At 57.2% G+C, this 56,187-nt stretch carries 55 protein-coding genes and 2 tRNA genes (2 of these 57 running past the window's edge); 39 read left to right on the top strand and 18 right to left on the bottom strand.

Annotation, left to right across the window (positions count from 1 at the left end; all coding sequences use genetic code 11):
- Both ACNFIC_RS21500 and ACNFIC_RS21495 read left to right on the top strand, forming a co-directional pair.
- Positions 1-1,699 carry part of the coding region annotated (locus ACNFIC_RS21500) for an amino acid adenylation domain-containing protein (RefSeq protein WP_416781917.1) on the top strand (this coding region is incomplete at its 5' end). The annotated region extends 7,449 nt beyond the left edge of the window, so 1,699 of the 9,148 annotated nt are shown.
- 56 nt (positions 1,700-1,755) lie between these two features.
- Complete coding sequence (locus ACNFIC_RS21495) at positions 1,756-2,718, top strand: alpha/beta hydrolase (protein WP_416781915.1); 963 nt, start codon at positions 1,756-1,758, stop codon at positions 2,716-2,718.
- Between the two features lie 69 nt (positions 2,719-2,787).
- On the opposite strand, the gene ACNFIC_RS21490 is transcribed toward ACNFIC_RS21495, so the two are convergent.
- From ACNFIC_RS21490 to pvdM, 6 genes are all read right to left on the bottom strand, one after another.
- The gene (locus tag ACNFIC_RS21490; RefSeq protein WP_416781914.1) at positions 2,788-5,277 is read right to left on the bottom strand and encodes a TonB-dependent siderophore receptor; all 2,490 of its coding nucleotides are present in this window, start codon (positions 5,275-5,277) and stop codon (positions 2,788-2,790) included.
- 111 nt (positions 5,278-5,388) lie between these two features.
- On the bottom strand, positions 5,389-7,038 hold the full coding sequence (locus tag ACNFIC_RS21485; protein WP_416781913.1) for a cyclic peptide export ABC transporter: 1,650 nt from the start codon (positions 7,036-7,038) through the stop codon (positions 5,389-5,391).
- A gap of 16 nt (positions 7,039-7,054) precedes the next feature.
- On the bottom strand, positions 7,055-8,389 hold the full coding sequence (locus tag ACNFIC_RS21480; RefSeq protein WP_138220989.1) for a lysine N(6)-hydroxylase/L-ornithine N(5)-oxygenase family protein: 1,335 nt from the start codon (positions 8,387-8,389) through the stop codon (positions 7,055-7,057).
- Between the two features lie 114 nt (positions 8,390-8,503).
- On the bottom strand, positions 8,504-9,364 hold the full coding sequence (locus ACNFIC_RS21475; RefSeq protein ID WP_138220990.1) for a formylglycine-generating enzyme family protein: 861 nt from the start codon (positions 9,362-9,364) through the stop codon (positions 8,504-8,506).
- Between the two features lie 14 nt (positions 9,365-9,378).
- Positions 9,379-10,653 (bottom strand): aminotransferase class V-fold PLP-dependent enzyme, encoded by a 1,275-nt coding sequence (locus ACNFIC_RS21470; RefSeq protein WP_138220991.1) that lies wholly within the window; start codon positions 10,651-10,653, stop codon positions 9,379-9,381.
- Positions 10,654-10,663: 10 nt separating this feature from the next.
- Positions 10,664-12,010, bottom strand: coding sequence for a pyoverdine-tailoring dipeptidase-like protein PvdM (pvdM, locus tag ACNFIC_RS21465; RefSeq protein WP_138220992.1), 1,347 nt, complete (start codon positions 12,008-12,010; stop codon positions 10,664-10,666).
- 183 nt (positions 12,011-12,193) lie between these two features.
- On the opposite strand from pvdM, the gene ACNFIC_RS21460 reads away from it, so the two are divergent.
- Complete coding sequence (locus ACNFIC_RS21460; RefSeq protein WP_138220993.1) at positions 12,194-12,631, top strand: spore coat protein; 438 nt, start codon at positions 12,194-12,196, stop codon at positions 12,629-12,631.
- Between the two features lie 221 nt (positions 12,632-12,852).
- On the opposite strand, the gene ACNFIC_RS21455 is transcribed toward ACNFIC_RS21460, so the two are convergent.
- Positions 12,853-13,290 carry a MarR family transcriptional regulator gene (locus tag ACNFIC_RS21455; RefSeq protein WP_138220994.1) on the bottom strand — a complete coding sequence of 146 codons (438 nt, stop codon included), beginning with the start codon at positions 13,288-13,290 and terminating at the stop codon, positions 12,853-12,855.
- 82 nt (positions 13,291-13,372) lie between these two features.
- Between ACNFIC_RS21455 and ACNFIC_RS21450 the strand changes: the two genes are divergently transcribed.
- The 5 genes from ACNFIC_RS21450 (at position 13,373) to ACNFIC_RS21430 (ending at position 18,355) form a co-directional block, all read left to right on the top strand.
- A complete protein-coding gene (locus tag ACNFIC_RS21450; RefSeq protein WP_416781911.1) occupies positions 13,373-14,524 on the top strand; it encodes a PLP-dependent aminotransferase family protein in 1,152 nt (383 codons plus the stop codon).
- A gap of 128 nt (positions 14,525-14,652) precedes the next feature.
- Positions 14,653-16,845 carry an OsmC domain/YcaO domain-containing protein gene (locus ACNFIC_RS21445; protein ID WP_138220996.1) on the top strand — a complete coding sequence of 731 codons (2,193 nt, stop codon included), beginning with the start codon at positions 14,653-14,655 and terminating at the stop codon, positions 16,843-16,845.
- 141 nt (positions 16,846-16,986) lie between these two features.
- Positions 16,987-17,063, top strand: a tRNA-Val gene (locus ACNFIC_RS21440).
- Positions 17,064-17,225: 162 nt separating this feature from the next.
- On the top strand, positions 17,226-17,795 hold the full coding sequence (locus tag ACNFIC_RS21435) for an SPOR domain-containing protein (RefSeq protein ID WP_416781909.1): 570 nt from the start codon (positions 17,226-17,228) through the stop codon (positions 17,793-17,795).
- A 134-nt stretch (positions 17,796-17,929) separates the two neighbouring features.
- Positions 17,930-18,355: an HD domain-containing protein gene (locus tag ACNFIC_RS21430; protein ID WP_138220998.1), complete on the top strand. Its 426-nt coding sequence runs from the start codon at positions 17,930-17,932 to the stop codon at positions 18,353-18,355.
- 2 nt (positions 18,356-18,357) lie between these two features.
- On the opposite strand, the gene ACNFIC_RS21425 is transcribed toward ACNFIC_RS21430, so the two are convergent.
- Both ACNFIC_RS21425 and ACNFIC_RS21420 read right to left on the bottom strand, forming a co-directional pair.
- Positions 18,358-18,558, bottom strand: a complete 201-nt coding sequence (locus ACNFIC_RS21425) for a DUF1654 domain-containing protein (RefSeq protein ID WP_416781924.1) — start codon at positions 18,556-18,558, stop codon at positions 18,358-18,360.
- Between the two features lie 186 nt (positions 18,559-18,744).
- Positions 18,745-19,836 (bottom strand): asparaginase, encoded by a 1,092-nt coding sequence (locus tag ACNFIC_RS21420; RefSeq protein ID WP_171030995.1) that lies wholly within the window; start codon positions 19,834-19,836, stop codon positions 18,745-18,747.
- 333 nt (positions 19,837-20,169) lie between these two features.
- Here ACNFIC_RS21420 and ACNFIC_RS21415 point away from each other — a divergent pair, with 333 nt between their 5' ends.
- From ACNFIC_RS21415 to ACNFIC_RS21385, 7 genes are all read left to right on the top strand, one after another.
- Positions 20,170-21,123: a sugar ABC transporter substrate-binding protein gene (locus ACNFIC_RS21415; RefSeq protein ID WP_138221000.1), complete on the top strand. Its 954-nt coding sequence runs from the start codon at positions 20,170-20,172 to the stop codon at positions 21,121-21,123.
- A gap of 105 nt (positions 21,124-21,228) precedes the next feature.
- Positions 21,229-22,782, top strand: a complete 1,554-nt coding sequence (locus tag ACNFIC_RS21410; RefSeq protein WP_416781908.1) for a sugar ABC transporter ATP-binding protein — start codon at positions 21,229-21,231, stop codon at positions 22,780-22,782.
- Positions 22,779-23,774 (top strand): ABC transporter permease, encoded by a 996-nt coding sequence (locus ACNFIC_RS21405; protein WP_138221002.1) that lies wholly within the window; start codon positions 22,779-22,781, stop codon positions 23,772-23,774. The genes ACNFIC_RS21410 and ACNFIC_RS21405 overlap by 4 nt, the downstream gene beginning before the upstream one ends.
- Positions 23,775-23,778: 4 nt before the next feature.
- On the top strand, positions 23,779-24,801 hold the full coding sequence (locus ACNFIC_RS21400) for a LacI family DNA-binding transcriptional regulator (RefSeq protein ID WP_138221003.1): 1,023 nt from the start codon (positions 23,779-23,781) through the stop codon (positions 24,799-24,801).
- Between the two features lie 12 nt (positions 24,802-24,813).
- Positions 24,814-25,722, top strand: a complete 909-nt coding sequence (gene rbsK / locus ACNFIC_RS21395; protein WP_416781907.1) for a ribokinase — start codon at positions 24,814-24,816, stop codon at positions 25,720-25,722.
- Positions 25,719-26,123 carry a D-ribose pyranase gene (gene rbsD / locus ACNFIC_RS21390; protein WP_138221005.1) on the top strand — a complete coding sequence of 135 codons (405 nt, stop codon included), beginning with the start codon at positions 25,719-25,721 and terminating at the stop codon, positions 26,121-26,123. Before rbsK ends, rbsD begins: the two co-directional genes overlap by 4 nt.
- 85 nt (positions 26,124-26,208) lie before the next feature.
- Positions 26,209-27,216 carry a nucleoside hydrolase gene (locus ACNFIC_RS21385; RefSeq protein WP_416781906.1) on the top strand — a complete coding sequence of 336 codons (1,008 nt, stop codon included), beginning with the start codon at positions 26,209-26,211 and terminating at the stop codon, positions 27,214-27,216.
- On the opposite strand, the gene ACNFIC_RS21380 is transcribed toward ACNFIC_RS21385, so the two are convergent.
- Positions 27,188-27,400 (bottom strand): hypothetical protein, encoded by a 213-nt coding sequence (locus ACNFIC_RS21380; RefSeq protein WP_138221007.1) that lies wholly within the window; start codon positions 27,398-27,400, stop codon positions 27,188-27,190. The two genes, ACNFIC_RS21385 and ACNFIC_RS21380, sit on opposite strands and share 29 nt — an antisense overlap.
- A 287-nt stretch (positions 27,401-27,687) precedes the next feature.
- On the opposite strand from ACNFIC_RS21380, the gene ACNFIC_RS21375 reads away from it, so the two are divergent.
- Complete coding sequence (locus ACNFIC_RS21375; RefSeq protein ID WP_416781905.1) at positions 27,688-28,008, top strand: I78 family peptidase inhibitor; 321 nt, start codon at positions 27,688-27,690, stop codon at positions 28,006-28,008.
- Positions 28,009-28,099: 91 nt separating this feature from the next.
- Here the strand turns inward: ACNFIC_RS21375 and ACNFIC_RS21370 are convergent, their stop codons facing one another.
- Positions 28,100-28,312, bottom strand: a complete 213-nt coding sequence (locus ACNFIC_RS21370; protein WP_138221009.1) for a cold-shock protein — start codon at positions 28,310-28,312, stop codon at positions 28,100-28,102.
- Between the two features lie 162 nt (positions 28,313-28,474).
- A complete protein-coding gene (locus ACNFIC_RS21365) occupies positions 28,475-28,777 on the bottom strand; it encodes a hypothetical protein (RefSeq protein ID WP_138221010.1) in 303 nt (100 codons plus the stop codon).
- A gap of 331 nt (positions 28,778-29,108) precedes the next feature.
- Between ACNFIC_RS21365 and thrS the strand changes: the two genes are divergently transcribed.
- The 11 genes from thrS to ACNFIC_RS21310 all read left to right on the top strand — a co-directional run bounded on the left by thrS (position 29,109) and on the right by ACNFIC_RS21310 (position 39,340).
- The gene (thrS, locus tag ACNFIC_RS21360) at positions 29,109-31,031 is read left to right on the top strand and encodes a threonine--tRNA ligase (protein ID WP_138221011.1); all 1,923 of its coding nucleotides are present in this window, start codon (positions 29,109-29,111) and stop codon (positions 31,029-31,031) included.
- Positions 31,031-31,582 carry a translation initiation factor IF-3 gene (infC, locus tag ACNFIC_RS21355; protein WP_011533207.1) on the top strand — a complete coding sequence of 184 codons (552 nt, stop codon included), beginning with the start codon at positions 31,031-31,033 and terminating at the stop codon, positions 31,580-31,582. Before thrS ends, infC begins: the two co-directional genes overlap by 1 nt.
- A 61-nt stretch (positions 31,583-31,643) precedes the next feature.
- On the top strand, positions 31,644-31,838 hold the full coding sequence (rpmI, locus tag ACNFIC_RS21350) for a 50S ribosomal protein L35 (RefSeq protein ID WP_003250667.1): 195 nt from the start codon (positions 31,644-31,646) through the stop codon (positions 31,836-31,838).
- Positions 31,839-31,866: 28 nt separating this feature from the next.
- Positions 31,867-32,223, top strand: a complete 357-nt coding sequence (gene rplT / locus ACNFIC_RS21345) for a 50S ribosomal protein L20 (RefSeq protein WP_003250671.1) — start codon at positions 31,867-31,869, stop codon at positions 32,221-32,223.
- 107 nt (positions 32,224-32,330) lie between these two features.
- Positions 32,331-33,347, top strand: coding sequence for a phenylalanine--tRNA ligase subunit alpha (gene pheS, locus ACNFIC_RS21340; RefSeq protein WP_138221012.1), 1,017 nt, complete (start codon positions 32,331-32,333; stop codon positions 33,345-33,347).
- A 31-nt stretch (positions 33,348-33,378) separates the two neighbouring features.
- Positions 33,379-35,760: a phenylalanine--tRNA ligase subunit beta gene (gene pheT, locus ACNFIC_RS21335; RefSeq protein WP_416781903.1), complete on the top strand. Its 2,382-nt coding sequence runs from the start codon at positions 33,379-33,381 to the stop codon at positions 35,758-35,760.
- A gap of 4 nt (positions 35,761-35,764) precedes the next feature.
- Complete coding sequence (gene ihfA, locus ACNFIC_RS21330; protein ID WP_009394049.1) at positions 35,765-36,067, top strand: integration host factor subunit alpha; 303 nt, start codon at positions 35,765-35,767, stop codon at positions 36,065-36,067.
- A complete protein-coding gene (locus ACNFIC_RS21325) occupies positions 36,048-36,404 on the top strand; it encodes a MerR family transcriptional regulator (RefSeq protein ID WP_138221014.1) in 357 nt (118 codons plus the stop codon). Before ihfA ends, ACNFIC_RS21325 begins: the two co-directional genes overlap by 20 nt.
- Positions 36,405-36,503: 99 nt before the next feature.
- Positions 36,504-36,580: transfer RNA gene (locus tag ACNFIC_RS21320), tRNA-Pro, on the top strand.
- 460 nt (positions 36,581-37,040) lie between these two features.
- Positions 37,041-38,396 (top strand): Eco57I restriction-modification methylase domain-containing protein, encoded by a 1,356-nt coding sequence (locus ACNFIC_RS21315; RefSeq protein ID WP_416781901.1) that lies wholly within the window; start codon positions 37,041-37,043, stop codon positions 38,394-38,396.
- The gene (locus ACNFIC_RS21310; protein WP_416781900.1) at positions 38,393-39,340 is read left to right on the top strand and encodes a BsuBI/PstI family type II restriction endonuclease; all 948 of its coding nucleotides are present in this window, start codon (positions 38,393-38,395) and stop codon (positions 39,338-39,340) included. The genes ACNFIC_RS21315 and ACNFIC_RS21310 overlap by 4 nt, the downstream gene beginning before the upstream one ends.
- A gap of 90 nt (positions 39,341-39,430) precedes the next feature.
- Here the strand turns inward: ACNFIC_RS21310 and ACNFIC_RS21305 are convergent, their stop codons facing one another.
- The 5 genes from ACNFIC_RS21305 to ACNFIC_RS21285 form a co-directional block, all read right to left on the bottom strand.
- Entirely contained in the window at positions 39,431-40,132 is a 702-nt protein-coding gene (locus ACNFIC_RS21305) for a GTPase (protein WP_416781899.1), read from the bottom strand.
- A 3-nt stretch (positions 40,133-40,135) separates the two neighbouring features.
- Positions 40,136-40,999, bottom strand: coding sequence for a GTPase family protein (locus ACNFIC_RS21300; protein ID WP_416781898.1), 864 nt, complete (start codon positions 40,997-40,999; stop codon positions 40,136-40,138).
- Between the two features lie 105 nt (positions 41,000-41,104).
- Positions 41,105-41,467 carry a histone-like nucleoid-structuring protein, MvaT/MvaU family gene (locus tag ACNFIC_RS21295; RefSeq protein ID WP_416781896.1) on the bottom strand — a complete coding sequence of 121 codons (363 nt, stop codon included), beginning with the start codon at positions 41,465-41,467 and terminating at the stop codon, positions 41,105-41,107.
- A 12-nt stretch (positions 41,468-41,479) separates the two neighbouring features.
- Positions 41,480-42,472, bottom strand: a complete 993-nt coding sequence (locus ACNFIC_RS21290) for a hypothetical protein (RefSeq protein WP_416781895.1) — start codon at positions 42,470-42,472, stop codon at positions 41,480-41,482.
- An 83-nt stretch (positions 42,473-42,555) separates the two neighbouring features.
- Positions 42,556-43,092 carry a hypothetical protein gene (locus ACNFIC_RS21285; RefSeq protein WP_416781894.1) on the bottom strand — a complete coding sequence of 179 codons (537 nt, stop codon included), beginning with the start codon at positions 43,090-43,092 and terminating at the stop codon, positions 42,556-42,558.
- 443 nt (positions 43,093-43,535) lie between these two features.
- Here ACNFIC_RS21285 and ACNFIC_RS21280 point away from each other — a divergent pair, with 443 nt between their 5' ends.
- Both ACNFIC_RS21280 and ACNFIC_RS21275 read left to right on the top strand, forming a co-directional pair.
- Complete coding sequence (locus ACNFIC_RS21280; protein ID WP_416781893.1) at positions 43,536-46,019, top strand: hypothetical protein; 2,484 nt, start codon at positions 43,536-43,538, stop codon at positions 46,017-46,019.
- Between the two features lie 296 nt (positions 46,020-46,315).
- Positions 46,316-47,059 (top strand): DUF4055 domain-containing protein, encoded by a 744-nt coding sequence (locus ACNFIC_RS21275; protein WP_416781892.1) that lies wholly within the window; start codon positions 46,316-46,318, stop codon positions 47,057-47,059.
- A gap of 331 nt (positions 47,060-47,390) precedes the next feature.
- On the opposite strand, the gene ACNFIC_RS21270 is transcribed toward ACNFIC_RS21275, so the two are convergent.
- Positions 47,391-47,861 carry a hypothetical protein gene (locus tag ACNFIC_RS21270; RefSeq protein WP_416781891.1) on the bottom strand — a complete coding sequence of 157 codons (471 nt, stop codon included), beginning with the start codon at positions 47,859-47,861 and terminating at the stop codon, positions 47,391-47,393.
- A 437-nt stretch (positions 47,862-48,298) separates the two neighbouring features.
- Here ACNFIC_RS21270 and ACNFIC_RS21265 point away from each other — a divergent pair, with 437 nt between their 5' ends.
- The 10 genes from ACNFIC_RS21265 to ACNFIC_RS21220 all read left to right on the top strand — a co-directional run.
- A complete protein-coding gene (locus tag ACNFIC_RS21265; protein WP_416781890.1) occupies positions 48,299-48,688 on the top strand; it encodes a hypothetical protein in 390 nt (129 codons plus the stop codon).
- Between the two features lie 153 nt (positions 48,689-48,841).
- Positions 48,842-49,459, top strand: coding sequence for a hypothetical protein (locus ACNFIC_RS21260; protein ID WP_416781889.1), 618 nt, complete (start codon positions 48,842-48,844; stop codon positions 49,457-49,459).
- A 76-nt stretch (positions 49,460-49,535) separates the two neighbouring features.
- Entirely contained in the window at positions 49,536-49,835 is a 300-nt protein-coding gene (locus ACNFIC_RS21255; protein ID WP_416781888.1) for a hypothetical protein, read from the top strand.
- A complete protein-coding gene (locus tag ACNFIC_RS21250) occupies positions 49,822-50,091 on the top strand; it encodes a hypothetical protein (RefSeq protein WP_416781887.1) in 270 nt (89 codons plus the stop codon). The genes ACNFIC_RS21255 and ACNFIC_RS21250 overlap by 14 nt, the downstream gene beginning before the upstream one ends.
- 46 nt (positions 50,092-50,137) lie before the next feature.
- Positions 50,138-50,284, top strand: coding sequence for a hypothetical protein (locus ACNFIC_RS21245; protein ID WP_416781886.1), 147 nt, complete (start codon positions 50,138-50,140; stop codon positions 50,282-50,284).
- A gap of 111 nt (positions 50,285-50,395) precedes the next feature.
- On the top strand, positions 50,396-50,905 hold the full coding sequence (locus ACNFIC_RS21240) for a hypothetical protein (protein ID WP_416781885.1): 510 nt from the start codon (positions 50,396-50,398) through the stop codon (positions 50,903-50,905).
- 319 nt (positions 50,906-51,224) lie between these two features.
- Positions 51,225-53,000: a DUF262 domain-containing protein gene (locus tag ACNFIC_RS21235; protein WP_416781884.1), complete on the top strand. Its 1,776-nt coding sequence runs from the start codon at positions 51,225-51,227 to the stop codon at positions 52,998-53,000.
- A complete protein-coding gene (locus ACNFIC_RS21230) occupies positions 52,997-55,375 on the top strand; it encodes a DUF262 domain-containing protein (protein WP_416781883.1) in 2,379 nt (792 codons plus the stop codon). The genes ACNFIC_RS21235 and ACNFIC_RS21230 overlap by 4 nt, the downstream gene beginning before the upstream one ends.
- A 342-nt stretch (positions 55,376-55,717) precedes the next feature.
- Positions 55,718-55,924 (top strand): hypothetical protein, encoded by a 207-nt coding sequence (locus tag ACNFIC_RS21225; protein WP_416781881.1) that lies wholly within the window; start codon positions 55,718-55,720, stop codon positions 55,922-55,924.
- A 57-nt stretch (positions 55,925-55,981) separates the two neighbouring features.
- Positions 55,982-56,187, top strand: partial view of a hypothetical protein gene (locus ACNFIC_RS21220; RefSeq protein WP_416781880.1) — the 5' portion only. The gene runs 160 nt beyond the window's last position; only the first 206 of its 366 coding nucleotides appear in the window; it begins with the start codon at positions 55,982-55,984; its stop codon lies beyond the right edge, outside the window.

Raw genomic sequence — 56,187 nt, 5'->3', positions numbered from 1 at the left:
CGATTACATGGTGCCGGCGCAGATCCTGTGCCTGTCGCGCTTCCCGCTCACGCCCAACGGCAAGCTCGACCGACGTGCGTTGCCTGAACCGCAGTTCGAGGCGCAAAGCCATGTTGCGCCGCGCAACGAGCGTGAGCAGTGGCTGGCGCAGATTTGGCAGCAGGTCCTGCAAGTCGAGCAGGTGGGGATTACCGACAACTTCTTCGAACTGGGGGGCGATTCGATCCTGAGTCTTCAGGTGATCTCCCAGGTGCGTAACCATCCGCACCTGGAGATGGACTTGAAACTGCGCGACCTGATGCGCCACCAGACCATCGAAGCGTTGTTCGACCAAGGTACGGCGCGCCGAAGCCCACAAGAAGACCTCACCCATCAGGCCAGCGAGGGGCTGTTCAACCTGATTCCGATCCAGGAGTGGTTCTTCGAGCAGCCCATGCGCGAGCCGCATCACTTCAACCAGGCCTTGATGTTACGTGCGCGTGGCCCGATTGATGGCCAGGCCCTCGAGCAGGCCCTGCTGCACGTCGTACGGCACCACGACAGCCTGCGGTTGCGCTTTCGCCAGGAGAACGGACGCTGGTACCAGTATTACGACACCCTGGCCGGCAGTTGCGAGTGGATCTGGCACCGCGAGGTCAGTGACGCCGATGCGTTGAATGCCTTGGTCAACAGTGCCCAGCGCAGCCTGAGCATTATCGACGGCCCGGTGATTCGGGTGGTCAATGCCAGGCTCGACGGGGGTGAGAGCCGCTTGATGATCGCGATTCATCACCTGGTTATCGATGGTGTGTCGTGGCGAATCCTCCTGCAGGACTTGCAAGAGGCCTACCAGGCGTGCCTGGAGGGGCGCGAGGTGAACCTGCCGATCCGTACCAGCAGTTTCCGCGCCTGGGCCGAAGGGCTACAGGGGGAGGTTCAGCGACTGGCGGAGGAGGAACTGGGCTACTGGCTTGGCCAATTGGACCAGCCAGGTCAGGAGCTGCCTTGCGATAACCCGCGTGGCAAGAACCAGGTGCAGTTCGAGACCAGCGCCCAGCTGAAGCTGTCGGAGCGTGACACGACTCGGCTGCTCAAGCAGGTGCCAGCGGTGTATCAGACCCAGATCAACGATGTGTTGCTCACGGCCTTGAGCCGGGTGCTGTGCCGCTGGAGCGAAGCGGAGTCGGTCTTGGTGCAGTTCGAAGGTCACGGCCGTGAGGACTTGTTCGAGGCGCTCGACCTGAGCCGTACCCTGGGTTGGTTCACCAGCATGTTCCCGTTGCGTCTGAGCCCGGGCTTGGATGAGGACTTCGCGCCGTCGATCCGAGCCATTCAGCAGCAATTGCAGGCGGTTCCAAGCAAAGGCCTGGGTTACGGCCTGCTGCGCCACATGGGCGACCGACAGCTGCGTGAGCGCCTTGCCGGGCTGGCCCAGGCACGGGTGACGTTCAACTACCTGGGGCAGTTCGACCAGAGCTTCGACGAGCAGGCGTTGCTGGTGCCCGCCGACGAAAGCCCAGGTGCTTGCTACAGCCCCCAGGCCCAGTTGGGCAACTGGCTGGAGATCACTGGCCAGGTGTTCGACGGTCAGCTTTCGCTGCGCTGTTTCTACAGTAGCCGACGCTATCGTGCCGCTACCGTGCAAGCGCTGATGGACGCCTTCAGGTGTGAGCTGTTGGCGCTGATCGAGCACTGCCTTGATCAGGCCGTGACGGCCTGAACCTTGCCTGCGGGCGCCGGAGACGGTGCCCGCTTCTTTTTTCCAGGAAACTCTTCATGACTTTGCATCCCGATATCGGTGCCTTTCTCGACCTGGCCGAAGAGCGCCAGGCAGGTTCGCAGGCGACTTTTGCGACCATGACCGCACAGCAGGCCCGAGCGGCATTCGAACTGACTACCCACCAGTTGCGCTGGCCTGCGCCTGAGGCCGTTGACGTCCAGGCGCTCGAAGCCCGTGGCCGCGATGGTGCAGCGATTGCGTTGCGTCTGTACCGACCACACGGGGCGAGTGCGGGGCCTCAAGGCTTGGTGTGCTACCTGCATGGCGGCGGCTACGTGGTGGGTAGTCTCGATTCCCACGATGGCGTGTGCCGTGAGCTGTGCCAGCGCAGTGGCTTCCCGGTATTGTCGGTGGGTTACCGCCTGGCACCGGAGCACAAGTTTCCTACCGCCCTGCATGACTGCACCGACACCCTGCATTGGCTGCGTGAGCAAGCCGTGCCATTGGGTATCGATCTTGAGCGGGTGGTACTGGCCGGGGACAGCGTCGGTGCGAGCCTGGCCACCGTGCTGGCCATCGAGGCTGCGCATGCGGGTGAGGCCGCGCCGATCACCCCCTGCCTGCAAGTGCTGTGCTATCCGATGACCGACGCTTCGCAACGCAGTGCGTCTATGGAGTTGTTCGCCGAGGGCTACCTGCTGGAAAGCGACACCCTGGAATGGTTCTACCAGCATTATGCGCGTACCGCGCAGGATCGCCTGGACTGGCGCTTCTCGCCGTTGCTCGCGGATGACTTGAGGGGGGTGGCCCCGGCAGTGGTCGTGGTTGCAGGTTTCGATCCGTTGCTCGATGAAGGCCTGGCATATGCCCGCAAGTTGCAGGCACAAGGCGTCGATGTCCAGTTGCTGGAATACCCAGACCTGACCCATGACTTGTTGCGTATGCGCAGCGTGGTACCGGCAGTGGAACAGGTGCATGAAACGCTTGCCGGTCTGATTCGCCAGCGCTTGCAGCGCTGAACCGGTCGCTCAATGAACAACGCCCGATGCAGTTGCCTGCATCGGGCGTTGTTCATACGGGCTTTGCAATCAGAAGGTGGCGCGCAGGCTCAGCATGTAGTTGCGCGGCTCACCGTACCAGTTGCCACGTACGCTGCTGCCGATGGTCTGGTAGTACTTTTTGTCGAACAGGTTGTTGCCGTTGAGGGCGGCGGTCCAGTTCTCGTTGATGCGGTACTCGATCAGGCTGTTCCACACCGCATAGCCTGGTTGGACGTAGGAGTAGGGCGAAGTGCCAGGGCTCAAGGTGCCGTCGGACAGTCGGGTACGGACCGTGCCGTTGACCGCGTTGCGGCTTTGGATGTTGGCGCCGAGGCCGACTTTCCAGCGCTCCAGCTCACCTGGCAACTGGTAGGTGGTGAAGAACTTGAACAGGTGCTTGGGCGTCTGGCTGCTCAGTGGCAGGCCGGTGTTGCTGGCGTCAGCGGCGGTGCGCTGCTTGTTGATGTTGTAGGTATAGCCTGCCGACACCTGCCAGCCCTCGGCCAACTCGCCGCTGATCTCGGTGTCCCAGCCGCGGCTGACCACCTCGCCGCCGGCGACATAGCAGCAGTTGTTGGTAGCGGTGTCGGCATACTCGACCAGGACCGCTTCGTTCTCACGCTTGGTGTAGTAGACGGCACTGGAGAAATTCAGGCGACCGTCGTAGAACGCACTCTTGACCCCAAATTCGTAGGTCTTGCCTTCGATTGGCTTGAGCTGGGTTTCACCGGCCGTCAGGTAGTTGGTCTGCGGTTTATAGATCTCGGCGTAGCTGGTGTAGACCGACCAGTTGTCATCGAGGTCGTAGATCAGACCGCCGTAGGGCGTGATGACCCCGCTGTTCTTGCCGCCTAGGCCGAAGGTGGAGCCGAAGTCCGGTACGACGCTGACCTGGGTATCCTGGTAATCGTTGTAGCGGGCACCGACGATGAGCTTGAGCGGGTCGGCCAGGCGTGCCTTGAGGGTTACGTAGCCTCCGGTCTTCTTGGTGTCCCAGACCGGGTACTCGTAGTACATGGTCGGCTTGACCGGCTTGGGGAGCGAGCCGATGTCGTCGTTGTACACATCGACTGGCACGCTTGGCGAGTTGCGGCTGAAGTCGGCGTAGTACTTGTGGATGTTCTCGTGGTCGGCGCCGATCAGCAGCTCGTGTTCGCGACCGAACGCCTCGAACGTACCGTGCAGGTTGGCTGCCACGGTGTTCTGCTCGTTCTGGAACTCGCGCACGGTACGCGTGAAGTTGGTGCCGCTGTTGGTCACCGGGTTCAGGGCCGTGGTGACCTGCCCCAGGTCATGGTGGGCGTCGTACTTGCTGTAGGTGTAGCTGGCATCGGCTTTCCAGTGCTCGTTGAGGCTGTGCTCGACCTTGATGAAGCCTTCCATGCTCTCGGAATTTGCCGAGGACCAGTCCGCTGCCAGCGACTTGTCGCGCGACAGGCCCAGGTCGTCGCCGGTGCTTGCGCGGACCAGGCCATTGTCCCAGTAGCCGTCCATGTCGCGCTTCTCGTAGCTGCCGCCGACAGAGACCGTGGTGTCTGGGGTGAAGTCGGCCTCGAGCACGCCGAAGAATGCCTGCTTCTGACTGTCGGCACCGTCGTAGAAATAGCCGCGGTCTTCATAGGCTGCGCCGAAGCGTCCACGCAGGCGGCCATCGAAACCCAGTGGCCCGGTGACGTCGATTTCCTGACGATAGTTGTCCCAGCTGCCGGCCGAGGTGGCCAGCTTGACCTGGGTATGGTCCAGGGCGCGCTTGCGCACCAGGTTGATGGTGCCCCCAGGTTCACCGGTGCCTGAATTGAGGCCATCGGCGCCACGCAGGATTTCGATGTGGTCGTACTGGATCATGTCCGGCAAGGACTGGTACGACTCTTCACGCATGTTCGGTGCACCACCGTCGGTGGTCACGTTGGTGATCTTGAAGCCCCGCGAGTAGATTGCCACGTCGTTGTCGTTGCCGCCGACCAGCGTGATACCGGTGGCCTGGTTGAGCACTTGCGAGACATTGTGCAAGCCTTGGTCCTGGATTCGCTGACTGCTGACCACCGAGACCGACTGGGCGATGTCGCGCAGGGCTTGAGGCGTCTTGCCGCCGGCTGTCACTGCGCCGGTGGTGTAGGAACCGGTGTTCTCGGTCATCTCGCCGAGCTGAAAGGCGGTCACTGCTGTGGAGTCGAGATTGATCGCATGATTGTTGGCATCGATGCGGTTGTTCAGGGTGACCACGTTGCCGTTCACCTGGTAGGTGATGCCGGTGCCCTGGACCAACCGGCGCAGTGCCTCGAGGCTGTCGAGACGACCGTGGATGCTCACCGAACTCAGGCCGCGCACGATCTCCGGGCTGTACAGTATCTGCAGGTTGGCTTGGCGACCGAGGTCGTTGAGTGCGCTGGACAGCGGCTGGGCCGGGATATCCAGGTCAACCACTTCGGCGTGCGCCTGGGCGCAGCCCAACGCAAGGGCAACACCCAATGCGAGAAGCGTCTTGTGGCGGTTGAGCAGGTGGCGTTTGGCGCCGGAAGTGTTGTGAGACTTGCCCATTCGATGAAGATCCGTAAGTGTGCGTGGCTTTTGTAATTGAGAATTGTTCCTGAAACTAGAACGCACGACCTGTAGAAAACCGGAAAGTTTTTACAGGGCGTGCGGGCTGACTCAGGCCAGCGTGCGGTCGCTGGCCACTTGGCCGGCGTGCATGCGTATCAATTGATCAGCGAGGTCGAAGTAACGGTCGTCGTGGGAGATGACGATGATGGTCTTGCCCTGTCGCTTAAGGTCGGGCAGCAGTTCGGTGTAGAAAATGCGGCGGAAGGTCGGGTCCTGATCGGCGGCCCATTCATCGAACACCAGTACCGGGCGTTCCTCGATCCAGGCGTTGACCAAGGCCAGACGTTTGCGCTGGCCGGTGGAGAGGTCGGTGGTGGTGAAGCTGCCATCCTCGACCCTGACTTTGTGCGCGATCTCCAGGCGTTGCAGATACTGATTGGCGTCTTCGGGAATCTGCTGATCACCCTGTACGAGATCGTCGAACAGGTAGTAGTCGGCGAACACGGTGGTGAAGATCTGTCGGTAATCGTCGCGGTTGGTCGCGCTCACCAATTGGCCATCCAGCAGGATCTCCCCTTCCTGCGGTGGATACAGGCCCAGTAGCAGCTTGATCAGTGTGGTCTTGCCGCAGCCGTTCTCACCGACGATGAAGGTGATGTCACCCTGTTCGATACGCAGGCTGACCGGCCCCAGGCGGAACGGAGGTTGGTCGCCGACGGCCGGAAAGCTATAGCTGACATTGCGCAGCTCCAGGCTGTGCAGGGTGGTGGCAGCCTTGCCGCTATCGTTGAGCAGCAGGTGCGGTTCCGGCGAAGAAAACTGCTCCGAGAGTTCGGCGATACGCCGAAAGGCGATCTGGGCACGGCTGACGATGGGCAGGGTGCCGACCAGGTGTTCGAGCGGACCTTTCATGTAGAGCAGCACCAGGACGAACCCGCTCATGACGCTGCGGTCATTGCTCGGCCACCAAGACTGCAAGGCCAGGACTAGCCCGATGACCACGAAGAACAACATCGAGCCGAAGCTCTTGGCCATGACGAAGGTATTGATCGAGCTGATCTGCGTGGCGCAGATCCGGTTGGCGGTGCGTTCGATACGTGCGTTGAACATCCGCTGGCGGCGTGGCCGGTTGATGCGCAATTCCTTGGCACCCTCGGCAATCGCGTGATAGTGCTTTTGCAGTTCGTCCTCGGCATCACGAGCGGCAAAGAAACCCTTGATGCCTTTGCCGCGTGCAAGGTACTGAACCACCGTGCCTACCGCGATGGCCACCAGCATGATCAGGAACATCGGCCAGGACAGCATAGCCAGGTAGCCCAGGCAGCCCAGGGTCACTGCCAGCGAGATTGCCAGTGGCGCAAAGGCAAAGGCAAAGTCGCTGATGGTATCGACATCGTGGGTCAGTACCGGGATCAGGCGGTGACTGCGATAGCGCTCAATCTGTTCGATCGGTGCCGACAGTACCTTCTCGCCCAGTTCCCTGCGCAGCCTGGCGATGATGTGCTGGCCCACGAAGTTGGTACCGATGTCCGAGCAGATGCTGCTGGCCAGGGCCAGCAGACAGAGACCGGCAAACAGCCAGACAATGCCCTGGGTAAGCCCGCCTTCGGCGTGCAGCGCGTTGTTGGTCAGGGCCAGCAGTGCAGTGACACTCAGGCCACCGAGCATCCCGAGCACGACCGAGACGACGACGATTGCCCAGAAGGGCCGGAGCAGGGCCAGCAGCTCGCGCATGGCCCCACGCGGTTGATTGCTCATCGAAGGTTTCCCGTTTTCAGACGCTGGTGGCGCGCAGGGCGGCTGGTGCGTTGCTGGCGTGCTTGCCCAGGTGTTGGTACAGCGACTGACCGATTTCCAGCGCGCGTGCAGGCAGCACCGACAGCAGCGTGTCGGACAAACCATGGGACGCTTCGCAGAAGCCTTGCAGGTAGACGCCAGCGGCAAGCTCGGGGCTGGCCATGGCGCGGTAGTCGCGTTCGACCTCGAAGTCCCGCAGATGCTGTTGCAGCGGTGCCAGCAGTTCGCGGTGCGAGCGGCGCTCGTAGCCGGTGGCGAGGATCACCGCGTCGTAGCGGTGGGTCTGCTGCACACCGGTGGCCAGGTCACGCAGGGTCAGTTCGATGCCTTCGGCGGTGTTCACCACGTTCTCGATGTTGCGGCGGCACAGCACGTGATGGCGGTACTGATGGGCGACCTTCTGGCGGTAGAGGATGCCGTAGATGCGCTCGATCAGGTCGACGTCGACCACCGAGTAGTTGGTGTTGTGGTATTCGGCGACCAGCTTCTCGCGCTCGGCGTGGGGCTGGTTGAACACCAGGTCGGTGTATTCGGGGGCGAAGATCTCGTTGACGAACGGGCTGTCGTCGGCGGGCTTGAGGGCCGAGGCGCGCAGGATCATGTCGACCTTGACCGACGGGAAGCTGTCGTTGAGGTCGATGAAGGCTTCGGCGGCGCTCTGGCCGGAGCCGACGATGGCGATGCGCATCGGCTTGCCTTGGTTGCACGGCAGCTTCTGCAGGCCGCTTAGGTACTGCGAGTGGTGGAATACGCGGGGATCGTCCTTGAGCGCACGGAAGGCCTCGGGGATCTTTGGCGTGCCGCCGCTGCCGACTACCACCGAACGTGCCTTGCGGCTGAATTCACGGCCTTGCTGGTCACGCGAGACGATACACAGATGGTCGACCTTGCCGTCGCGCAGCTCTGGCTCGATACGCAGTACTTCCTCGCCGTACACCGCCTGGGTGGCGAAATGGTCGGCGGCCCAGCGCAGGTAGTCGTTGTACTCCAGGCGGCAGGGGTAGAAGGTGCCCAGGTTGATGAAGTCGGCCAGGCGCTGCTTCTGGTGCAGGTAGTTGACGAAGCTGTAGGGGCTGGTGGGGTTGCGCAGTGATACCAGGTCCTTGAGGAAGGAGATCTGTAGCTCGCTCTGGGTGGCCAGGGTGTTGCCGTGCCAGCGGTAGTCGGTCTGCTTGTCGATGAACAGCGCGTCGAGGGCGTGGCCGTTGGTTTCGGCAAGCTCTTCCAGGGCGATGGCCAGGGCCAGGTTGGAAGGGCCGAAGCCGACGCCGATGAGGTCGTGGATGTTTTCGGAAGAAGCGGTCTGGCTCATGGTTGCGGTTCCTTGGATGGTGGGTAGGGGCGCCGTCAGGGGCGCCCCGGGTCCTCTGCAAGTACACCGATAGGAACGAGCCGGGTGGGGGAGAATTTACCGCCGTACGGCGGCTCAGAGCGCCCTGGCTACGCGAAAACCGAGCCAGTCGCCGCGATTGTTGGCATAGGCATTGTTGCGGTTGCCCGAGCGCGAAAAGATCGGTGCCTCGCCCCAGTCGTTGCCGCGGATGCTGACCCGCTCGCAACCGGCTTCTGTCCAGGCGCTGCCATCGGTGGGCGCGCCGTGGTAGCTGTCGTGATAGCAGTCGGCGACCCATTCGTAGACATTGCCGTGCATGTCGTACACGCCGAAGGCGTTGGCCGGGAAGCTGCCCACTGGGGAGCTGTAGCTGTAGCCATCCTTGGGGCCGTAGACGTTGGCGTGCTTGCTGATTTCGAAGTTGGCGTCGGGCTCGAACGGGAACAAGCCCGTGCTGCCGCCACGGGCTGCATATTCACGCTGGGCCTCGCTGACTAGGCTGTAGGGCTGGCCGGTCTTTTTCGACAGCCACGCAGCGTATTGCTCGGCGTCGTGGTAGCTCATGCACACCGCAGGCTGGCGTGGGCCTTGCGTGTAGCTGGGCTTGCTGTTGGTGCAGCGCCGGCCAGGGCGGTCGTCGCCGTCGGCAATGACCACGCCGGCCTCTTTCTGATAGGCCGCCCATTCCCCGGCGGTGATCTGGAAGCGGCTGATGGCGAAGGGCTTGTCGAAGGTCACCGGATGCTGTGGGCCTTCGTCGTCCTGGCGGCCCATCTCATCGGGCGGGGTGCCCATGCTGAAAGTGCCGGCTGGCAGCACGACCATCTCCGGGCAGGCGCTGGTGCAGTCACGGAACACCGTGCCGGGCGTGTCGGACACTTGCGCGGCCAGCGCCGGCAGGCTACAGGTGGCGAGCACGGCGGCCAGGGTGAGGCGGTAGACAGGTATGCGCATTGAGGGGGCCTTGTTCAGAGTTGTTGGGTGATCAGGGTCATGGCGCGGTCGATCTGCTGCTCGTCGTTGAGCAGGCTCGGGGCCAGGCGGATGACTGGGCCGACGTCGCGGTAGACCGCGTCGCACATCACCTTGTTGGCGGTGAGGTAGGCGGCGACGGTGTCAGGGTCGCGGTCCTTGATCCGCAAGAAGGTGAAGCCGGCCGAATACTGTTCGCTGCGCGGCGTGACTAGCTGGATCTGACGGTGCTCGGCCAGGCGCTCCTTGAGCAGGCTATTGAGCTGGTGGATGCGCTTTTGCACATCAGCCTTGCCCAGCTCCAGGTGCAGCTTGAAGGCTTCGCCAGCGGCCCAGCGGTGCTCGAAGGCGTGGTAGCCGCCGGGGGTCATGATGGTGGCGAAGTCTTCATCGCGGGAGAACGTGGCGATGGTCGGGGTGAGGTGGGTCATGCCGGTGGATGCGGCGCAGATGATCCCGGTGCCGCGTGGTCCGAACATCCACTTGTGGGTGCCGGCGATGAAGTAGTCGCAGTTGAAGTCGGCGAAGCGTGCGTTCTCCACACCGAAACCATGTACCCCATCGATCACATAGAGGATGCGCTCGGCTTCGCTGCGGTTGTGGTTGTGTCGGCGGACCAGCTCGCCGATTTCGCCGACCGGCAGCTTGACGCCGCTGCCCGAATGCACCCAGGTCATGCCCAGTACGCGGGTGTGGGGTTTGATCGCCTTGTCGATCGTGCTCAGTACCTGGTCGCTGGACACCGTCCACGGGTCGTCGAACAAGCGGATCTTGCGCACTGCGGTGCCTTGGCGCTGGGTACGCAAGGCCAGTGTCTTGTGCGTGGAGTAGTGCTCGTGCTCGGTAACCAGGATCTCCTGGCCGGGGCCTACCTTGAGGCCGCCGAAGATCATTGCCAGGCCTTCGGTGGTGCTGCCGGTGAGGGCGATCTGGCGCGGGCCCACCTCCAGGTAGCGGGCGGCCCACTCGCGGACTTCGTCTTCACGCTGCCATTCGTACTGGCTCTCCCAGTCCATCAGCGCGGCGGGGTTACGGTCCAGGTCGGCACGGTGGCGGTCGATGGCGGCTTGTACCGGGCGCGGGTGGGCGGTGACCAGGAAATTGGCGAAATGTGCGATGTTCGGGTCGAGCGGGAACAGGGCGCGCAGGTTGCGCCATTTATCGGTGCCGGCAAGCGGCTTGGGGATGACTGGGTCTTGCGCCCGGGCCAGCAGTGGCAGCCCTGCGGCCAGCACGCTGGCCTGTTTCAGGAAGGTACGGCGGTTGCTCATTCAGATGTGCTCAGCGAGTGGCGACGGGGCGTGCGGATTTTTGTACCTGTTCCCAGGCGCGCAGGAAGTTGCCCGCCCAGAGTTTCGCGATGTCCGTCTCGCTGTAGCCGCGGGTCAGCAGCTCGGCGGTGACGTTGCGGATTTCGCTCACGTCCTTCCAGCCATCCAGGCCGCCGCCGTCGTTGAAGTCGGAGCTGATGCCGACGTGATCGATACCGACCTTCTTCACCGTGTAGTCGATGGCATCGACGTAGTGCTTGAGGGTGGCCTTGGGTTCTTCTTCGAGAATGCCGTACAGCGAGCTTGCGTATTCGCCGAAGCGCTGCTCGGGCCAGATGGCGATCACCGCATCGCCCGGCATCAGGGCGTTGGCCAGGCCCTGCAAGGGTTGCAGGTCGAAGCGCGCGCGCAGGGCATCGAGCTTGTCCAGGACCGGTTTGCTCAGCGGCTTGAGGTACTGGCCGAAGCCCACCACTTGGATGACACCGCCGCTGTCCTTGATCAGCTGCATTTCTTTGTCCGAGAGGTTGCGCGGGATGTCCACCAGTGCCCGTGGAGCGGAGTGCGAGGCGACGATTGGCGCGCGCGACAGGCGGGCAACGTCTTCCAGGGCCAGGGTGGACATCTGCGACACGTCGATGATCACGCCCAGGTCGTTGAGGCGCTTGACCGCCTGTTCGCCCAGCGCAGACAGCCCGCCCAGCGCATCGGCGGTGTCGTTGAAGAACGGCAGCGGGCGCGAGGAGTCGGCCCAGTCGTTGTTGCCGGTGTAGCTGAAACCGAACATGCGCATGCCGCGCGCAGCCCACAGGTCGAGCTGCGAGAGGTCGTGGCCCAGCGGGTAGGCGTTGAGCATGCTGATGAAAACGGCGAACTTGCCTTCGCCGTTGAGGCGGCGGAAGTCCTCGGGGGTGTAGGCGATGCCGACCTGGTTGGGGAAGTCGCGGACCATGCCGGAGATGATCCTGTAGCGCACCTCCTGCTCCTGGCGCGCCGCGTCGACGAAGCCTGGGGTAGGACGATGCGGGGCGTTGGCGCCGTTCCAGATCTCCGGCCAGCCGAATACCGTCAGTGCGGCCCCGGACAGGCGGCCACGGCCGGCCTTGACCAGGTCGAACTGGCCAGGGCCGTCCTTGTCCAGTTCATTCCCGGCGCTGCCCAGGTCCAGGGGCACGGTCACGTGGCTGTCGAACGACAACATGTGCTCGTGCAGCGCCGTGGCCTGTTCGATGATCTTGTGCGGGTAGCCGGCATTCTGGCGTTGCCAGTAGAAGTAGCCAGCGGCGCTTACCAGGGCGACCATCAGGGCCAGGGGCAGGCCGATGTACAGGGCTTTGCGGGAACGGGTCTTGGTCATTGCCATCTCGTTGCAGGGCTGATCGGATCGGCCTGGCGGCGCGCGGGCGGCACCGGGGCAGGGCTCGGGTATCAGGTGGACGAGTGACGGGCGGGCAAATTTATCGTCAGGGCGGACTCAAGAAATGCCCGTCGCGGCCGATGCAACGGTCACGTAAGGGACCTTTTTCAGAGGATCAGGGACATGGTGGGCATCACCGGCATCAGCATCAGCAACCCGGCTGCGAACCAGCCGGCCAGCACCCCAGCGCAGGAGACACCTGGCACGCAGACGTCGTTGCAGGTGGACGGAACCAAGCTGGCCACTGAGTCGTCTGTTGCGGGGGCGGGCAAGGCTGACCGCGCTAGCAGTAGCGACAGCGACACCGAAGCGCCGCACATCAAACAGCTGCGCCAGATGATCAAGCAGCTGCAAAAGCAACTGGCCGATGAACAACGGCAGTTGGCCCAGTTGATGGCGCAGAAGACCGACGACAGCGCCAAGTTGGCCCTGGTCACCGCCAAGCAGGCGAGCATCGCCACGCTCAATGGGCAGATCCAGGCCGCCACTGCGCAACTGCTCACGGCGCTGACCGAGAGCGGTGGCAGCAGCGCTGGTAGCGTGGTCAATACCGAGGCTTGATCGTGCGCCGCTGCGCAAACCCGCCGCTCCTATAGAACTACACATAACTTGTTGATTTAGCAGAGACCTGTGGGAGCGGGTTTACCCGCGAACACCGGCGAAGCCGGTGCCATACACCGAGTCGCCTGCTTCGCGGGTAAACCCGCTCCCACAGGGTACGTGGCGCGCTTGTAATTTCAATTCTCTGCGCGACAGCGCAGCCCAAAGGGCTGGGTGATCTCCTACAGGGCGCTGTTTCCCAGCGCCTGATTGACCGCCAGCCAGCCTCCCACCGCCGCTTCGCCGGCCTCGGCGAACACCCGCTCGAGCAATTTCACCTGCTCGCGACGCAGTGCCTGTTCCAGGCGCTCGCCTTCCTCGCTCAGTTGCAACAAGCGCATGCGCTTGTCTTGCGCTGACGCCTGGCTGTCTACCAGGCGCATCTCCATCAGCTGACGCAACGGGATGTTCAGCGCCTGCTTGCTCACGCCCAGCTGCGCCAGCAGCGCTTTCACGCTCAGGCCCGGATAACGCGCGATGAAAAACAGGATGCGCTGGTGCACCCGGCTCAGGCCGCGGCGTTCGAGCATTTCATCGGGCTTGGCGGTGAAGGCCTGGTAACCGAAGAAGAACGCTTCCATGGCTTGCTGTTGGCAGGCGGGGTTTTTAAGGTCAATCATATTGACTTATCCGTGGGCGACATCGTAAGTTCGGTCAATCAGTTTGACGTATTTCTTCCACGCTTCGCTACTGGTGATCCCCATGGCTTTCTCCGAACGTGTCACGCGCCTGAAGAGTTCCCTGATCCGTGAAATCCTTGCTGCGGCGCAGCGCCCAGGGGTGATGTCTTTCGCTGGCGGCCTGCCGGCCGAGTCGATGCTGCCGAAGGTGACTTGGGAGCAGATGCCGGTGGGCATAGGCCAATACGGCATGAGCGAGGGCGAGCCGGCCCTGCGCGAAGCCCTGGCGGCCGAAGCGCGGGCGTTGGGGATCGACTGCCAGGCCAGCCAGGTGTTGGTGCTCAGCGGCTCGCAACAGGCCCTGGACCTAGCGGCCAAGCTGTACCTGGACACTGGCACGCCAGTCTTGCTGGAGGCGCCGACCTACCTGGCGGCTTTGCAGAACTTTCAACTGTTCGGCGCCGACTGCCTTGCCTTGCCGATGCAGGCCGACGGCCCGGATCTGGCGGCCATGCGCCAACGCCTCGAACAACAGCGCCCGGCATTCGTCTACCTGATCCCGACCTTCCAGAACCCGTCTGGCCTGCGCTACAGCCAAGCCAAGCGCGATGCCGTGGCGGCGCTGCTGGACGAGTTCGGCGTGACCTTGATCGAGGACGAGCCCTACCGCGAGCTGAGCTTCGACGGCGCCGACGCCACGCCAATCACCGGGCGCCTGCGCAAGGCCAGCTGGATCTACACCGGCACGGCCTCGAAAACCCTGCTGCCGGGCTTGCGGGTGGGCTACCTGATCGCCAGTCCCGACCTGTTCCCGTACCTGTTGCGGCTCAAGCAGGCGGCCGACCTGCACACCAACCGCATCGGCCAGTGGCAGTTGCTGCAATGGCTGGGCAGCGAGAAGCACCAGCAGCACCTGGCCGGCCTGCGTGATTACTACCGCAGCCGCCGCGATGCGTTCCAGGCGGCACTGCAAACGCATTTCGCCGATTTGGCCGACTGGCAGGTCCCTGAGGGTGGGCTGTTCTTCTGGCTGACCTTAAAGCGGCCGCTCGATACCCGCACCCTGCTGCCAGCGGCGTTGGCGGTGGACGTCGCGTTCATGCCGGGCGAGGCGTTCTTTCCCGAGCCGGATCAACACCTGGGGTACTTGCGCCTGAATTTCAGCCATGTGCCGCCGGCGTTGCTGGAGGAAGGGCTGCGGCGGTTGGCGCAGGTGGTGCGCGAGGCGAAGTAGGGGGCTGAGGCGTGTCGCGTACTCCGCCTGTCAGGGGCGCTGAGCAGGCTGCACGCCCATCAACACTTTGCGCCAAAAATCCCGGATAATACCCGCCATTTTTCGCCCGCTTTCTGGTATGCCCGCCCATGGAAATCAAGGTCAATTTTCTCGACAACCTCCGTCTGGAAGCCAAGTTCGACGACTTCACGGTGATCGCCGATCAGCCGATTCGCTATAAGGGCGACGGCTCGGCGCCGGGGCCGTTCGACTATTTCCTGGCGTCCTCGGCGCTGTGTGCGGCGTACTTCGTCAAGCTGTACTGCCAGACCCGCGACATCCCGACCGAGAACATTCGCCTGTCGCAGAACAACATCGTCGACCCGGAGAACCGCTACAAGCAGATCTTCAAGATCCAGGTCGAGCTGCCCGAGGACATTTCCGAGAAGGACCGCCAGGGCATCCTGCGTTCCATCGACCGTTGTACGGTAAAGAAGGTGGTGCAGACCGGTCCTGAGTTCGTCATCGAGCAGGTCGACAACCTCGACGCCGATGCCCAGGCGCTGCTGATGCCGGTGTCCGACAGCAGCACCTACATTCCTGGCAAGGACCTGCCGCTGGAGCAGACCATCGCCAACCTGTCGGCGTTGCTGGCCAATCTGGGGATGAAGATCGAGATCGCTTCGTGGCGCAACATCGTGCCTAACGTGTGGTCGCTGCATCTGCGTGACGCGCAGTCGCCGATGTGCTTCACCAACGGCAAGGGCGCCACCAAGGAGGCGGCGCTGGCCTCGGCGCTGGGCGAGTTCATCGAGCGGCTGAACTGCAACTTCTTCTACAACGACCAGTTCTGGGGCGAGGACATCGCCAACGCGGCGTTCGTGCATTACCCCAACGAGCAGTGGTTCAAGCCTGGGCCGCGCGATGCGCTGCCGGTGGAGATCCTCGATGAACACTGCCTGGCGATCTTCAATCCTGACGGTGAGCTGCGTGGCTCGCACCTGTACGACACCAACTCGGGCAATAAAGAACGCGGCATCTGCTCGCTGCCCTTCGTGCGCCAGTCCGATGGCCAGACGGTGTACTTCCCGTCCAACCTGATCGAGAACCTGTACCTGAGCAACGGCATGAGCGCCGGTAACACCCTGGCTGAGGCGCAGGTACAGTGCCTGTCGGAGATCTTCGAGCGGGCGGTCAAGCGCGAGATCCTCGAAGGCGAGTTGTGCCTGCCGGATGTGCCGCAAGAGGTCCTTGCCAAGTACCCTGGTATCGTCGCCGGCATTCAGGGGCTGGAGGAGCAGGGCTTCCCGGTGCTGGTCAAGGACGCCTCCCTGGGCGGGGAGTTCCCGGTGATGTGCGTCACTCTCATGAACCCGCGCACCGGTGGTGTGTTCGCCTCGTTCGGCGCCCATCCAAGCTTCGAAGTGGCGTTGGAGCGCAGTCTCACCGAGTTGCTCCAGGGGCGCAGCTTCGAGGGTCTGAACGATCTGCCGCAGCCGACCTTCGAAAGCCATGCCCTGACCGAGCCGAATAACTTCGTCGAGCACTTCATCGATTCCAGTGGCGTGGTGTCGTGGCGTTTCTTCAGCGCCAAGGCTGACTTCGAGTTCGTCGAGTGGGACTTTTCGGGCCAAGGCCAGGACTCCAACGTGCAGGAGGCGCAGACACTGTTCGGCATCCTCGAAGGGATGGGCAAGGAGGTGTACATGGCCGTGTACGATGACCTTGGCGCGACCGCCTGCCGTATCCTGGTGCCGGGTTATTCGGAGATCTACCCGGTGGAAGACCTGATCTGGGATAACACCAACCGCGCCTTGGGTTTCCGTTCCGACATCCTCAACCTGCATAAGCTCGACAACCGTTCGCTCAAGCTGCTGCTCAAGCGCCTGGACAACGCCGAGGTGGATGACTACACGACCATCACCACGCTGATCGGCGTTGAGTTCGACGACAACACCGTATGGGGGCAGTTGACTATCCTTGAGCTCAAGCTGCTGATTCATCTGGTGTTGCAGCGTTTCGACGATGCCAAGGAGCTGGTGGAGATGTTCCTGCAGTTCAATGACAACACGCTCGAGCGAGGGCTGTTCTACCAGGCGCTGAACGCGGTGCTCGAAGTGGTGCTGGATGACGAGTTGGAGATGGCCGATTACGAGACCAACTTCCGACGGATGTTTGGCAACGAGCGGATGGATGCGGTGCTCGGATCGGTGGAGGGCAGCGTGCGGTTCTATGGGTTGACCCCGACTAGCATGCAGCTAGAGGGCCTCGATCGCCACCTGCGCCTGGTGGAAAGCTACAAGAAGCTGCACGCGGCGCGGGGCAGGGCGGCGCAGGGCTAAGCAAACGCGCAAGGGGCTTCTGCCACGGAGCCCCGCGACAGCGGTGCGGCAACGCTGCGATGTTTTCCCAAAGGTTTTGATTTTTTTGAAAAAAAACCTTTACAGCGTATGAAAGCAGCACTAATATGCGCCCCACACGACAGGCACATAGCTCAGTTGGTTAGAGCACCACCTTGACATGGTGGGGGTCGTTGGTTCGAGTCCAATTGTGCCTACCAAACATCAGAAGGGGCGATCCGCAAGGGTCGTCCTTTTTGCATTGCGCTTTACCGTACCGATTCATCGCTGGTTACACATACCGTTGCAGCGTTGCCGCACCCCCTCAGAATCCCCCGCTTGCCCATGCTAGAATCCGAGCCTTCGAATCTGGAGGTACAGGCGTGCGCAAACTGGCGGTGGTAATGGCGGTGTTGGCCTTGGCGGGCTGTAACAACGAGGTCGAAGGGGTGCACAAGCAGGTAGCCGAACACCTGAACAACCCCAAGACGGCCAAGTTCGCCAACGTGCGCTTCGACACCAATGGCTCGATTTGCGGCCAGGTGCGTGGCAAAGACGATGCTGGGCAATACGAGCCCTACCGCAGTTATGTGGCGATCAAGCACGATGGCCAGTACGAAATTCTCATCGACGAAACCGGCAACAACCTACGCATCCGCGAGGTTTGCGGGGGGGCCGACCTGCAGCGCCGCGCCGATGCGTTGGCCGATCAGCCGGCCCCCCAGGGCTGGGATGTCGAAGTGATCCAGGGCCCGAACATGGGGGCGCTCACCGACATGACTGCACGCCTGATCGAAAAGGGTATTCCCTCCTGGGTCGAATACCGTGAAGGTAAGCCGGTGGTGCTGATGGGGCCTTTCCCGAGCAAGGCCGAGGCTGATGCCCGCAAGGCTGAGGTGATGGCCAAGCTGGGCACTGACTCCATCGTCATCCAGCATGGCGTAACGCGCTGAGCCGGTGCGGTGGGCGATTGAATACGCTGCGCTTTGTCGCCGCAGGTGCGGAACAGAGCGTCTGCGGTCACTGTCACAGCTGCAACGTTCAGCGACTATGCTGAGCATGGTAGATGTGAAATCAGGGAGGCCTCATGGCTACGCTGGAACGCGCCATCGCGGTGGCTACCAGGGCACATGAAGGGCAGGTCGACAAGGGCGGGGCGGCTTATATTCTGCACCCATTGCGGGTGATGGCGCGGGTCTGTACGCCGGAGCAGCGTATTGTCGCTGTGCTGCATGACGTGCTGGAAGATACCCCGCTGACGCTTTCCGACCTTGCGCGCGAAGGCTTCCCGCTGAAAATTCTTGCCGCCGTGCTGGCGCTGAGTCGGCGTGAGGGCGAAAGCTACGAGGCTTTCGTGATCCGCCTGGGAGGCGACCCGTTGGCACGCGAAGTGAAGCTGGCTGACTTGGCCGACAACAGTGACCTCGGTCGCATCGTCCATCCAGGCCCAGCGGACCTTGCCAGGCTGTCGCGCTACCAGCAAGCCAGCGCCTACCTGCGCACCCTGGCCTGAGTTCAGTCGTCCTTCGGCACTGTCCAGAAGATCTGGATGCCGCCATCGTCGCGATGGGCGAGGGTGACGTTGTCGTTCTCGGCGATTTCCTCGAGCAGCGTGGCCCAGTCATCGGGCGATTCGTGCTCAAGACGGAAAATCAGCGCGGCACGGCTGCGTTGAGCGGTGGGGCTGTTGATGATTTTCTGGATGCGCTGACCCATCTGTTCATAGCTGCCCGGTGTTTCGGCGCAAGTGCTGGCCACAGGATGCTCCTTTTTTGCTGTATGTGCATACAGTATTTCACTGTAGGCAAATTCGCAATATGAAATCGCGGGGCAAGCCCGCCTCCCGATGAGCCTGGTTACAGGTATCGAAGAGGCGCACTTGCCCCGCGAAGCGTCCTGTTATCAGTATTCCCAGAAGATCCGCTGCAGCTCTTTGGCGTCTTGGGTCTTGGTCATTGCCACCATGGCAAGGATCCGCGCTTTCTGTGGGTTCAGGTCATGGGCTACGACCCAGTCGTTCTTGTCGTCTGGCTGTTCGGCGTTACGCAGTACGAAGCCGCCTTGGTTGACGTGGGAGGAACGGATGATTTGCACGCCGTCCTTGCGCAGTTCCTGTAGGGCCGGTACTACCCGCGAGGACACCGAGCCGTTGCCGGTACCGGCGTGGATGATGGCTTTGGCACCGCCTTGGGCGAGCGCTTTGTAAGCGGTGTCGGTGACGTTGCCGTAGCCGTAGGCGATATCGACCTGCGGCAGGCTGCTGATCTGCTTGATATCGAACTCCGAGTTGGTGGTGTGGCGCTTGGCTGGCAGGCGGAACCAGTAGGACTTGCCCTCGACGACCATGCCCATCGGGCCCCAGGCGCTCTTGAAGGCTTCAGTCTTGATGTTGACCGCTTTGCTGACATCTCGGCCGGACTGAATCTCGTCGTTCATCGTCACCAGTACGCCCTTGCCGCGCGATTGCTTGTCGCTGGCCACGGCCACGGCGTTGTACAGGTTGAGCATGCCGTCGGCGGACATCGCGGTGCCTGGGCGCATCGAGCCGACCACCACGATTGGCTTGTCGGTTTTCTCAACCAGGTTGAGGAAATAGGCGGTCTCTTCCAGGGTGTCTGTGCCGTGGGTGATGACGATGCCGTCCACATCCTTGCTTTCGGCCAGTTCCGCGACGCGCTTGGCCAGTTTTAGCAAGTCGTCGTTGCTGAAGCTTTCCGAGGCGATCTGCATCACTTGTTCGCCGCGCACGTTGGCAAGGTCGGCCAGCTCCGGCACCCCGGCGATCAGTTTGTCGACGCCAAGTTTGGCGGCCTGGTAGGTAGCGCTGTTGGCGGCGCTGGCGCCCGCGCCGGCGATGGTGCCGCCGGTCGCGAGGATGACCACGTTGGCAAGCTTCTGTCGTTGCTCGGTGTCCTTCGCGCTGGCCACGTTGGGCAGGGCCAGCAGCAGGGCCAGGGCGGCCGGGGCGAAGGTCTTCAGGGTGGTTTCGATCATTTCTTCTTCTCTCTTCCAGATGAGATGTTTGCTGTGTCGCAGTGGTATCGAGGCAGGTTTCGTACCAGTCCCACCGTTCGTCAGCTGAAATGTGCAAGTTATTGATATTTATAAGAACGTTGTGCGGGCCGGGGCGTAGTGGGCGCTTTCGTGGTTCGGCTTGCCGAACGCGATTAGGAAAGCAGTTCGGTTTTTCGGATAAATTGCGGATAATCCGAACACCTGTGTCGAAAAGGCTGCAATGCGGATTTGACAAATGCGAGAGCTGTTTCCATAGTGAGTCACCGCAAACGTTTGCATCCGATAAAAACCACAAGATTCGGAGTCAATTCCATGAAGCTGCCTTTCCCCGGTCGTCCGCTGGCCATTGCCGTTCTTTCCTCGCTCATGCTCGCCCTGCCATTGTCTGTTGCGCATGCCGAAGACAAGCCCAAGGTCGCCCTGGTCATGAAATCCCTCGCCAACGAGTTCTTCCGCACCATGGAAGATGGCGCCAAGGCTTATCAGAAAGAACACCCCAACGACTTCGATCTGGTGGCCAACGGCATCAAGGACGAGACCGATACCGGTAACCAGATCCGTATCGTCGAGCAAATGATCGCCACCGGTGCCAAGGCCCTGGTGATTGCCCCTGCTGACTCCAAGGCCCTGGTCCCGGTGGTCAAGAAGGCCATGGACGCCGGTATCACCGTGGTCAACATCGACAACCGCCTCGACCCCGACGTGCTCAAGAGCAAAGGCATCAGTGTGCCGTTCGTAGGGCCGGACAACCGCAAGGGCGCGCGACTGGTGGGTGATTACCTGGCCCAGCAGAAGCTCAAGCCGGGGGATCAGGTGGGTATCATCGAAGGCGTGCCGACCACCACCAACGCCCAGCAGCGTACTGCCGGCTTCAAGGATGCCATGGAGGCGGCGCAGATGAAGATCGTCTCGGTGCAGTCGGGCAACTGGGAGATCGACAAGGGCAACGCCGTCGCCGCTTCGATGCTCAACGAATACCCAGACCTCAAGGCGCTGCTGGCCGGCAACGACAGCATGGCCTTGGGTGCGGTGTCGGCCGTGCGCGCCGCTGGTAAGACTGGCCAGGTGCAAGTAGTCGGCTACGACAACATCAACGCCATCAAACCGATGCTCAAGGATGGCCGCGTACTTGCCACCCTCGACCAGGCCGCCAGCCAACAGGCCGTGTTCGGTATCCAGGCCGCCCTCAAAATGATCAAGGGCGAGAAGCCGGATGTGGATGCTGACAACGTCATCCAGACGCCGGTCGAGTTGATCAAGCAGTAACAGCGCAAGCGGGTAGTAGGTGGGGCGGCCTGAACCTGCGCCGCCCGCGCTTGCGAATGTCCGTTCAACCCACAAGCAGTGTTTCGTTTTAGGAGAGAGGTGGCCATGTCTGTGTCAGCCGATCAAACCGTGCTGGCCGTCACCGGTCTGGGCAAGACCTACGCCCAGCCCGTGCTCGGTGATGTCACGCTTGAGCTGCGCGGCGGCGAAGTATTGGCCCTGACCGGTGAGAACGGGGCTGGCAAGTCCACTTTGTCCAAGCTCATCAGTGGTCTGGAAATCCCGACTAGCGGGCATATGCTCTACCGCGGTCAGCCTTATCGACCGGCCAGTCGCACCGAGGCAGAAGGCCTGGGGGTGCGCATGGTCATGCAGGAACTCAACCTGCTGCCCACCCTGACCGTGGCCGAGAACCTGTTCCTCGACAACCTGCCTGGGCGCCTGGGTTGGATCAATCAGAAACGCTTGCGCCAGCTTGCGATTGCGGCGATGGCCCAGGTGGGCCTGGATACCATCGATCCAGATACTCCAGTGGGCGAATTGGGTATTGGTCATCAGCAGATGGTCGAGATCGCCCGCAACCTGATCGGCGACTGCCGCGTGCTGATCTTCGACGAACCCACGGCCATGCTCACCGCGCGCGAGGTCGAACTGCTGTTCGCCCAGATCGAGCGCCTGCGCCAGCGTGGCGTGGCCATCGTGTACATTTCCCACCGGCTCGAAGAGTTGCAGCGGGTGGCCCAGCGCATCGCCGTGCTGCGCGACGGCAAGCTGGTGTGCGTCGAGTCTATCCAGCGCTACAGCAGCGATCAGTTGGTCAACCTGATGGTTGGGCGTGCGCTCGGCGAGCACATCGATTTGGGCCAGCGCAATCTCGGGGCGCCGCTGCTCAAGGTCGAGCACCTGAGCCGTGGCGACAAGGTGCGCGACGTGTCGTTCGAGGTCAGGGCAGGGGAGATCTTCGGTATTTCCGGGCTGATCGGTGCCGGGCGCACTGAGCTGCTGCGCCTGATCTACGGCGCCGACCGCGCCGACAGCGGCACGGTTTCCCTGGGGCAGCCGCCGCGCCCGGTGGTCGTCGACTCGCCGAAGGCTGCGGTCAAGGCCGGCATCGCACTGATCACCGAAGACCGTAAAGGTGAAGGCTTGCTGCTGACGCAGTCGATCAGTGCCAATATCGCCCTGGGCAACCTCGCTGCCGTGTCCCACGCGGGGGTGCTGGACAGCGGCGCCGAACGTAGCCTGGCTGAACGCCAGATCAGCGCCATGCGCATCCGCAGCGCGGGCCCTGAGCAGGCGGTGGGTGAGCTTTCCGGTGGCAACCAGCAGAAGGTGGTGATCGGCCGCTGGCTGGAGCGCGACTGCCAGGTGCTGCTGTTCGACGAACCTACCCGTGGTATCGATGTCGGCGCTAAATTCGACATCTACGGCTTGCTCGCCGAGCTTGCTCGCCAGGGCAAGGCCTTGGTGGTGGTGTCCAGCGACCTGCGCGAGTTGATGTTGATTTGCGACCGCATCGCCGTGCTCTCGGCCGGACGCCTGATCGACACCTTCGACCGTGACCGCTGGAGCCAGGACCAACTCCTCGCAGCCGCTTTCGCCGGTTATCAGAAACGTGATGCCTTGCTGCACGATGCAGCTCCCAGGATGGACGCATGAAAACCACCCCTCTCGATACCTCGGGCGCCAAGCCCGTTCGCCGTACCGGCAGTTACCTGGGCCTGGGTACTTACCTGGGCCTGGCTGGCGCCTTGCTGGCGATGATCGTGCTGTTCTCGTTGCTGAGCAGCCATTTCCTCTCCTACGCCACCTTCAGCACCTTGGCCAACCAGATCCCCGACCTGATGGTGCTGGCGGTGGGCATGACGTTCGTGCTGATCATCGGCGGCATCGACCTGTCGGTGGGCTCTGTGCTGGCGCTGGCCGCCTCCACGGTCAGCGTGGCGATCCTCGGCTGGGGCTGGAGCGTGCTGCCGGCAGCGCTGCTGGGCATGGCCGTGGCGGCGTTGGCGGGCACGGTCACCGGCAGCATTACCGTGGCCTGGCGCATTCCTTCGTTCATCGTTTCGCTCGGCGTGCTGGAAATGGCCCGTGGCCTGGCCTACCAGTTCACCGACTCGCGCACCGCCTACATCGGCGATGCCTTCGCCTGGTTCTCCAACCCGATTGCGTTCGGCATCTCGCCAGCGTTCATCATCGCCCTGCTGGTGATCGTGGTAGCCCAGCTGGTGCTGACCCGTACGGTATTCGGCCGTTACCTGATCGGCATTGGCACCAACGAAGAGGCAGTGCGCCTGGCCGGTATCGATCCGCGCCCCTACAAGATCCTGGTGTTCGCCCTGATGGGCGTGCTCGCGGGCCTTGCCGCGTTGTTCCAGATTTCCCGGCTTGAGGCGGCCGACCCGAATGCCGGTGCTGGCCTGGAGTTGCAGGTGATCGCTGCCGTGGTGATCGGCGGCACCAGTCTGATGGGTGGGCGAGGTTCGGTCATCAGCACGTTCTTCGGTGTGCTGATCATTTCGGTGCTGGCCGCAGGGCTGGCGCAAATCGGCGCCTCCGAACCTACCAAGCGCATCATCACTGGCGCGGTGATCGTCATCGCCGTGGTGCTCGACACTTACCGCAGCCGGCGCGCGAACCGGCGGAACTGAAACCATGGCAACCATCAAAGACGTCGCGGCGCTGGCGGGTATTTCCTACACCACCGTGTCGCATGTACTGAACAAGACCCGTCCGGTCAGCGAGCACGTGCGCCTGAAAGTCGAGGCGGCCATCGCTGAGCTGGACTACGTGCCCAGCGCCGTGGCGCGTTCGCTCAAGGCCCGCAGCACTGCCACCATCGGCCTGCTGGTGCCCAATAGCGTCAACCCGTACTTTGCCGAGCTGGCACGGGGTATCGAGGATGCCTGCGAGCGTAATGGCTACTGTGTGATTTTATGCAACTCCGATGACGACCCGCAGAAGCAGCGCAGTTACTTGCGGGTGCTTCTGGAAAAACGTATCGACGGCCTGGTGGTGGCATCGGTGGGCGAGGACCGCGACTTGCTCGACAGCCTGCGCTGCGTGCGCACGCCGATGGTGATCGTCGACCGCGCGCTGGAAGGTGTCGAGGCGGATCTGGTACGTATCGACCACGAGCAAGGCGCCTACCTTGCCACCCGCCACTTGCTGGAGTTGGGCCACCGCGACATCGCCACGATTGCCGGCCCGCAGGACACTGGCGTCAGCCAGTTGCGTCTTGCCGGTTTCCGTCGAGCCATGGCCGAGGCGGGGGTGAGCATCGCCGCAGACGGTGTGTTGCACAGCGATTTCACCAGCCTGGGCGGGCATGCGGCAGCCGCGCGCCTGCTCGATGGCCAGCGGCCCACTGCGATCTTTGCCGGCAACGACATGATCGGCTTCGGTGTGTTGCGCGCGGCTGCCGAGCGCAACATTGACGTGCCCGGTGAGTTGTCGGTGATCGGTTTCGACGACATCGAACTCAGTCGCTACGTGTACCCGGCGCTGACCACGGTCGGTCAGTCGATTCGGGAGCTTGGCGAGAGCGCCGCGGCTCTGTTGCTGTCGCGCATCACTGCGCCACGCCGCGGCGAGACCGAGCAACGTATCGTCGCGCCGCGCTTGGTGCTGCGCGAATCCACCGGGCCGCGCCCGGATCTGTTCAACGATTACCGTTAAGGAAGTACCCCAATGGATGCCAAGGTGGTAGTGGTCGGCAGCCTCAACATGGACCTGGTGGCGCGTGCCCAGCGTCTGCCGCGCGGTGGCGAAACCCTGGCTGGTGAGCAATTCTTCACCGCGCCAGGCGGCAAGGGCGCCAATCAGGCGGTGGCTGTGGCGCGATTGGGCGCCCGTGTGGCGATGCTCGGCAACGTGGGCGATGACGCCTACGGCCAGCAATTGCGCGATGCGCTGCAAGTGGAGGGTGTCGATTGCCAGGGCGTGGGTGTATGCGCCGGTGTCTCCAGCGGTGTGGCGCTGATTGTGGTTGATGCAGCAAGCCAGAACGCCATCGTCATCGTTCCGGGCGGCAACGGCCTGCTGACGCCTGAGTCGGTGCAGCGTTTCGATGCGCTGCTGCAGGGTGCCGAGGTGATCGTCTGCCAGTTGGAGGTTCCCGCCGAAACCGTGGCCTGGACCCTGGCCCGTGGTCACGCACTGGGCAAGACCGTCATTCTCAATCCGGCGCCGGCCACCGGGCCGCTGCCGCCTGAGTGGTACACGCAGATCGACTACCTGATCCCCAACGAAAGTGAAGCCGAGGCCTTGACCGGGCTGCCCGTGACCGACCTGGCCAGCGCCCAGGCTGCCGCCGAGCGTTTGCGTGCACTCGGCGCGGGGCAGGTTATCGTCACTCTGGGCGCCCAGGGCGCACTGCATGTCGATGGGCAAGGCGCGCGACACTTCAAGGCCGCGGCCGTGCAGCCGCTCGATACCACTGCGGCCGGCGACACATTCGTCGGTGGTTTCGCGGCGCACCTGGCCAATGGTTTCTCGATTACCGACGCAATCGTTTTCGGGCAGCGAGCGGCGGCGATTTCCGTCACCCGCAGCGGTGCTCAGCCGTCGATTCCTTACCTGGCGGAAATGACTCCATGAAAAAAACGGCCTTGTTGAACGTAGCCCTGTCGCGAACCATTGCCGGACTTGGGCATGGCGATATCTTAGTGATCGGTGACGCCGGACTGCCGGTGCCGCCGGGGGTGGAACTGATCGACCTGGCGCTGACGCCCGGCATCCCGGACTTTGCCAGCGTGCTGCGGGTGGTGCTGAGCGAAATGCAGGTCGAGCGACATGTGCTGGGTGAAGAGATGTTCCAGGCAGCTCCCCCGGGGCTGGCTGAGGTGGAGCGCATGCACAGACTGGGCGAGCTGGGTAAGCGCGAGCTGCTCGGTCATGAGGCGTTCAAGGTGCTGAGCCGCCAGGCGCGGGCTGTGGTGCGCACGGGGGAGTGTCAGCCTTACAGTAATATCGCCCTGGTTGCGGGGGTTACCTTCTAGGTAGGCCATGCAGGCCATCTGTTCGCAGATGCCTCCCCCTTGTGGCACGAGGGATAGGTCAACGGAATAGGCAAAGGAGAGCTGAATGTTCAAACGCCTACTGCAAGGAGCTGTACTGATGTCGGCACTGACTGCCACCAGCCTGATGGCTGCCCCGCGCGAGCTTATCATCGACACTGATCCTGGGGCCGACGATGTGGTTGCGCTGTTGCTGGCCATGGCTTCGCCGGATGAGCTGAAGATCCGTGCGATCACCACGGTGGCGGGGAATGTGCGCCTGGACAAGACCTCGCGCAATGCCCGTCTGGCCCGTGAATGGGGCGGGCGCGAAGATATTCCGGTGTATGCCGGGGCAGGGCGCCCCCTGGTGCGCGCCCCCATCTATGCGGCCAACGTGCACGGTGAAGAAGGCCTGACCGGCGTGCCGGTGCACGAGCCCAAGGCGCCCTTGGCCCAAGGCAATGCCGTACAGTACCTGGTGGATACGCTTGGCGCTGCCGAGCCCCACAGCATCACCCTGGCCATGCTTGGTCCGCAGACCAACCTGGCCTTGGCCTTGATCCAGAAGCCCGAAATCGCCCAAGGCCTCAAGGAGGTGGTGGTGATGGGTGGGGCGCACTTCAATGGCGGTAACATCACCCCCGCCGCCGAGTTCAACCTCTACGCCGACCCACACGCGGCCGAAGTGGTGCTGGCCAGCGGGGTTAAGCTCACCTACCTGCCACTGGACGTCACCCATAAGTTGCTCACCAGCGAGGCGCGCCTCAAGCAGTTGGCTGCGGTGAATAATCAGGCCAGCAAGCGTGTGGTCGACATTCTCAATGCCTACATCCAGTACGACATGCAGTTATACGGTATGCCTGGCGGCCCGGTACACGACGCGAGCGTGATCGCCTACCTGCTCAAGCCCGAGCTGTTCAAAGGGCGCGACGTGCATCTGGCCATCGACAGCCGTGAGGGTCCGACGTTCGGTCAGACCATCGCTGACTGGTACGGCGTACTCAAGCAGCCGAGCAACGTGCACTGGATAGAAGAGGGCGATGCGCAGGGGTTCTTCGACCTGCTCAGCGCCCGCTTGGCGCGACTGCAATAGCTGCGTGGTGGGCATAGCGCTCGAACACCTGATCGATGAAGCTGCGCGCCGCCTCGCTACCGCGGTCGCGTACCAGTAGATCGATGGCGATCAGCAATAGCTCTTCTGGGGTGCTGGGGCTATAGGCGCTCTGGCCTTCGGCCCATTTGACCTTGATGTCGGCATCGATGCTGTGACTGCTCATGGAGGGCTCTCGTGAGGGGCCTGGGTGGGAGGTCGAATACCGGGTCCTGGCGTTCGATAGGAGGCCGTGCGCACTCCATTGGTTCCAGTAAATCACGCCTTGATGTCAACGGCCCTGCGACTTAAGCATAAGCGCGGGGCGAGGTGTAACCTGCGGTTTGGTGCAAAATTCGGTCACGATTGTGTTTCGCTTCGGGTCTTGGGTTCAGGCAGAATCCGGCGGCCTTGCAACAAAGAGCTACAGGCATTGTCGCATGGACATTGCCCAGATCGATTTCAGGAGGATTCATGTTCCGTACCCGCGCTTCCCTGGCCACCTTGCTGGTAGCTGCCGTACTGGCAGGTTGCAGCACCGGTGGTTCTTCGGGCGACAAGGCTGCGCCTGCGGCCCCGGCTGGCAACGATGGCCGCTGCGACGCCAGTGGTGCCGACTTCGCCATCGGCAAGCCAGGTACCCCCGAGTTGCTCGAGCAGGCGCGCAAGGCTAGCGGTTCACAGATGGGGCGTATCCTCAAGCCGACTGACATGATCACCCTGGAGTATCGCTCGGAGCGGGTGAACTTGAACGTCGACGACAAGGGTGTGGTGACCCGCGTCAACTGCGGTTAAAGGAGGCTGCGCTTGCAGCGGGTCGCACCGGTGCAAGCGGCCAATAAAAAACCCGCCACAAGTGGCGGGTTTTTTTACAGCGGTATCCGAATTACTCCGGACGAACCTGTGCAGCCTGCATGCCCTTCTGGCCGCGCTCGGCAACGAAGGAGACGGTCTGGCCTTCTTTCAGGCTCTTGAAGCCGTCGGATTCGATGGCCTTGAAGTGAACGAACAGGTCGTCGCCGCCGCCTGCTGGGGTGATGAAGCCGTAGCCTTTTTCATCATTGAACCATTTGACGGTGCCGTTTTGGCGATTGGACATGAGGTGAATCTCCAGAAACATGATTTTTTTCGAGGTGCAATGTTGCCGAGGCTACAGGAGCACGGGCAACATCATAGTTCATTTCTGCGCATCTAGCGCCTTTTACCTTCGCAGGATGTTGATCCAGAGCAAACAATGTCTGGATTGGCCTCGAAATTTTAGCTATTTCGGCTTGCAGGCGGCCTGCACGGTGGCTTGGGCACGCTGCATCAGCTTGGCATCTACCCCATCCTTGCTATCGAGTTCGACGATCTCCTTGTCGGTGAAATTTTTCTTGATGGTCTGGGCACCACAGTCGCAGTGCTTTTTCGCCGTCGCCGCGTCCACGCCTTGGCCAGTGGCCACCTGCGTGCACTGCGCCATGTAGGCAGCCTCCTTGCCGGGCGGGAAATTACCTGCATGGGCGGCCAGCGGCAGCAGCAAGGCCGTTGTGGCACACGCGGCCAGAAGGGAAGGAAGTCGCATAACCAGGCACTCCTTGGGTTAAGGTCTCATCTAGAGTAGGTTGCTTCACAAAGTCTGATAGGAAAATTTCCGTACAAGTTCACCCTGGGTACGTAATTTCCAAATATTTCTGCCTGCGGCTCTAGCCCGTGCTAGCATGGCCGGCTTGCAGCCCGTTCTGGCTGCAACTTCTTATTTACTTTCCAGTCACTCTGGTTCGTTCCTGGCAGGCCGAAAGGTCTCTGCCACTGTGAGGCAGGCTTTCCCGCGGGAAAGGCAGGGCGGATCTTGTACTGGCTCATCCCAACCCACGTGACCTTTGGTAGGGGTCACCACTAGGAGAGGAGGCGCCATGCCCGTTATTACTCTTCCCGATGGCAGTCAACGTACGTTCGACCAGCCGGTATCCGTAGCCGAAGTCGCCGCCTCCATTGGCGCGGGCCTCGCCAAGGCCACCCTGGCCGGCAAGGTCGACGGCAAGCTCGTCGATGCCTGCGACAAGATCGATCATGACGCCACCCTGCAGATCATCACCCCCAAAGATGCAGAGGGACTGGAGATCATTCGTCACTCGTGCGCCCATTTGATCGGCCACGCAGTAAAGCAGCTGTACCCGACCGCCAAGATGGTGATCGGGCCGGTGATCGACGAAGGCTTCTATTACGACATCGCCTACGAACGTCCTTTCACACCGGACGATTTGGCGGCCATCGAAAAGCGCATGCAGCAGCTGATCGATACCGACTATGACGTCGTCAAGAAAATGACCCCGCGCGCCGAGGTCATCGACGTGTTCACCCAGCGTGGCGAAGACTACAAGCTGCGCCTGGTCGAGGACATGCCTGACGAGCAGGCCATGGGCCTGTACTACCACGAAGAATACGTCGACATGTGCCGTGGCCCGCACGTGCCGAACACCCGCTTCCTGAAAGCCTTCAAGCTGACCAAGCTGTCTGGCGCCTACTGGCGTGGCGATGCCAAGAATGAGCAGCTGCAACGTGTGTATGGCACCGCCTGGGCTGACAAGAAGCAGCTGGCGGCCTACATCCAGCGCATCGAAGAAGCCGAAAAGCGCGACCACCGCAAGATCGGCAAGCAGCTCGACCTGTTCCACCTGCAAGAAGAAGCCCCTGGCATGGTGTTCTGGCATGCCAATGGCTGGACCGTCTACCAGGTGCTCGAGCAGTACATGCGCAAGGTTCAGCGCGAGAACGGCTACTCGGAAATCAAGACCCCGCAAGTCGTCGATCGCATCCTGTGGGAGCGTTCCGGGCACTGGACCAACTATGCCGAGAACATGTTCACCACCGCTTCGGAAAGCCGCGACTACGCGGTAAAACCGATGAACTGCCCGTGCCACGTGCAGGTGTTCAATCAGGGCCTGAAGTCGTACCGCGACCTGCCGCTGCGCCTGGCCGAGTTCGGTGCTTGCCACCGCAACGAGCCCTCCGGCGCGCTGCACGGCATCATGCGCGTGCGTGGCTTCGTGCAGGACGATGCGCACATCTTCTGCACCGAAGAGCAGGTCAAGAAAGAAGCGGCTGATTTCATCAAGCTGACCCTGGACGTGTACAAGGACTTCGGTTTCACCGATGTCGCTATGAAGCTGTCGACCCGTCCGGCCAAGCGCGTGGGGTCCGAAGAGCTGTGGGACCGCGCCGAAGGCGCCCTGGCCGATGCGTTGAACGAGTCGGGCCTGGAGTGGGAATACCAGCCGGGCGAGGGCGCGTTCTACGGTCCGAAGATCGAGTTCACCTTGCGCGACTGCCTGGGCCGTAACTGGCAGTGTGGTACGCTGCAGTACGACCCGAACCTGCCTGAGCGTCTGGACGCCAGCTACATCGCCGAAGATAACAGCCGTGTGCGCCCGGTCATGCTGCATCGTGCGATCCTCGGTTCGTTCGAGCGCTTCATCGGCATGCTGATTGAGCACTACGCCGGCGTGTTCCCTGCGTGGTTGGCGCCGACCCAGGCTGTGGTGATGAACATCACCGACAAACAGGCCGATTTCGCCCTCGAAGTGGAAAAAGCCCTGAATGGTAGCGGTTTCCGTGCCAAGTCGGACTTGAGAAATGAGAAGATCGGCTTTAAAATCCGCGAGCATACTTTGCTCAAGGTCCCATACCTGCTGGTTATAGGGGATCGCGAAGTCGAAACGCAGACCGTCGCCGTACGCACCCGTGAAGGCCAAGACCTCGGCTCCATGCCTGTCTCCCAATTCACCCAGCTGCTCACTGACGCAGTGGCGAAGCGCGGTCGCCTAGAATCGGAGTAATGACTATTAAGCGTGAAATGAGAAACGATAAACGAACTGCACCGAAAGCCCCGATCAACGAGAATATCTCGGCACGCGAGGTTCGGTTAATTGGTGCTGACGGCGAGCAGATTGGCATCGTCTCGATTGATGAAGCGCTGCGTATCGCTGATGAAGCGAAGCTGGATCTGGTGGAAATCTCTGCAGACGCGCAACCGCCCGTCTGCAAGGTGATGGACTACGGCAAGCACCTCTTCGAGAAGAAGAAGCAGGCCAACGAAGCCAAGAAGAACCAGAAGCAGATCCAGATCAAAGAAATCAAGTTTCGTCCAGGGACGGAAGAAGGGGATTACCAGGTAAAACTACGCAACCTGGTACGTTTCCTTAGCGATGGGGACAAGGCCAAGATCTCTCTGAGATTCCGCGGCCGTGAGATGGCCCACCAGGAGCTGGGCATGGAGCTGTTGAAGCGGGTCGAAACCGACCTCGCCGAATATGGCACCGTTGAGCAGCATCCGAAGATGGAAGGACGCCAGCTTATGATGGTCATCGCCCCCAAAAAGAAGAAGTAATCTCCCGGGCACGGCAGGCCTGATGATTATTGTGTAATTTTATCGAATGCGGAGTTCCAACATGCCAAAAATGAAAACCAAGAGCGGTGCTGCGAAGCGTTTCCTGAAAACAGCTTCCGGCTTCAAGCACAAGCACGCTTTCAAGAGCCACATCCTGACCAAAATGTCGACCAAGCGTAAGCGTCAACTGCGTGGTGCCAGCCTGCTGCACCCGTCTGACGTTGCAAAAGTCGAGCGCATGCTGCGCGTACGTTAATTTCGGTCAAAGATAGAGGAAGTTACTCATGGCTCGTGTAAAGCGTGGCGTCATCGCTCGTAAGCGTCACAAGAAAATTCTGAAACTGGCTAAAGGCTACTACGGTGCACGCTCGCGCGTATTCCGCGTTGCCAAGCAAGCGGTCATCAAGGCAGGCCAATACGCCTACCGCGACCGTCGCCAGAAGAAGCGTCAGTTCCGCGCTCTGTGGATCGCTCGTATCAACGCCGGTGCCCGCACCAACGGTCTGTCTTACAGCCGTCTGATTGCTGGCCTGAAAAAAGCGTCGATCGAAATCGACCGCAAGGTTCTGGCCGACCTGGCAGTGAACGAAAAAGCGGCGTTTGCTGCGATTGTCGAGAAAGCTAAAGCCGTTCTGGCTTAAGTACCCACGACAATCATTCGGCGGCCTCGGTCGCCGGATGTAAAACGTCATCGATAGGGGAAGAGCCTTCAAAAGCTCTTCCCCTATTTCGTATCTGGAGTCTGTACATGGAAAACCTGGACGCGCTGGTTGGCCAAGCCCTCGAGGCCGTGGAACGCGCTGAAGACATCACTACCCTGGAACAGATCCGGGTCCAATTCCTCGGCAAGAAAGGCGAGCTGACCCAGGTGATGAAGACCCTGGGCAATCTGCCAGCCGACGAGCGCCCCAAGGTCGGCGCGCTGATCAACGACGCCAAGGAACGTGTCACCGAGGTGCTCAACGCACGCAAGGCCGCCTTCGAAGAGGCCGAGCTCAATGCTCGCTTGGCCGCCGAATGCATCGACGTGACCCTGCCAGGCCGTGGCCAGACCACCGGCGGGCTGCACCCGATCACCCGTACCCTGGAGCGCATCGAGCAGTTCTTCACTCACATTGGCTACGGCATCGCCGAGGGCCCAGAGGTCGAAGACGATTACCACAACTTCGAAGCGCTCAACATCCCTGGCCACCACCCGGCCCGTGCGATGCACGACACCTTCTACTTCAACGCCAACATGCTGCTGCGTACCCACACCTCGCCGGTTCAGGTGCGCACCATGGAGTCCACGCAGCCGCCGATCCGCATCGTCTGTCCAGGCCGTGTGTACCGTTGCGACTCGGATATCACCCACTCGCCGATGTTCCACCAGGTCGAAGGCCTGCTGATCGATCGCGGTATCAACTTCGCCGACCTCAAGGGCACCATCGAAGAGTTCCTGCGGGTGTTCTTCGAGAAAGAACTGGCTGTGCGCTTCCGCCCCTCGTTCTTCCCCTTCACCGAGCCTTCCGCCGAAGTCGACATCCAGTGCGTGATGTGTTCCGGCAAAGGTTGCCGCGTGTGCAAGCAGACCGGCTGGCTGGAAGTGATGGGTTGCGGCATGGTCCATCCGAACGTGTTGCGCATGTCCGGTATCGACCCGGAAGAGTACCAGGGCTTCGCCTTCGGCATGGGCGCCGAGCGCCTGGCCATGCTGCGCTATGGCGTCAACGATTTGCGTCTGTTCTTCGACAACGACCTGCGGTTCCTCGCCCAATTCCGCTAGGCCCAATCGACGCAACTTTCAGGAGAACAGCATGAAATTCAGTGAACAGTGGCTGCGCGGTTGGGTAAACCCGCAAGTCTCCCGTGATGAACTGGTTGCCCGCCTGTCCATGGCTGGCCTTGAAGTCGACAGCGTGACCCCTGCTGCCGGCCAGTTCAGCGGCATCGTAGTCGGCGAGATTCTCGCCACCGAACAACACCCGGACGCTGACAAGCTGCGCGTGTGCCAGGTCAGCAACGGCGCAGAAACCTTCCAGGTGGTTTGCGGTGCCCCCAACGCTCGCCCAGGCATCAAGATCCCGTTCGCCATGATCGGCGCCGAGCTGCCAGGCGACTTCAAGATCAAGAAAGCCAAGCTGCGCGGCGTCGAGTCGTTCGGCATGCTGTGCTCGGCAGCCGAGCTGCAGATCAGCGAAGAGAACGACGGTCTGCTGGAGCTGGCCGCCGACGCCCCAGTGGGCGAGGACATTCGCCAGTACCTGAGCCTGGACGACGCCAGCATCGAGATCGGCCTGACGCCGAACCGCGGCGACTGCCTGTCCATCGCAGGTCTGGCCCGCGACGTCAGCGCACTGTACGACGTCCCTGTGTCGCGTCCAGTGGTGCCAGCCGTGCCGGCTGCGCATGACGAAGTGCGCCCGGTCGAAGTCAGTGCCCCAGCGGCCTGTCCGCGTTATCTGGGCCGCGTGATCCGCAACGTCGACCTGAGCAAGCCAACCCCGCTGTGGATGGTCGAGCGCCTGCGCCGCAGCGACGTGCGCAGCATCGACGCTGCCGTCGACATCACCAACTATGTGATGCTTGAACTCGGTCAGCCGATGCACGCCTTCGACCTGGCCGAAATCAACGGTGGTATCCGCGTACGCATGGCCGAGGAGGGCGAAAAGCTCGTCCTGCTGGACGGTCAGGAAGTCGCCCTGCGCGCCGACACCCTGGTGATTGCCGACCACACCCGTGCCCTGGCGATTGCCGGTGTCATGGGCGGCGAGCACAGCGGTGTGAACACCGAGAAGACCCGCGACCTGTTCCTGGAGAGCGCCTTCTTCGAGCCGATTTCCGTCGCGGGCAAGGCTCGCTCCTACGGCCTGCACACCGATGCCTCGCACCGCTACGAGCGCGGCGTCGACTCGCAACTGGCCCGTGAAGCACTCGAGCGCGCCACTGCGTTGGTGCTGGAAATCGTTGGCGGTGAAGCCGGCCCTGTGGTCGAGGCCGTGAGCGAGCAGCACTTGCCGAACATCGCGCCGATCACCCTGCGTGATGAGCGCATCACCCAGATGCTTGGCATGCAGATGCAGGCGGCCCAGGTCGAACAACTGCTCAATGCTTTGGAGCTGAAAACCAGCGCCAATGGGGCAGGGGCGTGGACCGTCAGCGTGCCGAGCCACCGCTTCGACATCAGTCTGGAAGTCGACCTGATCGAAGAGCTGGCCCGCCTGTATGGCTACAACAACCTGCCGGTCCGCTACCCGCAGGCTCGCCTGGCCCCGCAGGCCCGCCCGGAGACCCGTGGCGAGTTGCCGAACCTGCGTCGCCTGCTGGTTGCCCGTGGCTATCAGGAAGCCATTACCTATAGCTTCATCGATCCGAAACTGTTCGAGCTGTTCACCCCTGGCGTCGAGCCGCTGCTGCTGGCCAACCCAATCTCCAGCGACATGGCCGCCATGCGTGCCTCGCTGTGGCCGGGCCTGGTCAAGGCGCTGCAGCACAACCTCAACCGCCAGCAAGACCGCGTACGCCTGTTCGAAAGCGGTCTGCGTTTCGTCGGTCAGTTGGGTGATCTCAAGCAGCAACCGATGATCGCTGGCGTCGTCACCGGCAGCCGCCAACCCGAAGGTTGGGCCAACGGTCGCGATGGCATCGACTTCTTCGACGTCAAGGCCGACGTAGAGGCCCTGCTGGGCTACTCCGGTGCGCTGGGTGACTTCACCTTCGCTGCCGGCAAGCACCCGGCCCTGCACCCCGGCCAGACTGCACGCATCGAGCGCGACGGCAAGGAAGTCGGCTACCTCGGCGCCATTCACCCGGAGCTGGCCAAGACCCTCGGCCTCGACCGTCCGGTGTTCGTCTTCGAGTTGGTGCTTGGCGATGTCGTAGAAGGTCGCCTGCCCAAGTTCAGCGAACTGTCGAAGTTCCCGGAAACCCGTCGCGACCTCGCGCTGATTGCAGGGCGTGACGTGGCGGCCAGTTCGGTGCTTGAAGTCATTCGTGACAATGCAGGCGAATGGCTCACGGACCTCAGGCTGTTTGACGTCTACCAGGGTAAAGGTATTGATCCTGATAGAAAAAGCCTGGCCGTCGGCTTGACCTGGCAGCATCCATCGCGCACTCTTAATGACGATGAGGTGAATGCGACCTTGGTAAATATCCTCACCTCGCTCGAACAAAGGTTGAACACCACGTTAAGGAAATAACGGTATGGGTGCTCTGACGAAAGCTGAGATGGCCGAAAGGCTGTACGAGGAGCTGGGACTCAACAAGCGAGAGGCCAAGGAGCTGGTCGAGCTGTTTTTCGAAGAAATTCGGCACGCGCTTGAAGACAACGAGCAGGTCAAGTTGTCCGGTTTCGGCAACTTCGACCTTCGCGACAAACGCCAGCGGCCGGGCCGCAACCCCAAAACCGGGGAAGAGATCCCGATCACCGCACGCCGCGTCGTCACCTTTCGTCCAGGGCAGAAGCTGAAAGCCCGGGTAGAGGCCTATGCTGGAACCAAGCCATAACGACGAGCTGCCCCCCATCCCGGGCAAACGCTACTTCACCATTGGTGAAGTCAGCGAGCTTTGTGCGGTAAAGCCGCATGTGCTGCGTTACTGGGAGCAGGAATTTCCGCAGCTCAATCCGGTGAAGCGCCGTGGCAATCGGCGGTATTACCAGCGCCAAGACGTGCTGATGATCCGCCAGATCCGCGCACTGCTGTATGACCAGGGCTTCACCATTGGCGGGGCGCGTTTGCGTCTTTCCAGTGACGAGGTCAAGGATGAGTCCAGCCAGTATAAGCAGCTGATTCGGCAGATGATTACCGAGTTGGAGGATGTGCTGGTGGTCTTGAAGAAGTGACCTGATTGCCGATGAGTGGAAATTTTTGAAAAAAAGCTTCCATTAATCAGAAGGTTAGGTTAGATTCTTCACCGTTCTCAGCGGTATCGAGAATGATGTCGGGGCGTAGCGCAGCCCGGTAGCGCACTTGCATGGGGTGCAAGGGGTCGAGTGTTCGAATCACTCCGTCCCGACCAAAATACTCCAAGAAATCCAAGCACTTACGGGTGCTTGGATTTTTTTATGCCCCTAAAATTTAGGGTCCAGCATATTTAGGGTCCACATAGGGTCCATCGCTCCAGAAGGTTCCTCCGCGCTGATTTGGTTTCGCAGCGAAAGCGATCATTTATCTCGGCAATGCAGCGGAGGCTTGCTGCACACCCATGGTCGATTCACGTATGCTGAGACCATTGCAAGGTGCGTCTTCGGTCACACCAATAGACTTACTCATCGCGGAGCTTGCTGTGGAAACGTTCAGAATACAACTGGGCTTGAGCAGAGGCTGATGCGGCTTACGACGGCTATCAATTACGCATGACCAGCATTATGTCCTTAGATCACGTCGATTCCGTACGTCGTGAGGTTGCCCCCAAAACTGACAGGAAGCTCAAATCTGCCTTGGGGCAATTCATGACTCCGTCTAGCGTGGCGAGATTCATGGCCAACATGTTTCCGCCAAGCATCGCTGAGGCATGCCGCTTGCTCGATGCAGGTGCGGGTGTAGGTGCGCTCTCGTGCGCATTCTTGGACCGGTGGAAGGCTGGTGAGCATGATTTTCAACAGGTCCAAGTTACTGCGTATGAGATAGATGACAAGCTTAGAGGGCATCTGGTTGAACACCTGGCTGGATACGCAGGTGTGACTTCAAGCGTTATTGCGGGCGACTACATCGAGCTGACGGCCACGCCAGATTTCGTCTCGCCGGGCTACACGCATGCGATCCTCAATCCGCCGTACAAAAAGATCAACACTCGTTCTGCTCATCGCTTAGCTCTGCGAACTGTGGGTATTGAGACCGTAAATCTCTATTCGGCATTTGTGGCGCTTGCTGTCGCTCAAATGGCGCCTGGTGGCCAGGTTGTTGCGATCATTCCGCGCAGCTTCTGCAACGGCCCGTATTACAAGCCTTTCCGAGAGTTCGTGCTTGAGCGCGCTGCAATTCGTCACATTCACTTATTCAACTCTCGTAGCACTGCATTCAAAGATGATGAGGTGCTTCAAGAGAACATCATCATCCGCTTTGAACGTGATGGTGAGCAAAGAGATGTGACAATTACGACATCGACTGATGACAGCTTCAGCGACATCGCTAGTCATGAACACGCCTTCAATCGTATCGTATTTGAGGCAGATCCTGAGCAATTCATTCATGTACCTACATCTCTCGAAGAGAGCGCGATTGAGCGCTCCAGTGTAGCCTGCTGCTCTCCTGAGGATGTTGGAGTGAAGATTTCTACTGGACCAGTAGTTGGGTTCAGGATGCGATCTCAGCTGCGGGAGCTTCCGGAGTCCGGCACCGTACCGTTGCTTTACCCCAACCATTTCAGCAGCAATGGTCTGGGTATCGTATGGCCAGGAGAAAGCCGCAAAAAGCCCAGCGCGATTTTACGTAACGACGAAACGGAGAAGTGGCTTTATCCGAACGGCTTTTACTGCCTTGTGCGTCGTTTCTCATCGAAAGAAGAGAAACGTCGTATCGTGGCCAGGGTGCTAGCCCCGTGTGAGATTGGTGACAGCCCGGTTGTGGGGCTGGAAAACTACTTCAACGTCTTTCACGATAAGAAAAAAGGACTCCAGAAGGAGCTTGCGTACGGCTTGGCCATCTACTTGAACAGTACGGCTGTTGATCAGCAGTTCCGACGATTTAATGGGCACACGCAGGTCAATGCAACGGACTTGAAACTAATGAAGTACCCAGGTCGCGAAACGCTCATCATACTTGGTTCTTGGGCACTTGAGCAAAAAGAAGTCAGTCAAGAGTCCATAGATAGGAAAATGGAAGAAATCCTGTGAGTGTAAAAAAACAGTACGTCGATGACGCTAAGCAAATTCTGTTATCTCTTGGCCTACCAAAAGCACAACGCAATGAACGCTCAGCTCTTTGCTTGCTTGCGCTCTTAGATATGACGCCTGGTAAATCCTGGCAGGATGCTGGAAGTCCACTCCTCGGGATCACACCGATCATGGGGTGGATGCGGGAGCACTACGATAAAGTATACGCTCCAAATAGTCGTGAAACCGTTCGCCGAAAAACTATCCATCAGTTTTGTGATGCTGCCTTGGCGGTATGCAATCCTGGCGAGACCAAGGCAATAAATAGCCCGAAATCTGTATATCAGATTGAGCCATCTGCGCTTGATTTGCTGAGGACTTTCGAAACAGATGAATGGCATGATGCACTCGCAAAATACATGGCTGGGCGTGAAACGCTGATTGCTCGGTATGCGAAGGAGCGTGAGCAAAGCATGATTCCCGTTGAGATAGCTCCTGGTAAAGAGATCAAATTGACTCCTGGTGAACATAGCGAGCTAATTCGAGACATTATTGAAAGTTTCGCTCCTCGATTTGCGCCAAATAGCGTCCTTGTCTATGCTGGTGATACTGGTGACAAAATGGGGTACTTTGATGCGGCGCTACTCGCGAGTTTGGGAGTGGAAGTTGACTCTCATGGGAAAATGCCAGACGTTGTTCTTCACTTCACACAGAAGAATTGGCTTTTGTTGGTAGAGTCAGTCACAAGCCATGGTCCTGTAGATGGCAAGCGCCATGCAGAATTGGCTAAGTTATTCAAAGGGTCTACAGCAGGTCTCGTCTACGTTACAGCATTCCCGAATCGCGCTATCATGAGTCGCTATCTCGGCGAGATTGCATGGGAAACTGAGGTTTGGGTCGCCGATGCTCCCTCCCATTTGATTCATTTCAATGGCGTGCGTTTTTTGGGGCCGTACGAAGAATAGTTTTTCTCTTCAAGTATTTGAAGCTCTGTGATGCCGGGCTTCTTCGTGACTCTTGCTTTAGTTGGGTTGGCTGTCGGTAAACAGATTGCTTTACTCAAGCAGCGCAACCCGAACAATCTCATCAGATAAGAACGACATGTTCCATCCAGTCTCTGCTGAGTATGGAACCACCGGGTTTTTTGGTAAGAATTTATCCATAACCTCTCGTAGCTTCAAACTTATATTTTTAAGCTGGTCAGAGCTAGGGGTAGGGCTTATTTTTCTATTGAGGGGCTCAATTTTGTCGCACTGCCCGAGAGCGTAAATCACCTTTTCTTTCATTCTTGGTGTATGTATTAGTTTGGCAGTCATGTGCTCATCAATCGAATAGTCGCGAGTGTCTGCTCTAAGCACATGTACTATTACTGAAGCGTAGTCAAAAAATTCAGAATACAATTTAAGGTATTCATTATCGCGCTCTATGTTTTCCCCTACACCCGGCAGATCTCCAAGTGACAGCCAATGATTGTTTCCAACGTGAAATTCGAGGCATTGGCATACTCGGGTACAGGCGGCTACTTCGCTAGTTTCAAGAAGCTTCTTCCCGAAAAGAGCGTTAACAGTAGTAGACTTTCCATAACCCGATTTTCCCACAAACAGAATCATCTTGTCGTAGGATCCCTCCTTTGTGGTTTTATCAACCCACTTATGCCAACCCATACCATTCGCGGCATTTAGTTTCCCAAATGCCGGGTATTTGGTGCGAAGCTCTGAGATGTCGCCTCGGTGTAAGCGATATTTGGTTATGCCCAAGAATCACCACCAGCTGAAAATTTTACTGATAATCTTGGATATTGCCTTCACGATGGTTTTGGCTACCGGCGCTATAGGAATAATGTCGGTAACAACATTGAATACTGTTTCAAGGAATCCGTCTTTGGCTTCAGACTTAGAGTGTTCGGATCGAGTGTCTGCTTTTACCGCGTCCAAAACGATTGCTTTTTTGTCTGCTGGAAGCAGCTCAACAACTCGGTCAACTAAATTAACAAGTCCGTAACGCTCGTTTGCCGAAACAGGAATTACACAAGACAGAGGCAAACCAAATATTTCGGCTACGTTTTTGCGTTTTTGCTCAATGTTTGCCGCTTGCTTGGCACCTGGTTGATTGACAGTTTCATCCCACTCCCTGAACGGTTCAATCTTATCAATCTGATTAAGCACAACAACGAATGGACGCCCTTTTTCAACATAAGGTCTTACGAGATTTTTATAAAAAGTCTCATCGGACGAAAATGCCCGATCATCACCCTTGATTACCCACAGTACCAGATCAAGCTCAGGCAGTAGTGAACGATAGAGATCAGCATATTCTTTGTCTCGATCATTGCTTTCACCAACGCCAGGCACGTCGAGCAGCTTTATGCCTTTTCCTCCAAGCTCAAGAATTACTTCCTGTGGCTTTCGTGTGCATCCTGCAATGTCACTAATTTCACAAACATCTTTTCCAAATACAGCATTGCACAGGCTCGATTTCCCTGCGCCAGTCTTTCCAAATACGCCTACTGCTGGCTGATAGCTTAGAACACCACTAATGCGTTTTAGGATCTTGCCAACGATGTCGGCGCCTAGTTTGCCTTCCTGCTTTAGTGCATCTTCAAGAAACTTGTCATGAATAGTCATTGCAATGATCCCTATTGTAAATTATTTCCCGATGAATCTTATAAGCATCAACGTGTTGGGCTTGGCCCTTTGATACGACCCCTTAAGCCCAAAAGCTATTAGACGTTAGTCCTGGAGCCAAGACTCAACGGTTTCAGCACCGTACTGCGATTTCCACTCTTTGAGCAGTTTGTGGTTACCACCCTTGGTTTCAATTCGCTCGCCGTTGTTGGGATTGAGGTACACCTTAACCTGGCGTTCACGGCGCGGCTGACGAGCAGCAGGTGCGGCTCGCTCTGGACGAGCATGCGGATCAAGGATCAGCTTCACTTCGCGCAGAGAGAAACTGTATTCACCCAACAGGGCGCGCAGCTTTTGCTCGAACTCGATTTCTTTCTTAAGGCCATCATCATTTTTTAGCGCGTCCAGTTGAGCTAGCTGCTCAGCGAGCTGTGCTTCGAGTGCTTTGAATTCTGCGAGTTTGCTCATGATTTTCTCTATTCAGTTGCTGCTATCAGCTGAAAATTCGATTGAGTCGAATGCTTTGATTTTCTTTGCTACAGATTTTTTACGTGCTTCGATCTGCTCGGGCGACATCGTAATATAGTTATCTTGATAGTCGTTGAAAAGATCTGCTTCAACCTTAAGCTGATCTTCAACGACGGCAAGATCCCTTTTGAGCATAATCAACGCCGGGCCTAGGGCGGTTTTGATTTGAAGGCGGAGGCGGGTGGCTCGGTCGCGAAGTCGCTTCAAGTAGCGGAGCTGGAGATGCACGAGATCAAGCTTGTTTTCGCCATCGGTGATCTGGGCACGGCAATGGTCGATGATGCTAGTAAAGTACGCATAGCGTTCATCGTAAGACTTCTTCGGACGACCCATCGCCGGCGTCTGATCATCCTCAGAATCGGCATGACGGGCTAGATCGCGGCGCTTATAAAAAGCAGTGTGCATCTGCCTGTCTAGAGTGCCAAGGATGTCCTTGGCTGGCCTACCGGCGTTATTGTTGCCGTGCATGGCACGCAGAGCTTCGATGTCAGAAGGCTCAGCGTCAAACTCAGATTCTGTGTCACGTAGCTTCTTTAGTTCAGTGTCACGCTCTAGCTCCAGGCGAGCGAGTTCAAGCTCCTTGGGCATCTTGGGCTTGCCCGGAGCCAGTCGCTTGTCAGATTCAGGAAGGGCGTTCCAGGCTTCTTCAGTGAAGCCCTGTGGACGGAACAGGTTCAGCTTCTGGCGCACAGCTTTGGCTTCTACTGTGCTACCAGCCTGCTCAAGCGTGGCCACTTCACGTGCAAACGCGAGGCGTTGGTTGAAAGTGCTCAGGAGCAGGGTGGCCTCGGTGTCATCAGCGATGTGATGGCCTGATTCTTCCGTCAGCTGAAGCTCAAGGTCGCCGCAGTTCTCAAAGAGCCGAGCTACCAGGCGGCGCTGTTTTTCTAACGGATCAAGCTTTGGCCTTCCTTGTGATTTTTTCCTTGACGAGCTTCCTTCCATGTAAATCACCTTGACAAATCTATTAATTTCCGGCATAATATTAACTTGGAGAAACGGATTGTCAAGGAATGACAATGGAGCTGTCAGGCCGACAGCTTGGTGCGGGGGCGGTACTGGCGGTTCCGCTCAACGGACTGAGCTTTCCAATACGCCCTGCCTTCATGGATGAAGCAAACCAAGTCGGCAGCAAGGTAACGGATGTCGTGGCAGACGCAATGGAATGGCAGCACGGCAAGGAACTGCCGCTTTGAGCGCCAAATTTGCAGAGAAGCTTTTGAGATACCGAAAGCCAGGGAGGCCTCAAGGGTTGTCAGCATCGTTGACGGATCAAGGTCAGGAATAGGAGAGTCACTGAACAAAATGTCGATGCGTGGGAATTTATGCAGTTTCCCAGTTCGCTTAATACTTTTGCTTTCTGCAATTGCCAGGATGTCTTCTAGTTTATAAAAGACGCTCTTTGAATTGTTGCGCACGTGCGGTATAAGGACGTTACTGCCTTTTTTCGTACGCCAGTTTCGTAGCGTTCCTTCTGCTCTATCCAGATGCTCTGCTGCTTGCTTTTCACTAAGCAGCATAGTGGTGTTTGTTAGTGCTCGCTCTTTAATAATTCGTTGTTTCATAATGATATCCATATCTGCGCCTATATTATTTTATTATAGCACGAAAATATTAGAAGTTATGCGGGCGCAGATTTTTTACCAGCTTCGCTGAAAGGGACCAGTAGTTAGGGTTCTGGTAGATAGAAGAAGAGGCCCAATAAGCTAACCGCTGGATAGATTCGCCGTAGGCGGTTAAAAGTCAATAGTATTTACATCAGATCACTTCTCAAGTTGTTTATTTATAAAAACAGATATCTGATCCGATGTAAATGTGATTGTCGCTGGGTCAGGTCTCTTGGTTATCTATATAAATAGAAGAAGTGATCCGATGTAAATATAATTGGCAAAATATTTTTAATCATTTACATGTTGCATGTTTAAATCGTGATAAATGGTGTTATTATATAAGTGTGCAAGAAAGCACTGCTTTGCAGAGAGCATGGCTATTAGAAAAGGTTTATATAATGAACATCATCTACAAAAATACAAAGCTGGAGCATCAGCTCAATGAAATAAAATCAAAGTACGTCTTCATTTCTACCAGTGAGCTTGATCTTGGCTACACCATAGCGATGGTGAGCGAAGAAAATTTTGCAAATACAGTAAGACTGTACGCAGAAGATAAAGACCGTACGGCAATCGTCTGTCTAACCGCCGCAACATATGAAGCTCGCCTCAGCATCGCCAAAGATTGCAAAACCGGTGTGCTGTTTCTCAATGAAGAAAGCCCGGCACAGAGCACCTGCTTATCCAGCCTGGCAGGTTACTCCGGCTACGAACTAGACAAATTGGCAGCTGAAATTGGCGCAGAAATCGACATCAAGCGATTCGTGATGACTGTTGCTCGCGAAGTGCCATTCTCTCTATCGAGAGAGCAGGCTCAGCAGATCGTTACTGATGCTGCTGGCTATGATGCAGCCAGTGCTCTGGAGCTGCTCGACAAAGTTCTGGATAACAACATAATCAACTTTAAGCGCTTGAAACAAGTCAATATTAACGACCAAATCATCATAAGCGAACTTAAGGCAGTTCGCCCAGGTTCCGAAGCAACAGCTGAGCTTATAGCTTATGGAGAGAAAATCTACGCCCAGGGCGGGATTCACGTTCTCGAAGCGGGACTTGGTTTCGGCAAAACTCAGCACACCATCCGTCCGATCATTCAGTCTGCAAAAGCCGATGGGAAAAAGACAACACTGCTGACTCATCGGGTGTCCATTTCCGGGTCTTTCGATGACATCTGTGCCCAGTACAGTGATGCAGCAATTGCAGGTAAAGAAGACAAGCTCGAAAGTCTGGCACTCGTTGTGAACTCAGCTAACCAACAGCGCTTTCAGCTCCACACAGAGCAAAGTGATGTGCTGATCATCGACGAGGGCTCACAGGTGATCGCTCACATCCTGCAAAAAGACTTCAAAGGCGACCGCCGTGGCTTGTTCCATGAGCTGCTGAAGCTCATCAAGAACGCACGGCTTGTTCTCGTTGCTGATGCTTTTATAAGTGATATTTTAATTAAATTCCTCTGCCTAGCCGGTAGAGAAATCAATTTCACTAAAGGCCGGGTAGACAACTCACAGAACGAAATCGTTTTGTCAGAGATCTCAACTGCCCAGCGTTTGATCATTGATGATGTAGCTAATGGCATTAAGCCGATGATCGGTCTCGACAGCAGAAAAGAAGCTGAGGCTATGGCGAGCTACATTGTTAAAAAAAACAAAAAATCTCTTCTGGTAACACAGAAAACAAGAAGCTATCCAGAAGTCATGGCGTTTTTTAAAAATCCTAACGCAGAAATCAAAAAATACGATACGCTTGTGTATAGCCCGTCAATGCAGTCTTCAATCAGCATCACAGAAAAGCATTTTGACACGCACTATTGCCTATTTTTTGGTGTGATCGGTATTGATGACGCGAAGCAATTCACTCGTCGCGACCGTACAAACAAGAAAATGGTTGTGGGTGTTTCAAAGCAGGCTCGCATTCAACTGGATAAAGCTGAGCTGATCAATGAGTTTTTCGCTAGCGATGACTATGTTTTCGATACTATAGCGCTCCCATTCTATAAAAATGACGCTAAAGAGAAAAATAACATCAGAACAAACCTAGCTCTGGCTTTTGAATTAGATGGTTACAAGATCACCAGAATCGCTCCAGGTGCTGACGACGAAATTGCTTTCACTACATTCTCAAGCGAAAAGCGTTCGGTAAAAGAATATGTTGTTAAATCAACGCTCGAAGCTGCAAAAAAAATCATAGAAACTGCTGATTTTGAAGAATTTGCAGAGCCCCAAAGCGAAGAACAGCGCTTCCATAATGATGCCCTGGCGGCTTCGAGAATGCTTGGAAAGCAAGTGTCTGCGATTACACCAGATGACGTAAGCTTCTATAAGGAGGGTAGCGGTGCCGTACAACTGATGAATGCCCGCTGCTGCTTCCTGAACGCCCAACAGTTCAAAGAATTTGCAGATCATGCAGAGAACGAAAAAGGACGTGACTACAGGTCACTTGCAGGACGCAGAGCCTTTTACATGAAGTTTATGGAAGCTTTGGGTTTGGTTGATGGTGATGAAATTCTGACTAACGAAGCAATGAAAGCTGCTGCGGAACTGGCAGTAAAAAGCAGAGATTCCCTTGTAGGCTATGGCATTCTAGGCAAAGCAGCAAAATGCAAAACAGCTAACGAAATCAACGCAACTGTGAACGCCGTTCTGAAGTCAATCGGGCTGTCAAAAGCACGTGCTAAAAAAGACGGCGGGTATGTCTATCGCTTGACCAGATCCGGGTTCTTGCAAGTCATTTCTTACATTGATAAAGACCGACATGACAAGCTAACTGGTTCTCACAAAAATCTTGAATCTATGCAGAAATTTGCGGGCTTCCTGTTAAACATCGGTAGCTTGGAAAAATACACAGAAATTCACGGAAAAGACTCGCTAAGCACAATTTTCTAAAAATTTGTGCTATAATAAAGGTGTGAAGGCAAGAGATTGCTTTCATACTCTGCGAAGTAAAACAGTTAGCCTCGCCCGGTTTAATTCCTTTTCCCGGCGGGGCTTCTTTTTGCCACCAAACAACCCGCTTCTGATGATTTCTTGTATATTATGTGATATAATATATAAATGTGGAATAGGTTATTGTAGGGATAGATCCGGGCAAAAAAGAGCAATCGCGATTTTACGCGAAGATGGATCGTTGCTTCATCTCTATGACATGCCATTGACTGCGACAGGCAAGGAAGGCTGGGTCGATGCGCGGAAACTGGCAGGAATGCTGGCTGGCCGATGCGGCAAAGCGGTCATCGAGAAGGTTGGGTACGTCCCAGGTGATGGCGGGCTCGCGGCGTTCAGTTTTGGTGAGTCTGCCGGTGCTGCAAGAGGCGTGGTTGAAGCCTTGGGCTTCGACACGATCCTGGTCCGCCCTCAGGAGGGGCGCCGCCTGCATTGCCTCAAAGGGGCTGATACCCATTGTCTTCGGCTCTGGCATTGACCAAGACGCCGAAATCAAGATCGGCGTCGAACATGCCATCCTCGGCAGCGACCTCAAATTCGTGGAACACACCGGGGCAGCCATCGGCGCCGGCAGGCAATCGCTGCAAGACATAGAAATCAGGATGCAAATCTACGGCTACGAAATGCTCGCAAATCGCGGTGCAGCTGAGACAGCTACTGGCCGTAGTTTGCAAGCAAATGATAACAACTCTCATATTTCTGAGGTTGCCCAGAGTCTCCAAGATGCCCTCAAGAAGGCGTTCTGGTTCTTGGGTAAATTCAACCTAATCAGTGACTTGCAAGAGGACGTCTCTGTTTGCACGGACTACGGTGTGACGATCACTGTCGAAGAACTGAATGCTCTATCGACGGCCAGGCAAATGGGGGACCTGAAACATCATGACTACCTGAAAGAGCTGAAAAGACGGGGCATTCTGCGTGCTGATTTCGACATCTCAGCGAATGATGATCGGCTACAGCAAGAGGTGCCGCTAGTGAGCTGAGGTGTGCCAGCAAGTCACCATGGTGACTTGGCATCACTCGCAAAACTGACCACCATGTCTTCGATCTTAGCCAGCGACAGCTGGTCACCATGGTGACTTTGCATCACTCATCAGGCTGGTCAACAAGCCTTCGATCATGGCCAGTGACAGTTGGTCACCATGGTGACTTGGCATCGCTCACCATGCTGGCCACCAAATCTCCAATCATGGCCAGCAACAGTTAGTCTCCATGGTGACTTCGCAGCACTGTGTAAAAGGACGACAGATGAAAGAGTTTCTGCAAGCTCAGCATGGTGACTACATGGCATTTTGGTGATAAGGCGGAAATGTTCTATTCTCCAGTCTTAGTCTCGGCCGGGTCTTTTACTGTAAGTTCTTTCTTAGACTTCTTTAGCTGCTTTGTTTCAAGTTGGTTTTCAGCGTAGAATGCCGCCGCCGAAATTATCATAAATACCGCACCGGCAAATGGATGGAATGCTGCTATGGACAATGCTATCGCGATTACAGAAATGAAGCAGAATCCAAGAAGTAAAATCCTGCTGGGTATAGGAAGTATATCTCTAGGGCGGGGCATGACTGCATAGCAACCGAACAGAAAAGTTAAAACAGGAATTGATACTGAAAACAGTATGACTGCAAATGAAAGAGATAAATTAGATAGCGAGTCAGGCTCCCTTAGGGATGGCAGTAACTGAATGAGAATGGCAAGGTTCGTAGCTGCTAAGCCGCCAGAAATTACCGCTCCAACTCTATTGCTCTCATCTCTTTCAATTTTGTCATGCGGCTTCTCTTCTGCGCTCATTAGAGATCCTCCGGCATATTCCTTCCACGGTAGCATCGCAATCAAAAAAGTCGAGCCTCTATTGTGTTTAGACGAGCAAGCGCGAGCACGGCTTCAGCCGTTTGTTTGTCATCAACCGATCAGCAGATGCTCTGAAACGCGCCAGAGATGGGTTTGTGGTCAAAGAAGCAAGTGAGGGGGTTGGGAAGGCCGGAATCGGTTGATGACAAAGAAACCGGCGTTGCCGAAGCCGACCAGCGGGTTTACCTGCCAAGCCACTTCTCTTAGTTTTAATGCCGAATTCCTCACTAACGCCAGATTTCTTATTCAAAAAGGAAATGCGGTCGTTTCTTCACGAAATTCGGTGGCTCAATATTTGAATATGGTGCATGAGATTTATATAATATAAGCATGAGCTAAAAATTTTAGTCTAACCTATAAAATAAAAGGAAAATAAAATGAGCAATGAATTTGACGGGTATAGAATTTTTCTTGAGAGACAGGGTAATGCAGTTGATGCTGCTGTAGCTCTTGATGTGAGAGTAGACGACTTCCATACTCAAAAATATGATGTGTTGCGGGCTTGGTTCTGGGTAGATGAATGCGGTGGATTAGATGAAATTGATAGAGCTGTGTGTCATTATTTAAATGGCTATGAAGAAAAGCTGGTTGAACTTGTTAAGAAGGCTTTCAGTGAACACGACAAAACAGGCTATGACACTGAAACAGATCAGGATGCAGCATACTATGCTTTGGAATATGACACAGTAATTTGTGCAAGCTCACCCGAGCTACGGCAAGAAGTGGTAAATCAGATAGTTGAAAATGACGGGCATTACGAAAGATAAGAAATATAAAGTAAATCGAGGTGATACGAGATTTTTTCTTAATATATGCTATAATAAGTGTATCCAAGGAAGGGAAATTCCTCATGGAAGAGCCGATCGTCACGGATGACATATATATTAATCTTGGGGATCAACGAGTCCGGGGACCAGACCTTGGTTAACGAGGGCTTCATCGGACGCAAATTCGGCTTCGACATCTACTCCGACGTTCAACCACCAACCCACTTCGCTGGTACGGCCTCGTCTGTGGATGGAATCGTCACTACTGGGATCAACCTTGCCGGTTCGCCAGTTCTGCGTGTTGCCGGTGTAGACGAGGGTGCCACATTCGTGCGCGGGGACATCATCACCATCGTAGGTGGATACAGTGTTTCCGTTTCCGTTTCCGTTTCCGTTTCCGTTTCCGTTGCTGTTGCTGTTGCTGTTGCTGTTGACGTGACTGCGGACGCCTCCGGCAACGTAGAGGTCCCGGTTGTTGGCGGACTGAAGATTCCCCTGATTGCGGGCACCGCCGTTGAAGTCGCAGGGACTCACAACGTCGATCTTGGGTTTACCCCGGCTGCTTTCATGGCTGCCTTCCGTACTCTTGAGACCCCAGCATCAACTGGTAGAACAACGATCTCGACTATTAGCGATCCGATCACCGGTATCCCATTGCGTCTGCTGACTTGGTACGAGAGCAGCACTCGCTCGACGCACAGGTCTCTTGAAACCTTCCTGGGCGTCAAAACCATCGATCCCGTCCGCGCTGTGCGCATGGGCGGTCACTGATTCGAGTAAATCCCACCAGATCCAGCTGCCGCGCTCTGCGGTGGCTGGCTTCTGGAACAGAATCAAGGAGGATTCGATGTCACGCCAAACCATACAAACGCACGAGCTGCGTCATCCAGAAACTGGCCATAAAGTCTTTGCCGACATTGGCAGCCGCTCGTTCATCCACTTCCTTAGTCTCGGCTACAGCTACCCGGAACACAATGCCACAGGCACTATTGAGATCCAGCCTAAACCTTTTGATTTCCAAGATCACGGCCTGGCTTCGGCATCTGTAGATCCTGCCGTATTAGCCGTGGTCGCTTCTGCGCAGAGGAAGCCGAGAGCCAGGTCCAAAGCAAAACCGGAGGCAGAAAATGGTAATGACAACCATTGACCGGCACGGCGAGTCCCTTCAGACCATCCAGCCTGACCGCACGCTCACCGCTGGTCCCATTCAGCTGCAAGCTGGTGTTCCTTTGTCACCAAACAATCTGCTCGGAGACGGCGCGGTGTACCTGTTCTGCAAGTCGATTATTCATGTCAGTTCAGCCGCGAGGGTGATGAAGCCGATGCCTGGTCTGCACCCTTTGATGCCCGTGCAGGCGCGTTACTGGCATGCGTACCAGGTGAACGGATCAGCGTGCTGTTGATGGAAGGTGAAGCGGAAAATCTCGTCTGGATCTGCGGAGTACGGTGATGCTGATCGAGCTGAGCAGGTTGCTATCGCCAGGTAGGTATTTAGACCAGGATGGTGTTCCCGCTGATGCTGTGGTCACGGATGAAGGTGATCCAGAGGCCACAGACGACGGTGGTTTGGTGCGGTTTGAGCATGCTGAAGAGTGAGCCCGCTTAGAGAGAATTTCGCGATATCGCTAAGAAAGCAGGTAGGTATTCGCAGGTAGGTTTTAGCAGCTCAGGTTTTGCTGTTTATTAAGTTCAAGGAAGAACAAAATTATGAAGACACCATCGCAGTTAGCGCCTTGGACCGGCGATCTCGGCATGAAAATGCATGCGCATAAGCCTGGCTCCAGCGAATCTGTAACTATAACCGATATCAACTCGCTGATAAGTGTCGATGGATCACTAAAATCCGGCGATATTATTCTGCGGCCAGATGCGGCATATCGAGTAAATTCACCGGATGGCGGCGGCATTGGAGAAAATTACTCCAATGTTGAGTACGCGCACGCTCTGAAATGCAACGGCCATAAGCATCTTCGTGAAGACCGCCCGGCACTGGCTGAGGCCTTGAGCTTCCTCCAGCTCGGCAACGCACTGACCGGCTTCGGACTAGAAATCACGCTGGATACAGGGCTCCAGGAGTGCCAAAGCACTGTCGCTGGCATGCTGACGATCAGGGGAAATTACTTCAATTTGACGAAGCTTCCACCTGGATCAAACCTCTACAGCGTCCGAAGCTGGGAAATTGCACCTGACTTGACCAAGCGTTTGCATTCGACTTGACCAGCCATTTGCATCCGATGTGACCAGCGCACGGGTACGTCTTGACCGGCAGGAATCGACCCAAAGCGGACTCTGACCAAGGGGAGATGCTCAACCCTAGTAGTCCCTGGCCGTTCTATATTTCTCGGTGCTTCAGGGCATGGTTTTTAGCATTCACACTAAGCGCCTGTACATAGGCACCGAAATTTTACCTGTATGCATAGTCATGCTGGCTTGATGCCTCCAAAGTGGATAGGGTTAGCTGGCTAATGGCTCGCACGCCTCGAAAGCCATCTTAAATCGCTAAGAAAGACCTGCCAACCGGAAGGACCCCACTGATATGACCGAACAGGCCATCACCTTAAAGACTGTCAACGAATTGCGGCTAGATGGAGAAGGAAAACCTCAGCGCTATTTTATTGCTGCATACCAACGCGGGTACCGCTGGACGCCGTTGCAGGTGACGCAACTGTTGGAAGATATCCGGGAATTCAGCAAGCGCCGTAATCCTCAGCCTGAGGACTTTTATTGTTTGCAGCCGCTGGTGATGCGTGTCTGCGAAGAGGGTGGTTATGAGGTGGTAGATGGTCAGCAACGCCTTACTACCCTGATGCTAATCCTACGCCATTTCAATGAGCGGCTTACCGAAAGATTCCGGCAACCGGTGTTTAGTCTCGAATACGAAACAAGGCCAGAGTTGCTGAAGTTTCTTGATGAGCCTACTGTAGAGCTGGCAAATAAGAATGTGGACTTCTTTCATTTGAAAATGGCCATGGATGCCATCGAGGACTGGTTCGCTGATAAGGATGACGAGTTTGAGGAAATCAAAGCTTCGTTTCAGGGAAAGGCTAAGGTCATTTGGTACGAGATTGCAGAGACCGAGCACCCGGTAGATGTGTTTACCCGGCTTAACGTCGGGAAGATTCCGCTGACCAATGACGAGCTGATTCGTGCCTTATTCTTAAAACGCTCCAGTGGCGAACAGGCCGAGTACCTCAATCTGCAAACTCAGATTGCCTACGAGTGGGACCACATGGAGAAAGCACTCCAGGCGGATGCGTTCTGGTACTTCGTCAGTAATGACCGTGATCGTGCGCAGAACCGCATCGGCTTATTGTTCGAACTGGTGGCCAGCGCTGAAGGTATTCCTGAAGCGTTCAAGCATGATCCTTATGGTGTATTTTTTGCATTTGGCACGCGATTGAAGCAGGCAGATGTCAGTCTTGAGGCTGAATGGCGCAAGATCAAACAGACTTTTTTATTGCTTGAGGAGTGGTATGAGGATCGTGTGCTTTTTCACATGATTGGTTATCTGGTCAGTGAAAATATCGCAATTAATACTATTCGTGAGTTGTCTTATAGCTGCTCTAAAAGCGGATTTCAAAAACGGCTTCGACAAGAGATTTTTTCCAAATCAATTAGTGCGAGTGTGACCTGGCCGTTGAGCAGTCAGGAAGTTCGTGAGCAGGTAGCCGATAGGCTGGATACCCTCAAGTACCCATCTCTCAGAATTAAGTCACTTCTACTGTTATTTAATGTGGCAACACTTCTGCAAAACACTCAGTCGAACCTTCGTTTTCAGTTCGATAGTTTTAAAGGTGCGAGCTGGAACATTGAGCATGTCCGCTCCATTACGGGCGATAAACCTGAGCGTCATCATGAGCGAGTCAAATGGTTGGGCAATTGCCTGAGCTACCTGGAGTCGAGTAGCGCTGAGCCGGAGCTTCAAGATGGCATCAGAGCGTTTCTGGCGCTGCCTCAGATAGATGCCAGCAACGATATTTTTGACCCACTGTATGACAGAGTTCTCGTCAATTTCAATGAGAGCCTTGACGAGTCAGCCGATCACAGCATCTCCAATCTTGCCCTGCTCGATGAATACACCAACAAGAGCTACAAAAATGCGGTTTTTGCCGTGAAGCGGCAGAGAATTTTGCAGTTGGATCAGGCGGGTATTTTTGTGCCCTTGTGTACCCGTAACGTATTTCTAAAGTGTTACAGCCCAGAAGTCGGCAACATGATGTTCTGGAGCGAAGAGGACAGTAATGGTTATCTTGAAGTGATGAAAAATACGTTAGCTGATTTCTTCGGTGGCAACACGGAGCGTGGACAATGAGTGCATTGGGTAGCCGGATTAATTTCAAGCAACTGCTGGATCGCCATGGCAGGGTTTGTATTCCCATAATTCAGCGTGACTATGCGCAAGGCCGCCCAGAGGAAGAAGAGGTGCGCCAAGAGTTTCTTCACGCGATCAAGGGGGCTCTGGATAAGCCAGCGGATGATCCCTCGTTACCATTCAATCTTGACTTCATCTACGGCAGTGTAGAGGGAGATGAGACCACACGGTTCTTGCCGCTTGACGGTCAGCAACGACTAACTACGCTCTTTCTTTTGCATTGGTATCTGGCTTGGGTTGATGGGAAATGGGAACGGTTCTCCGATATGCTCATAGTCGGGAGTAAGTCGCGCTTTTTCTATAGCGTGCGCCCCAGCAGTAACGAATTTTTTGATGCTCTCGTCAGTTTTCTGCCGGGTGAGGACGCAACGGATGTTGCTTCGCTCAGCGCCTTGATTACCGATCAGCCTTGGTATTTCCGTAGCTGGCGTTTAGATCCCACTATTCAATCTGCGCTGTTCATGCTGGATGCCATCCATGTTCGTTTCTCCTCTACCGCTGATCTGTTTGAACGATTGGTCAGTGAGCGTCAACCGGCTATTACTTTTCAGTTACTTGATCTAGAGAATTTTGGCCTCTCCGACGATTTGTATATCAAGATGAACTCGCGCGGAAAGCCGCTTACGCCATTTGAAACCTTCAAGGCCCGCTATGAGCGCGAGTTGAAATCGCAATTTGTGAGCCGTTCATACGAATTTGCAGGGGCAGCACACTCTGTTGCAGAGTACGTTGCCTGGCGTATGGATAATGCGTGGGCAGACCTTTTTTGGGCCGCCCGTGACAAATCAAACAATCAGTTCGACAGCGCTATCATGAGCGTATTTCGAGCAGTTGCCCTAGTCACCAGGAGTCCGGAAAGCCACCAGTACTTGGAGGACATAGAGCGCTTGCGGCAGAGTGAGCGCGTGCCAAGCTACAATGATTTCCATGCGAGAAACTGGCTGGATGAGGATTTCACGCTGTCTGTCATTGCGCTACTCGACGCTTGGAGTGGCGGCAATGAAGGGTTTAAAGCACATTTGCCTGAAGACCATCCTTTCGATGAGCGTGCATTTTTCCAGAAAGTAGCTATTTCCAGAAAGTTACTTTCGTACACTGAGATAATTCAGCTTTCCGCTTATGTATTATTCTTGCGAGTCAATGAAAATACATATGAGGATGCGCATCTCCAAGACTGGATGCGAGTCGCATTCAATCTCGCAGAGAACACTGAGTACAACCGTACAGAAGATCTCCAGAGAAGCATGAGCAGCCTGCACGAACTGCTGCCTGACTCGAAAGACATACTTGGGTATTTGGCTGATGCGGACTCGGCGGTTTCCGGTTTTTTCAAACAACAAATCGAAGAGGAAAGGCTGAAAGCTCAACTGATACGGGCGGACGCTCGTTGGTCAGAGTGTATCTATCGTGCTGAAGCACATGTTTATTTTCGTGGCCAGATAGAGTTCCTGCTCAGCTTCTGCGGTATTGAGACTGGGGCTCAACCTCAAGACTGGAGCGACGGACAGCATCGAGAGGCGCAAGAAAGGTTTCAAAAGTACCTCGCCAAAGCGTCCACCATGTTTGACGACAGAGGCTTGAGGACGTTACCTGATTTCATTTGGGAGCGTGCCTTGCTTTGCGTTGGCGATTATTTGCTACCTAACGGGAGGAACTATTCATTATTAGTAAATTCATCTACCGATACAGCCAGCTGGAAACGTTTGTTAAGAGGGGCGGGTGAGTATGCATTTACGCGCAGAGAGCTTTTAAAACAGCTACTTGATTACATTGATCCTACTGCTAATCTCGAGGCGCAACTAAGTAATTTAATTGAGGGTGCAAGGGAGATAGATCCATGGGTCGAAGCACTTATCCAGACGCCACAGGCTTTGGCTTATTGTCGATCTCGCTGCCTCCGATTTGATCAAGTAACTGACCAAATTTACCTGCTGAGTAAGACTCAGATGAATGGCATGCATGCCGAGCTTTTCAGTTATGCGCTCTACCACAAGCTGAAAGCTGATGTAGTCAGGCTTGAGCCTTTTGAGTTGCTGTATTACTCAGAGGTCAGTGGCTCTGAGGCGGAGCCGTGTTTCTACCTTTCGCTCACAAAAGATGAAGTATCCTTGCAACTATCCGTTCGATTCGATCAGGGCCAGTTTGTCGTTGCCCATGAAGGTTTTGGGTTAGATATTCAAGAGAGTGAGAAAGAAGTGCTTCGTGACCTAGGGTTTATGGCGGAAGATAACATGCAAGTGTGGCACGTTGATCGTGAAGATATTGAGTCATGGCTTCTAGAGTTGGCTGCGTCCACAGTGAGCGGTGAGGGTTGAGATGTAGCCGATTGCTGAATTGGCCATTAGTGAATGCAGTGCTGAGCAGCCACATAGGTCATCAAAGCTATGTGGCTGCTTTTGGCCGAGTGCAGGCGGTTACGGTCGTCCACTTTGGGTCGATTACTGCTCCATGCGACAGGCCGCTATGGGTCGACTCCTGCCGGTTAAGACGTACCCGTGCGTTGGTCACATCCGATGCAAATGGCTGGTCAAGTCGAATGCAAACAGGTGGTCAAATCAGTGCAATTACCCACGAAGCCGCGACGGCGGTGACAGCTTCCAGGCCGACGCCGGGGCATACACGTTCAACAAATCCGACTTCATCGAAGATGACGGTGCGTGGTTCACCTCAGCGACAGCACGCTCTACGTCTACGAGCTGAACGGGACTATTGGCACATACCAGCTCTTCGGCTTGGGCGGCAGCATCGTCGGCATCGCCAAAGAGGCAAATTACTTCGTTTACACAGACACAGGAGATGTCTGGCAGAGCAACACCCTACGTGGTACGTACACGCTCCTTGGTAGCTTCAACGATGGTCTGTGACCAGCGTCGCAGAGCCGTTGCTTCGTTAATTTCAAGGGCCAGATCCATGCTGCCCTGATGTCTGAAGACGGCAGTGTCGGGGGAATTTACTCGATTTCTGGTGCATCAGCGACGTTTGCTGGTGGCACGTCAGACGTATTCACATGCTTGTGTGCGAGTGACGGAAATTTGTACGCACAAACGACTGGAAACATCCTGAAATTCGACACCACGTTCAACGTCGTCAGCTATATAAACAACTACATGAACTTCGGCAGTGCTCA

The organism is Pseudomonas sp. NY15463 (assembly GCF_048068415.1).
In the GTDB taxonomy this organism is placed as follows: Bacteria; Pseudomonadota; Gammaproteobacteria; order Pseudomonadales; family Pseudomonadaceae; genus Aquipseudomonas; species Aquipseudomonas mosselii_C.
This window is presented reverse-complemented; position numbering and strand designations above follow the sequence as displayed.

Bases quoted from the DNA above. Each gene is read 5' to 3' on its own strand.
- rplT (WP_003250671.1), top strand. From the start codon at position 31,867: ATGGCTCGTGTAAAGCGTGGCGTCATCGCTCGTAAGCGTCACAAGAAA.
- ACNFIC_RS21280 (WP_416781893.1), top strand. From the start codon at position 43,536: ATGAACATCATCTACAAAAATACAAAGCTGGAGCATCAGCTCAATGAA.
- ACNFIC_RS21315 (WP_416781901.1), top strand. From the start codon at position 37,041: ATGGCCAACATGTTTCCGCCAAGCATCGCTGAGGCATGCCGCTTGCTC.
- ACNFIC_RS21375 (WP_416781905.1), top strand. From the start codon at position 27,688: ATGTTCCGTACCCGCGCTTCCCTGGCCACCTTGCTGGTAGCTGCCGTA.
- ACNFIC_RS21495 (WP_416781915.1), top strand. From the start codon at position 1,756: ATGACTTTGCATCCCGATATCGGTGCCTTTCTCGACCTGGCCGAAGAG.
- ACNFIC_RS21425 (WP_416781924.1), bottom strand. From the start codon at position 18,558: ATGGGTCAGCGCATCCAGAAAATCATCAACAGCCCCACCGCTCAACGC.
- infC (WP_011533207.1), top strand. From the start codon at position 31,031: ATGACTATTAAGCGTGAAATGAGAAACGATAAACGAACTGCACCGAAA.
- rbsD (WP_138221005.1), top strand. From the start codon at position 25,719: ATGAAAAAAACGGCCTTGTTGAACGTAGCCCTGTCGCGAACCATTGCC.
- ACNFIC_RS21470 (WP_138220991.1), bottom strand. From the start codon at position 10,653: ATGAGCAACCGCCGTACCTTCCTGAAACAGGCCAGCGTGCTGGCCGCA.
- ACNFIC_RS21480 (WP_138220989.1), bottom strand. From the start codon at position 8,389: ATGAGCCAGACCGCTTCTTCCGAAAACATCCACGACCTCATCGGCGTC.
- ACNFIC_RS21240 (WP_416781885.1), top strand. From the start codon at position 50,396: ATGAAGACACCATCGCAGTTAGCGCCTTGGACCGGCGATCTCGGCATG.
- ACNFIC_RS21250 (WP_416781887.1), top strand. From the start codon at position 49,822: ATGACAACCATTGACCGGCACGGCGAGTCCCTTCAGACCATCCAGCCT.
- ACNFIC_RS21365 (WP_138221010.1), bottom strand. From the start codon at position 28,777: ATGCGACTTCCTTCCCTTCTGGCCGCGTGTGCCACAACGGCCTTGCTG.
- ACNFIC_RS21460 (WP_138220993.1), top strand. From the start codon at position 12,194: ATGGTGGGCATCACCGGCATCAGCATCAGCAACCCGGCTGCGAACCAG.
- pheS (WP_138221012.1), top strand. From the start codon at position 32,331: ATGGAAAACCTGGACGCGCTGGTTGGCCAAGCCCTCGAGGCCGTGGAA.
- ACNFIC_RS21325 (WP_138221014.1), top strand. From the start codon at position 36,048: ATGCTGGAACCAAGCCATAACGACGAGCTGCCCCCCATCCCGGGCAAA.
- ACNFIC_RS21285 (WP_416781894.1), bottom strand. From the start codon at position 43,092: ATGAAACAACGAATTATTAAAGAGCGAGCACTAACAAACACCACTATG.
- ACNFIC_RS21455 (WP_138220994.1), bottom strand. From the start codon at position 13,290: ATGATTGACCTTAAAAACCCCGCCTGCCAACAGCAAGCCATGGAAGCG.
- ACNFIC_RS21420 (WP_171030995.1), bottom strand. From the start codon at position 19,836: ATGATCGAAACCACCCTGAAGACCTTCGCCCCGGCCGCCCTGGCCCTG.
- ACNFIC_RS21450 (WP_416781911.1), top strand. From the start codon at position 13,373: ATGGCTTTCTCCGAACGTGTCACGCGCCTGAAGAGTTCCCTGATCCGT.
- ACNFIC_RS21490 (WP_416781914.1), bottom strand. From the start codon at position 5,277: ATGGGCAAGTCTCACAACACTTCCGGCGCCAAACGCCACCTGCTCAAC.
- ACNFIC_RS21410 (WP_416781908.1), top strand. From the start codon at position 21,229: ATGTCTGTGTCAGCCGATCAAACCGTGCTGGCCGTCACCGGTCTGGGC.
- ACNFIC_RS21270 (WP_416781891.1), bottom strand. From the start codon at position 47,861: ATGAGCGCAGAAGAGAAGCCGCATGACAAAATTGAAAGAGATGAGAGC.
- ihfA (WP_009394049.1), top strand. From the start codon at position 35,765: ATGGGTGCTCTGACGAAAGCTGAGATGGCCGAAAGGCTGTACGAGGAG.
- ACNFIC_RS21380 (WP_138221007.1), bottom strand. From the start codon at position 27,400: ATGAGCAGTCACAGCATCGATGCCGACATCAAGGTCAAATGGGCCGAA.
- ACNFIC_RS21385 (WP_416781906.1), top strand. From the start codon at position 26,209: ATGTTCAAACGCCTACTGCAAGGAGCTGTACTGATGTCGGCACTGACT.
- ACNFIC_RS21290 (WP_416781895.1), bottom strand. From the start codon at position 42,472: ATGGAAGGAAGCTCGTCAAGGAAAAAATCACAAGGAAGGCCAAAGCTT.
- ACNFIC_RS21300 (WP_416781898.1), bottom strand. From the start codon at position 40,999: ATGACTATTCATGACAAGTTTCTTGAAGATGCACTAAAGCAGGAAGGC.
- ACNFIC_RS21275 (WP_416781892.1), top strand. From the start codon at position 46,316: ATGCGCGGAAACTGGCAGGAATGCTGGCTGGCCGATGCGGCAAAGCGG.
- ACNFIC_RS21235 (WP_416781884.1), top strand. From the start codon at position 51,225: ATGACCGAACAGGCCATCACCTTAAAGACTGTCAACGAATTGCGGCTA.
- ACNFIC_RS21415 (WP_138221000.1), top strand. From the start codon at position 20,170: ATGAAGCTGCCTTTCCCCGGTCGTCCGCTGGCCATTGCCGTTCTTTCC.
- pheT (WP_416781903.1), top strand. From the start codon at position 33,379: ATGAAATTCAGTGAACAGTGGCTGCGCGGTTGGGTAAACCCGCAAGTC.
- thrS (WP_138221011.1), top strand. From the start codon at position 29,109: ATGCCCGTTATTACTCTTCCCGATGGCAGTCAACGTACGTTCGACCAG.
- ACNFIC_RS21475 (WP_138220990.1), bottom strand. From the start codon at position 9,364: ATGCGCATACCTGTCTACCGCCTCACCCTGGCCGCCGTGCTCGCCACC.
- ACNFIC_RS21295 (WP_416781896.1), bottom strand. From the start codon at position 41,467: ATGAGCAAACTCGCAGAATTCAAAGCACTCGAAGCACAGCTCGCTGAG.
- ACNFIC_RS21370 (WP_138221009.1), bottom strand. From the start codon at position 28,312: ATGTCCAATCGCCAAAACGGCACCGTCAAATGGTTCAATGATGAAAAA.
- rbsK (WP_416781907.1), top strand. From the start codon at position 24,814: ATGGATGCCAAGGTGGTAGTGGTCGGCAGCCTCAACATGGACCTGGTG.
- ACNFIC_RS21255 (WP_416781888.1), top strand. From the start codon at position 49,536: ATGTCACGCCAAACCATACAAACGCACGAGCTGCGTCATCCAGAAACT.
- ACNFIC_RS21445 (WP_138220996.1), top strand. From the start codon at position 14,653: ATGGAAATCAAGGTCAATTTTCTCGACAACCTCCGTCTGGAAGCCAAG.
- ACNFIC_RS21405 (WP_138221002.1), top strand. From the start codon at position 22,779: ATGAAAACCACCCCTCTCGATACCTCGGGCGCCAAGCCCGTTCGCCGT.
- rpmI (WP_003250667.1), top strand. From the start codon at position 31,644: ATGCCAAAAATGAAAACCAAGAGCGGTGCTGCGAAGCGTTTCCTGAAA.
- ACNFIC_RS21230 (WP_416781883.1), top strand. From the start codon at position 52,997: ATGAGTGCATTGGGTAGCCGGATTAATTTCAAGCAACTGCTGGATCGC.
- ACNFIC_RS21245 (WP_416781886.1), top strand. From the start codon at position 50,138: ATGCTGATCGAGCTGAGCAGGTTGCTATCGCCAGGTAGGTATTTAGAC.
- pvdM (WP_138220992.1), bottom strand. From the start codon at position 12,010: ATGACCAAGACCCGTTCCCGCAAAGCCCTGTACATCGGCCTGCCCCTG.
- ACNFIC_RS21430 (WP_138220998.1), top strand. From the start codon at position 17,930: ATGGCTACGCTGGAACGCGCCATCGCGGTGGCTACCAGGGCACATGAA.
- ACNFIC_RS21485 (WP_416781913.1), bottom strand. From the start codon at position 7,038: ATGAGCAATCAACCGCGTGGGGCCATGCGCGAGCTGCTGGCCCTGCTC.
- ACNFIC_RS21265 (WP_416781890.1), top strand. From the start codon at position 48,299: ATGAGCAATGAATTTGACGGGTATAGAATTTTTCTTGAGAGACAGGGT.
- ACNFIC_RS21400 (WP_138221003.1), top strand. From the start codon at position 23,779: ATGGCAACCATCAAAGACGTCGCGGCGCTGGCGGGTATTTCCTACACC.